The following is a 57,671-nucleotide window of genomic DNA, read 5'->3' as shown; positions in this document are numbered from 1 at the left end:
TTTCGCCGAGCAAATTGTCCAAGTCCAGGGTGCCGTGGGTGCGGCCATCATCACCGGTCCCGAACGACAACTCGTTCAGATCATGATTCTCTGCGTCCGGTATTTCTTTGTCCGGCGGCGACAAGGCGATAGCCATGGAACGTGCCCGCACCGATACCGCCGCCGGTGTGCCCATCAACGCTTCGGTCAGTAGTCCACGTTCACAGTCGGACCGGTCAGTATCCGGAAGGTCGGGATTGCGACGCTCAATGTGATGGAGCCCCTTCACAATCGCATCCACATGCTCACCGGATAGTTGTCCGTCGATTCCGTATTCGGCAATTGACGGAAACTGGCTGAGCGCCTTGCCTACTCGCACGTACCGGTGCGCGACGGCCGGCGCCATACCGGCATCGCGTAATAGCTTGACTGTGGACCCCGCGCCCTTCTTCTGCGCGATCCGACGCCGATCGACCTCACCCACCACACGGAAAAGAAGCTGCTCGACAACATGATTGAGACGTATCACCGCCACAACCCGCGACGACAACTCGGTGTCATCACCCGCGACCAGAGTCGCACCCCCTGCCAGATCTGAGATTCTGGCGAACATCTCCCCGAAGTCCATGGCCCAATATTACTCGTCGAACGCCGTTCGCACAAGTGTTCTAATCAAGTAATTCTACTGTTGCACAACATATTCCACTACTTCAACGGACCAACCGGGCATCATATCGAGCGGGTCCGACACGAAGGTGGATCCACACTCATAGCAAGCCCACTACCGACCACCGCACCGGAGACACAGTTCAACGAGCTTGTGAGCGGTCAATCGCGGAGGTGAGCGCTTCGGCGGCCGCCGGGTCGGTCGCGGCGACGATGAGGCGCGCAGCAGAACCAAGGCACTGGAGTTGTTCGGCACTCATCGCGTCGACGACGAGTCGCCGCACCTCACTGACATGTCCGGGCGCAATCCGTTGGAGCTCTTGCCATCCCGCGTCGGTCAGTAGCGCTTCGGTCCGTCGGCCGGCCCCGCCGCACGAACGGCGCTCGACCCACCCCGCGCCCTCGAGCCGCGTCACCGCGTGCGACAACCGCGACAACGACGCCCGGGTCTGTCCGGCGAGATCACTCATCACCCGGGTATGTCCGGGCATCTCGGACAATGCCACCAAGACGCTGTACTCGAACAGATTGATCCCCGCCGCCCGCTTCAGCTGGGCGTCGAGCTTGCCAGGAAGGATCATCAGCACCGAGATCAAGGACGCCCAATCGCGTTGCTGTTCCGGCGTGAGCCACCCACCGTCGGGCATATCTGCGTCATCGGTCACCGCCCCAGTGTAACGGACTTGAACATTCAACTTCAGGGGCTTACGCTCGAACTTGCATGTTCAAGTTCACTAAGCCGGTGACCCCACCAAACGTTGCCGGTCCAGATCGCTAGGAGACTTCGTGATCATTCAGACCGATGCCGACCTGCACAGTTTGGTCGGCACCTGGCAACTCGACACCGAGCGCACGACCAGTCCCCCAGCCCTTCCCATCTTCAAGGAGTTTTCCCATGTCTCTTTTCCGTCTTGACGCCAGCATCCGTGTCGAGGGATCTCATAGTCGCGCGCTCGGCGACATCGTCGAACAACAGTGGCGAGCCGCTCACCCCCACGACGAGATCATCCGGCGCGACGTCGGCACCGATCCCCTACCCGCGACCACGTGGGGAACCGCAGCCTATGCCGCCTACACGCCCGAGGATCAGCGCTCACCACAGCAAACCGAAGCGCTCACCATCGCAGCCGGGCTCGCCGATGAATTGATCGCCGCCGACACGTTTCTCTTTGCGGTGCCGCTGTACAACTTCGGGGTCTCGCAGCACTTCAAGAGCTGGGTGGACACCGTCATCACCGACCCCCGTTTCAATCCCGCCGAGCCTCCCGCGATCGCCGGTCGGCCGGCCGTCCTGGTGAGTGTCCAAGGCGGCTATTACGCGCCCGGTACACCACGTGAGGGTTGGAACCACGCCACTGATTGGATGCGCCGAATACTTGCCGACGTCTGGAATCTGGATCTGCGAGTCGTCGAATCTGCATTCACCCTCGTCGGCGAGAACCCGGCACTCGACGAGTTCAAAGACATCGCAGCGAGCCTGCGGACCGACGCCGAGCAGCTCGCTCGCACCCACGGACAAGGCTTGGCGGGAGTAGGTGTCTGACGAGCCTTCGCCGGGTCCGATGGTCCGGGCCACCGTCATTTCCGCGATCGGAATCCAACGATTCTGGTAACCTCGTACACCATACGAGGTTACCTGCTCGCTCAAGTGAAAGGCTCACCGTGAAAATCACCGGCACTGCTTTGTCTCTCAATGTCGCCGATCCCAAAGCCTCCGCCTCCTTCGCCGAGAAACACTTCGGCTTCACGGAGGCGATGTCCGCCGATGGCTTCGTCTCGCTGGCCCATCCTGACGCCGGATTCAATGTCGTTTTCCTGCAGACGGGTCTCAAGACGTTCAAACCGGAATCGATCGCAGGCGCCGCTGGTCAGGGCACGTTGGTGGTGTTCGAGGTCGAAGACATCGACACGGAATACGCCCGGATCGAAACTGCTGGCGCCGAGGTCGTCACCGCCCCCGAAACCGAACCCTGGGGCGAGAGGTACTGCCAGTTCATCGATCCCAACGGGATCATCTGGCAACTGGTGCAGTGGGTCCAGCCGGGCGAAGCGGTCGACTGAGCCCCGCCACGTCACCAAACGAGCCACATATACGAAGACGAGCCACATATTTGTGGCTCGTCTTCGTATAAGTGGCTCGTTTGGGCCGCAGGCGCGATCCGAGAGGTCAGATCGGCATCAGGAAGTGCTTGCGCGGTGTCCGCAGAACCTGCTTGTCCTTGAGCTGCGCCAACGCCCGACGGAGTTCCAACCGGGTGTTGGCCGGTTCGATGACGGCGTCGATGTATCCGCGTTCGGCGGCCAGGTACGGCGTGGCCATCGCGGTGTTGTAGAAGTCGATGAAATCCTTGCGGATTTTCGCGGCGTCTTCCGGCGTGGCGTTCTCGGTCTGCTTGCGGGTCAGGACCGCAGCCGCCGACTCCGCACCCATCACCGCGATCTTGGCCGTGGGCCAGGCGAAGTTGAGGTCGGCGCCGAGCTGCTTGCTGCCCATCACCGCGTACGCGCCGCCGTAGGCCTTGCGCAGCACCACGGTGATCTTCGGGACGTCGGCTTCGACGTAGGCATAGAGGAACCGGCCCGACCGGCGGATCGTGCCCTTACGCTCCTCTTCCAGACCGGGCAGGATGCCGGGTGTATCCACCAGGAAGATCAACGGAATGTTGTAGGCGTTGCAGATCCGCACGAAGCGGGCGGCCTTCTCCGACGAATCCGTATCCAGCACACCGGACAACACGCTGGGCTGGTTGGCGACGACGCCGACCGACGTCCCGTCGATCCTGGCGAAACCCGTGAGGATATTGGGCGCGAACAGTTCGGCGACCTCGTGGAACGCGCCGTCGTCGAACACCCGCATGATGATGTCGCGCATGTCGTAGCCGGCGTTGTCGCTGTCGGGAAGGAAGGCGTTGAGCGACAGATCGCTTTCGGTGATCTCCGGCTCCAGACCCGGATTGATGATCGGCGCGCGCTCGTAACAGGTCGAAGGCATGTATTCGAGGTACTCACGGACCCAGTCGAAGGCGGCCTTCTCGTCATCGGCCAGGTGATGGATGTTGCCCCACGCCGCCTGGTTGTAAGAGCCACCGAGGTCTTCAGGGGAAACGTCTTCGCCCGTCACCTGCTTGAGCACGTCCGGACCGGTGACGAACATGTAGCTCTGGTCTTTGACACCCACCAGGATGTCGGTGTTGGCCGGGCTGTAAACCGCACCGCCGGCGCACTTTCCGAGGATGACCGAGACCTGCGGGGCCATGCCGGAGAGCAGATCGCTACGACGGCCCATCTCGGCATACCAGGCCAGCGAGGTGACCGCGTCCTGAATACGGGCACCGGCCGAGTCGTTGATACCGACCATGGGGCAACCGATCTTGGCCGCCCACTCCATGATCGCCGCAACCTTACGGCCGAACATCTCACCGACGGTTCCACCGAACACGGCCTGATCGTGCGAAAAGGCCGCCACCGGACGGCCGTTGACCAGTCCGTGACCGGTGACAACACCGTCGCCGTAGCCACTCTCGGCGGCACCCGGCATCTTGGCCAGCTGTCCCATCTCCACGAACGTGCCCGGATCGAACAGCATGTTCAGCCGCTCACGCGGCGAACCGATGCCCTTCGCCGCACGCTTCGCGACAGCCCGCTCACCACCGGGTTCTTTTGCTGCCTCGAGCTTCTCGCGGAGTTCTTTGAGTTTGCCGGCGGTCGTGTCAGTCACTCTTGTCACTTTCCTGCGAGATCTCGTCCAACCGAGCGGTCAGATCGGCACCGATTCTTCCAATGTAGGGCTCATCCACGATCGAGAGGTGGTCACCGCCGACGTGGATGATCTCGAGGTCGTCCACGACCTCGCCCCATCGGCCGTCCTCGTCGATATGCGCCCACTGCGGCTCGAGATCGATTGCACCCTCGTGCATCCGGTCGGCGCGGTAGAGCACAACCTTGCCGTCGAAAAGTGTCGGCTCCACGGTTGTCAGGGCACGGTTGTCGAGGAAGCTGGTGCGCTGATGTTCGATGATGCCACCGGGGATCTTGGCGTCACTCATCGCCAACATCTCCATGATGATGCGGAACTGGCCCTCATCGTCGGCTTCCACCAGGCGGTCCATCGGCAGCGGCGCATCGTCGAGCCCGTATGTGCGCTTGGCGAAGTCGTAGTAGCGCTCCAGCCGGGCACGCTTGGCTTCGGGGGTGTCGAGGATCGGTTCGGACGGGCGGACCACGTCGATCAGGCCGACAAACGAAACCTCGTCACCGTTTTCGGTCAGCATCTGCGCGCAACCGTAGGCCAGCGCACCGCCGAGCGACCAGCCCACGAGGGTGTACGGCCCTTCGGGCTGAATCTCTTTGAGCTTCGGGTAGTACTGCTTGACCCGCTCTTCGATGCTGCCCTCGACGCGATCGAAACCGATCACGGGCACATCCTCGGGCAACTTCTTGAGCAACTGCTCGTAAGCCGCGGTCGACCCACCGGCCGGGTGGAACACCAGAACCGGCTTCCGGTCGGTCTTCTCGGGAGTCCGCAGATACCGGACGAACCCATCGACCAGACCACCTTCGAGGTGCTCGCGCACGTAGTTCGACATCGTCTCGATGTTGTCTGCGTCGATGATGTCCTCGACATCGAGCTCACCACCGGCCCGTTCGGACAGACGCGCGGTCAACTTCTCGGCGGTCTCGTCGTCGAGCACCGGCAGCGGATTGAAGATTCCGCCGGCCGACTTGCCCGTCACCACAGCCCACACACCAAACGTCAACCGCTCGGCGGCATCTCGCGGCGGCACGTCGGCGCCGGCTGCGGCCGCAACCTCGGCCTGACTCTTCAGATTGGCCGGGGTGGCGACCGGTGCGGCGGGTTCGGCGACCTCCACCGCAGCGACCTCGACCGGAGCAGCCTCGACCGGGGCAACCTCCGGCTTCGGCTCTGGCTGGGGTTCGGGCTCGGTTTGGGTCTCCGAGGTGTCGGAGTTGATGAGCTCGGCCAGTGCGGCGGTGTCGAGTTCGCCCTGGCCTTCGGCCTGAGCGGCGAGCGCCTGCACTTCTTCGCGGTGTTCGACGGCGTAGGTGACGAACTTGACCACGTCTTGCAGGTTGGCCTCACGCATCGCTTGCAACTGCAGTTGCGGGATGTCGAACTCCCACTCGGCGCGGTTCTTGATCCGCATCGCCATCAGCGAATCGAGACCCAGCTCGATCAGCGGGATCTCGCGGGGTAGATCCTCTGCCTCGTAACCCATCGACTCGGCCACGATATGGGCCATCCGATCGTCGATGCTCTCACCGGAGTTCGGATCCCAGCGGGCCCCGATCTCGTCACTGACCTCCGGGTCGGTGACAACGGTGTTGTCGACGAAGCCGGAGTTCTGTGCCGCCTGCGCGGCATTCGACAGCGCAGGCACCGGCGCGGCGACCGGCGCACCGGCGGTGACCACCGCATCGAGAAGTAGCCGGAACGAATTCCCTTCGGCCGCATGCACCTGCAGTCCGGCACCACCGGGATGGGGTGCCAGCGTGGTGGTCAGGGTGGTTGCCCCGACCGGCTCGCCGTACGGCACCACCGCGGTGACCTGGACATCGGAAAGCACCTGCTGGGCAGCGGCTTTCACCAGTGCGGTCAGATCCGTCACGGCCGATGCCGAGACCTGCCACACGTGGCGGCCGTCAGGCAGAGCAACGTGTGAGCCCGGGATCTTGCTGTCGCCCGAACCACCCGAGATCGATGCGGTCAGCCAGTACGGCTTGCGCTCGAAACGGGTCCGCGGGATCGCAGCGAAATCACCTTGACCGAACAGGCTTCCGACGTCCACCGGATGTCCGTGTACGTAGAGCTTCATCAGCGCATTGATCACGCCGTAGCTCTCGTCTTCCTTGCGGCGCAGCGTTTCGATCAGTTCGGCGTCATGGATGCCCGCCCCGAACGTCACGGCGGCCACGGAGATCAGCACTGCCGGGTTGGGCGCCAGCTCCACAAACGTGGTGTGGCCGTTCTCGACGGCCTTCGACACCGCCTGCGAGAACCAGACGCTGTGCCGCAGCCCCTTGGTCCAGTACTCGACAGCGTGCACCGGGTCGCTGCCCGGGCGGTAGAACTCCTCGCGGTCGACCGAGCTGTAGAAGCCGATCTTCGGCGAGCGCGGCTCGATACCGGTGAGCTCGTAGGCGAGCTCGCCGAGCAGCGGGTCGGTCTGGGACGTGTGGCTCGCTCCCTTGGTCGCCAGCTTGCGGCCGAGCTTTCCTTCGCTCTCGGCCCGGGCGACGATGGCGTCCACCTGGGGCTCCGGCCCACCGATGACGGTGTGGGTCGGCGCGGCGTACACACAGATCTCGAGATCGGGGTAATCGGCGAGCACGTCGGTGATGTCGTCGGCGCTGTACTCCACCAGTGCCATCAGCCGGATGTCGTCGCCGGTCAGCGTGGCCTCGGCCTCACCCATCAGGCGCGAACGCTGGCAGATGACGCGCACGGCATCACCGAGCGACAGTCCGCCGGTGATGTAGGCGCCGGCCGCTTCACCCATCGAATGTCCGACGACGACACCGGCATCGGCTCCGTGATGACGAAGCAATTCGGCCAGGCCGATCTGGATGGTGAAGATGCCGACCTGCGAGGTCTCGATCTCGTAGGTGACCGAATCGTCGAGGAACTGCTCCACGATCGAGTAGCCGAGCTCGTCTTCGATGAGCTTGTCGACTTTGTCGACCGCCGCGGCGAAGATCGGGTTCTCGGTGTAAAGCTGTTTGGCCATCTTGCGATGCTGCGAGCCGAAACCGGACAGCAGCCACACCGGCGACGCCGGATCCGGTGCGTCGCAGGTGTACACAATCGGCGAGTTCTTGTTGTCGGCGATCGCCTGCATGCCCTTGAGGGCATCCTCGTGGCTGCGTGCCATCACCACCGAGCGCGTACGTCCGTGGTTGCGGTGGGCCAGCGCACGGCCGATGTCCGCCAGTGGCGTGGCCTTGGCCTCGTCGGTCTCCAGCCAATCGGCCAGATCGGCTGCGGTCTTGCGCCGACGGGACGGCACGAATCCTGAAACGACAAGCGGGACAACTGAACCCTCGACCGCGCAGGGGGCAAAGCCCTCGGTCGGATCGACCTCGGCCACTGCCGTCTCGGCGGGTTTCGGAGCCGCGGCCAGCTGGCCGAGCGCAGCACGCTCGGCCTCGGTCATGAACTCATCGTCGTCATCGTCGTCGAGGAAATCATCGACAACGGCCTGCGCGGCAACCGGTTCGGCGTCTGCGACGACCGGCTCGGCGAGGTCTTCGGGGGTGACCTCCCGGACCACGACATGCGCGTTGGTGCCACCGAATCCGAAACCGGAGACGCCGGCCACCGCATGCCCCGAATACCGCGGCCAGTCGGTGGCCTCGTCGATGACGTTCAGGTGCAGCGAATCGAATTGGATGTACGGGTTGGGGCCGGCGTAGTTCAGTGACGGCGGCAGCTTGTTCTCGCCAAGCGCGAGAACAACTTTGATGAGTCCGGCAGCACCGGCAGCGGCTTCGAGGTGACCGAAGTTGGTCTTCGCCGAACCGAGCAGAACCGGCTTGTCGGCCTCGCGGCCCTTACCCACCACGCGCCCGAGCGCGTCGGCCTCGATCGGGTCACCGAGAATGGTGCCGGTGCCGTGGGCTTCGACGTAGTCGACGTCCCGGGGGTTGATGGCCGCATCGGTGTAGGCCGTGCGCAGCACCTGAACCTGGGCTTCGGGGTTCGGGGCGGGCAGTCCGTTGGAGCGTCCGTCGGAGTTGACCGCCGAACCGGCGACCACGGCCAGCACCTTGTCGCCGTCGCGGCGGGCGTCGGAAAGCCGCTTGAGGACGACCAGTCCGCCACCCTCGGCGCGGATCATGCCATCGGCATCCGACGAAAAGGCCTTGATACGGCCGTCTTTCGACTGCACACCCAACGAATCGAAGCCGAGCGTCGCAGCGGGGGTGATGAGCATGTTCACACCGCCGGCAAGCGCCACATCCGACTCGCCGGAGCGCAGGCTCCGCACGGCCTGGTGGACCGCGACCAGCGACGAGGAACATGCGGTGTCGAGGGCGATCGACGGCCCCCGGAAATCGAAGTAGTACGAAACGCGGCCTGCGACAATGGAAGTGGAGGTTCCGGTCAACGCATAAGCGGCGGTCTCCCCCGCGCCCTCCGGATCGGAGACGGCAAGCATCTGATAGTCGTTGGTGGAACTGCCGATGAAGACACCGACCTGGCCACCCTTGAGGTCACTGGCCGGGATGTGGGCGTGCTCCAGCGCTTCCCACGTCAACTCCAGCGCCAGGCGCTGCTGCGGATCGACCATCTCGACCTCACGCGGCGACATCTGGAAGAAGTCGGCGTCGAAGCCCTTGACGTCGTCGAGGTAACCACCGTTCAGGTTCGCCTCTGCCAGCACCTTGGCGATCCGCGGATCGGACTTGAACTCGGTCCAGCGGTCCTCGGGCAGATCACTGACACCCTCGCGGCCGTTGATCAGTAGATCCCAGGTGGACTCCGGCGTGTGCCCGGCCTTCGGAAAACGTGTTGCCACACCGACAATCGCGATGTCGTCGTCGGCACCGCGCACTCGCTGATAACGCTCGGCGTCATCGTCGTCCTCGATGCCCTCATCGGGGTCGCCCTCGATGATCCGTTTGGCCAACGATGCGATCGTCGGATGCTGATAGGCGACGGTCGCCGTCAGGATCACACCGGTCTTGTCCTCGATGTCGCCGGACAACGCCACGGCATCGCGCGACGAGAGACCGAACTCTTCCATCGGACGGTCATCCGAGACCTGATCGAGCGGGAGGCCGGTGGTCTCCGAGACCCAGCCCCGCAGCCACTCCCGCAGCTCCGAGACCGTCATGTCCCCGGCCTTCTCGTCGTCGTGCAGTTCTACACCGGAGTCGGTGTCCGACCCCACCGGCGACACATCCACGTCGCCGTCCGGATCCGTTCCGTCTCCCGGCCCGAAACTGGAGCCCGGCAATTTGTCATCCGAGGTCAGAGCGTCAGGCTCGTTATTCAGTTCAGGCATCGGGGTTTCCAAACTATTGGTTCTCGATCGGCGCATCGGGGAACGCGGTCTGCTGGTAACCACCGCGCAGGCTCCCGTCGATGTACGCCGCCTTACATGCCCGTCGGGCGATCTTGCCACTGGAGGTTCGCGGGATCGAGCCGGCCGGAACCATCAGCACATCGCGCGCCATCACGCCGTGCCGCTGTGCGATCGCAGCGCGGACGGTATCCGCCACTTCCTGGGGATCGACCTTCTTGCCCGGGCCACGCTCGCCGACGATGACCAACTGCTCCGAGGCATCATCGGGGTCGAACTTCAGGCCGCTGGCCGAGTTCTGGAAGACGACCTCGGGCAATTCGTTGGCCGGCACCGCAAAGGCCGCCACAAACCCGGGACGCAGCGCGGGGCTGGCCTCCTGGGCCGAGAACTCGAGGTCCTGCGGGTAGTGGTTGCGGCCGTCGACGATCACCAGGTCCTTGACGCGACCGGTGATGTAGAGCTCGTTGTCGTACCAGACGCCGTAGTCGCCGGTCTTCATCCACTTGGCACCCGCCGGGGCGCCTTCACTGTGGCTGCCCACCGGCAACGGGTTCTTCAGGGTGTTGTTGAAGGTCTCTTCGGTTTCCTCCGGACGACCCCAGTAGCCATGGCCGATGTTCATCCCGTGCAACCAGATCTCACCGACGTGTCCGTCGGGACGCTCGGTGGCGGTCTCCGAATCGGCGATCACGGCCCATTGGCTAACCGAGACCTGCCCACACGACACCTGCGCCACTGCACCCGGCGCGTCCTGGTCGACCAGTTTGAACTGACCGCGATTGAGTTCATCGCGATCGACGTAGATGATCTTCGCCTCGTTGTCGCGCTTGGTCGACGAAACGAACAGAGTGGCCTCCGCCATGCCGTACGACGGCTTGATGGCGGTCTTCGGGAGTCCGTACGGCCCGAACGCGTCGTTGAACTTCTTCATCGAACTGACCGTGACCGGCTCGCTGCCGTTGATCAGACCGATGACGTTGCTCAGGTCGATCTTCTCGCCGTCCTTCGGCACGCCACGCATGGCGGCGTGCTCGAAGGCGAAGTTGGGGGCTGCGGCGAAGGTGTCCGCGCGGTCCGCCATCGCGGCGAGCTCCTGGATCCACCGGCCCGGCCGGCGCACAAAAGCCTGCGGGCTCATGATCGTGATGTATTTGCCGCCCAGCGCCGGCAGGATCACCGTCAACAGGCCCATGTCGTGGAACATCGGCAGCCAGGTCACACCACGCGAATTGTGGTCGAACTCGATCGCATCGATCATCTGCAGCGCATTCGCGGCGACGGACTCGTACGTGATGACGACACCGGCCGGCACCCGGGTCGAACCCGACGTGTACTGCAGGTACGCGGTGTCATGGAGCTTGGGGGTGGGACGCACCCAGGTTTCCCCGACCGAATCGGGGACGGCGTCGATGGCGATGACGCGAGGACGGTCCTTGGCAGGCAGCGGCTTGAAGAAATCGCGCACCGCTTCGGCCGACTTCGTCGAGGTCAGGATCGCGGACGGCTTGCAGTCGGCCAGCACGGCGGTCAACCGGTCGGTGTGGCCGGGTTCATCCGGGGAGAACAGCGGGACGGCGATGTTGCCGGCGTAGAGCGAACCGAAGAAACCGATCACGTACTCGAGCGACTGCGGGGCAAGGATCGCCACCCGGTCACCGGGCTTGGTGACCTGCTGCAGTCGCGCTGCGATCGCACGCAGGCGCTTGCCGAACTGTGCCCAGGTCAGGTCGATGGCCTCGCCGTCGCGTTCGCGGCTGTAGTCCATGAACCGATACGCCAAGGTATCGGCCTGCTCGACGACATTGCGCTCCACGTAGTCGACCAGAGTCGCGTCCTCGGTGAAGAACAGATTGCCGTTCTCGTCCAAAAACTGGTCAAACTCGTTGTTCATTCGCACTCCTGATAGCGGCCGGGGCGCCGGCCCGAATCGGGTCACCGCTGTCGCGCTTCACCGCGGGTGTCATGTCGGCCGAACGGCCGAACATCACCTTCGGATTCGTCTTCAACAGGGTTCCCTACTTTTCATGTCAAGCCAAATAGGACTCGCAGCCATGGCGGCCCGAGCCAAACCCTCAACATACTACCGGCGGCTGTGTCCAACTCCTGAGCATCACCCGCCGGGACACCCGCCTTCGGCGGTGGCCGAAAGACAACCTACGCCACGAACACGCGGGCCGTGTCTACTCTCCTTTGAGAAGCGGGATGATGGGGGCGAACGCGTCCATCTGGGTCGGGAATACGCCGACGTACGACATCGTGGTGCGACGGCGTACCTCACGGATCTGCTCGGCGATCTGCTCGAACGAGCCGAACGCCAGGTACGGCGACTCCAGGATGTCCTCGACCGAGAGCTTCACATCCATCTCGATGTTAGGCGGATATCCCTGGTCAAGGGCGGCCAGCGCCATTTCTGCGGTCGCCTCGCGGTCATCGGTGATGACGATGGTGGCGATCGTCCAGTTCAGTTCGATCTCGTCGAAACGCTCGCCGGCCGCCTGCCGGATACGGTCCACCCGCTCGACCGTCTTCTTCATCGTCATGTCCGAGAGGCGGAGCTTGCCGTCGGCGGTGGTGCCGGTGGCCACAGAAATGATGTCGGCGTGCTTGGCGGCCAGTGCCAGCATCTTCGGACCACCACCGCCGACGGCGATCGGAGGCCGTGGTCCCTGCCGTGGCCGGGGGCTGCCGACGAGTCCCTTGATGTTGTAGAACTCACCTGAGAAGTTGACCTCTTCGCCGCGCAACAACCCGTCGAGGATGGTCAACGACTCGTCCAGGCGACGGATCCGTACGCCCGGCGACTCGAACTCGATGCCTGCCTTGTCGAACTCCTCTTTCATCCACCCGGCCCCGATACCGAGTTCGAGGCGTCCCTTCGACAGCACGTCGATGGTGGTGGCTTCCTTCGCCAGCAGGGCGGGATGACGGTAGCCGTTGGCCAGGACCGAGGTCGCGAGCCGAATCCGGTCGGTGGCCTGGCTCAGCGCACCCAGTGCCGCCAGCGGACCGACCTGGTTGCCGAGGTGATCGGGCACCGCGAAGGTGTCGAAACCGTACTCTTCGGCGGTCTGCGCGAGTTTGACGAACTTGCGGGCACCACCCTCGTCACGGTTGCCCTCGCCGCCTGCTCCGAATCGGAACTTGCGCAGACCGGAGTCCGCCGCAGCTGAAGTCATCTCTTCTCCTACCTGATACGCATGGCCCGCGGTCCATCGGCTCACCCGACGCCGTGCGGTTCGGCGTCACACGTTACTTCCGCGGCCAGGCGGCGCAAAATAGGCGGTGCCGGCACCGGAATACCGGTGCCGGCCAACCGGGCTATTCGTGCTTGGGGAACGGCGCTTCGTCGATGACGCTGCGTGCCCAGTCGGTCATCCAGACCGTCGCGGGCTGACCGTCGTCACTCCAGTACTTCGTTGTGTTGTACATCGCGTGCACCGGATTGTTGATGGCCCCCATCAGTTTGTTGATGCCTTCGAGGGGGTTGGAGATCGTCGGTGCATCACAGATCAGATCACCGGGCGCGCACAGCGAATACGTGCGATCGGTGAGTTCACCGAAACCGCCGGGTCGCGGACCGGTCAGGTCGATGCCGGGGATCGGCAGGATGTCGAGGGCGATCTCCGCGCCGACACCACTGGGATCGGGGCCGGCGTTCTCCGCCTGGTTCGGCTGCCTGCGCCCATCGGCGATCAGGCCGACACCCAGAACCAGATCCTGGGAGACGGGCCCGTTGCCGTTGCCGATCTCGCCGGCGATGTCACCCACGATCACCGCGCCCTGCGAAAAGCCCATCAGCACGAAGCTGGTCAGCGGGCACTGCGCATTGACCTCGGCGATCTTCGCCCGGGTCTTCTCGGTGCCCTCGGCACGGGAGACGTTGTAGTCGGTCTGCCGGTCCTGCAGGTTGGTCGGATTCCGGAACTGCGCGACGTAGGGAACGGTGTAGACGTCCGCCCGCGAGGCGTCGAACTCATTCGACAGCGGGCCAGAAACCTTGAGCATCAAGGACTCCGGATTCGCGGTCGGGTTGTAGGGGTCGTCGTTGCTGGACGACTCCCAGGTACCGGGAACCGAGATCACCTGCACATCGGGACAATCGGCGGGCTGCGCCGTGGGGCGCGGCACCGAGGTCGACGGCGTCTGCGACGGGCCCTCCGGCCCAACGGGTTCCGGCTTGAGCAGGTTGATGATCAGGATCACCACGAGGATGACCGCGATGATGCTCAGTATCGCCAGACCGAGGATGGCGAAGAGCAGCAGTTTGCCCCGCTTGCGTTTCTTGGGTGTCATCGAAGTCGGCCGGTCAGCAGAGCTTCGACTCGGCGGCCTTGATCACCTTGTCGGCGTCCGAGGCGGCCTTGGCCTCGTCAGTGGTCCCCGATCCGACGATCGGCACCACGAAGATCTTGATGCTGGCGGACGGGGTCCCCTGCTTCTTGCCCTCACAGACGGTCTGGCCCGCACTGATCGCCAGCGCGTTGTCGGGGTCGTTCGGGATCGTGACGCCCTGCTTCTTCAGCTCGGCCAGGTACGCCTGCATCTTGTCGTCGGGATCGACGCCGGCCGGGGCCTGCGCGGAGGCCGGACCGGTGGCCGGCAGTCCCTCGGTGTCGTCCGGCTGCGCCTTGCTGGTCACCTTCGTCGACGTGACGGCCGAAGACGGGGCGCTCTCACTCGGTGAGGGCTCCGCGCTGTTGGTGGCGCTGACCGCGACGCTGGAGGTGCTCACCGCACTGGTGGGCGCCGAAGCGGTCGAGTCGTCGTCACCACACCCGGTGGCCAGCGCTGCCGTCACCAGCAGCGCTGCGCCCACGGTCACGGCCCGAATGATGTTGCCTGTCATGTCACTTCCTTCTCCGGCGCCCTCGCTGGGAGCGTCGTCTGTGCGGTCAGGTGCCCGAAGGCCTCCGCCAGGCTACCGAAACGATCTGAGGAAATTATTTGACCGTGACAACGCCGTTGACGTTTTCGATGGAACCACCCTCGAAACGCACCCGGGTTCCGCCGGTGATCGGCTCCTCGTCACTGATGGGGTAGCCGAGCTTGCCGTTCTCGTAGCCGGCCTTGCCCCACGCCTCGAAGATCGGTCCGGGTGCGATCGCGAAGGCACCCTTCGCGGGGGTCCAGTAGATGTTGCCGCCGTCGAATGCGTTCAGCTTGCCGCCGGCCTTGAGACTGATCTCATTGGTGGTGGGGAAGCCCAGCCAGCCGGATTCGTTTCCGAGCTTGCTGTACTTCTCGAGGATCATGCCCTGCACCGAATGCGCGCCGTTGGCGGGATTCCAGTAGTAGGCGCCGATCTGGAAGGCCTGGACGCGGCCCTTGCCACCGGGGGTGTCGATCTCGTCACCGGTCGGGTACTTCAGCGGTCCCCGTTCGTAACCACTCTTGCCCCAGTCGGCCAGGATTGCGCCGCCGACCGGATGGGCACCGGTCGTGCGGGTCCAGTAGATGTTGCCGTTCTGGAAGCGGTTGAAGCGACCCACCTTGTCGGGTGTGGCCAACTCGCCGCTGGTCGGGAATCCGAGCCAACCGCCGGGACCACCGGCGGCCACGTAGGCGCCACCGATGCCGCCGCCCACCACCTGGGCTCCGGTCTTGGCCGACCAGATGATCCGACCACCACGGAAGTCCTGGGCGCGACCACCGGGGACGTCGTATTCGGGGGTCAGGCATTCACCGAGCGAGGACTTGGCGGCCTTGTACACCGGCGCGATCGCGCCACTGGTGCTGCATGCCGGGCGGTCGGCGGCGAGCCCGAGGGCTCCGGCCGCCTGCGGCCACGCCTGTTCCATCTCGAACTGCCAGTACGGCCAGGTATGGGTTCCGGAGTCGCGGTACACGGCCTGCGCACGGATACCGAGCTGATTCAGCCGGCTCGCGAACTGCTGCGAGGTCACCCGAGAGAGCACCTCGAGTCCCACACCGGCGTAGTTGGTGGCCAGACCCGGGATGGTCGAGAGGGTGTCGTACTGGCCGACGAGGCCGTTACCCGACGAGACGTAGAGGCTGGTGTCGGCCAGCTTCTCCGCTATCACGTACGGGTCGTGTTCTTTCCAGGCCGGATCGGTCGGCGGACCGAACATCTTGGAGGCGTCGTAGCCACCGGCATCGTTGACCGCGAACTGGATGGCCTGCGGCATACCGAACGAGCTGAGCTGGAGGATGCCGGAGAAAGACGCGGCGAACTTGAAGAAGCCGGGGTTACGTGCAGCGAGCATCATCGCCGCGGAACCACCCATCGACAGGCCCTCGACGCCCCTGACGTCCGTCGAGCGCCACTGCTTCTCGAGAATCGGCGGCAGCTCCTTCGTCAGGAAGGTCTCCCACTGGTAGTTCTTGCCGTTGTTCGGCGCTTTCCAATCGGCGTAGAAGCTCGACTCGCCGCCGATGGGCATGACGACGTTGACGTTCTTGTCCTTGTAGAAGTCCTCGACGTTGGTGTTGATGATCCAGCCGCTCTGGTCTTCCTGCGCGCGCAGACCGTCCAGCATGTACATCTGCGGGAAGGTGTTCGACGGCCGATAATTCCAGTCCCTCGCCAGCAGCAACTGCACCTGGATGTTGGTGCCCATCGCCGGCGAGTAGACCCACATCGCGACCCGGCGGTCGGAGTACCAGAAGGTGTTGGTGATCTTGACGCCCGGAACCTCGGCTGCGGGTGCGCTGTACACCGGCCCGGGGGCCGCATGCAGAGGCGCGGCGGCCGCGGTCGACGTTCCCAGCACTGCGGACACTGCCACCGCGCCGGCGATCAGTCCCAATGCACCGCGCACAAATCTCTGCCGCATGTACCTCTACTCCTCAAGTCACGATCAAAACCAGATCTCTGGCCGAACTCCGTTGCGCCGTTTCTTCGCACATCCGGGTCGAACTCCGCTCCGTACATCAACAAAAAACAGAACGCCCTACGTGTTTCATACACGTAGGGCGTTCGGTTTTGAGGTTGCCACACCTGTTACTGGTGTGATTTTTGTGACCAGAGGGTCACGGTCGAACTATCCGCGGAACCATCCCTGCTGCAGTGCGCGCCACATCATGTCCTGCCAGTAGCCCCACGCGTGAGTGCCCTGGAGCGGGTAATCGGTGGTGAGCTTGACACGGTTGACGAAGGCCTGGACCTCGAAGGCACGGGTCTGCGCCAGCGAAAGTGTTTCGAGCGGCACGCCCTGCACGATACTGACCAAATTCTCGTTGACGTTGTGCGCACCCGGGATACCGGTACCGGAGCCGACGCGAACATTCAGGCCATGCATCTTGGTGATCTGCACGAACGGGTCGTTGTCGTACCAGCGGGTGCTCCATGGTGCGCCCCACATGCTGTCGACATTCCACGGTCCGCCGTCGGCGTCGAGAAGAGCCACGCGGATGGCCGACTTCATGCCCGGAGCCGACAGGTTCAGGTAACCGGACAAAGAGAAGGCGTGCGAGTACCAGTTCTTGTTGTTCGCGGCGACAACGAGGGCAGCGTTACCACCCATCGAGATGCCGGCGATGGCGAGCTTTCCGGACGGGATCATGCCGCGGTTGGCCAAGGCCCGGGGCAGGGTGTCCGAGATGACGCAGTTCCACTTGTACGTGAAGGTCTGACCGTTGAAATTGCTCGGTGCATTCCAGTCGCTGTAGAAGCTCGCGGCACCACCGACAGGCATGACCACGTTGACGCCGCGGTCGACCATGCTCTGCACGTTGGTCTCGTGTTCCCAGCCGCTGACGTCATTCGTTGCACGCAGGCCGTCGAGCAGGACAACTGTCTTGTAGTTGCCGGGCTTGGTCCACGAACGGACCTTCACTCCCCCGGGCATCCCACAGCCATCGACTCGGAACTCCTGGAAACCGCTGTAGGAGCCCCAGGCGCCGGCGGTACCGGTACCGGCAACCACACCGACTCCGGAGATGGTCGCCAGTGCGGCGAAGGCAGCGACAAGTCGCTTGCCGAATCCCGCTCGCCCGAAAGGTCTGCGTACGCGCATCGAATGAAACTCTCTTTCTGTCCAGCACCGCAGCCAATGGCTGGGGTGCCTTGGAAAACAATCGGCCACGAGGACTCTCCGATGGACCAAGGTCCCTCAGCTGTTACACAGCCGGCGACACATGGGTCCCGCACTCCGGCAACGAAGGGAGCCTATTGGATAGGCCCTTGCCTGACAAACCCTACGACTGGATTCATCACGCCCGGAACGACCTTGCGACCTGCCCAAATTCAGGTTCTCGATGACTATCGTGCCTGTAAAACCCGGCGTTACAGTTCCGAGACCTTGCTTTGGGTCACATTCCCAGCTCAGTCGCCCCACCTGCCCTGACGCTCACATTCACAGATAACTTTCAGGTAACGATTGGGCGAGCCCACAGATTCTGATTGTCACGATCAGGAAACGGGGGGTGGGATCGGCAGGTTGCACCGCTGCAGTTCGTACAGCGGGTTGCGGTCGATTCGGTACGACGTGAAGCCTGCCGCCTGCCGCACGTTGTGCCGGAATCGCTCGAACGTCCACGGCGCCGAGTACGAGGCGATCAGATCCTCGGTGGGCTTACAGGTGAGCGCCACCTGAGCCTGCCTGACCCCGTCCTGACTGATGAACGGCGGCAACACCGGGTATCGCGGATACACGCCGGATTCGGCGACCACCCACTCCGGGTCCAGATCCTTGTCATGACCGATCCGTCCATCCGGGAGTCGATCCGAATGGGCAGCAATCGGGTATGCCAGACCCATCTGGTCGATGACCCGGACGTCGAGCGGTGCATTCATGCTGGTCATACCCAGGTTGAGGTAGTACACGGTGAGCTGCTTGACCACATTGTCCGGGGGCGGCACCGGCAGCGGATCGAAGTACCACTCGTTGTAGTTCGGAGAAGGCAGCAGCACTCCACCGGTGTCCTGGTGCTCGGCGATCGATTCGACCATCGCCCGGACCCTCGGATAGCCCAGGTAGTCCTCGGCCGTGATCGGGTGCTCGACACCGATGTTCTGGATGTAATAGCGCCGCTCATCGACGATGCCACCGCGGCCGATCTCCGTGCCGTTCGTCATACCGGCGACGTACGAGGTGGAAACGGCCCACGCCACGGTCGTCACCCACAGACCGGTCATCACCCCGGCACCGACCCAGCCGACGATCTGGTCGCGACCCAACGCGGTCGGGATGACGATCGGGATCACCATCACCGGGAGCATCAGCAAGAACAGCGGAACGAGCAGCACCCTCGCGTGCATGAAGTCGCCGCCCTGGCGAACCCAGTAGAGCGCCTCGACCAATCCGGTGACGATGATCAGGGCGACGACGGCGGTCGGGGTCTGAAGACTGCGGCTGACCATCGCGGTCCGCGCCCGCCATCCTCGGTCCTGGTCCTCGCGGTCGCGATCGGCGGTGGAATCGACCTGCCGACTGCGCAGGAACCAGGCCACCGCGGCCGCGATCACCGCGACGATGAGCGGCAGCAGCAACAGATAAGGGGTGAACATGTTGCCGAGGTAGCGGAAGCCCTGTTCGAACTTCGAGCCGCTGGCGTCTTTGGCCACCGCAGTGTTGGGGACCAGCAGGCCGTAGTAGCCCATCCGGAAGATCTGGTAGGCCACCGGGAGCAGGCCGGCCACCGCTGCGAACGCCAGCCGCATCCGCCACGTCATCGGTGCGCAGACCACCAGCAACAGCGCGCAGCCACCGACAAGCGTCAGCTCCGGCCGGATCAGCGGTGCCAGGCCGGCCGTGAATCCGAGGACCAGTGTGGTGCTGGTCTGTTTCCGGTCGAGGCGTCCGGACGGGGTCTGTCGCTGACTCCACGCCACCAGCTGGCACCACAACAGGGCGGCCCAGAAGATGCAGAGCGAGGTCTCGAGACCGCTGGTGGCGAAGTCGCGGGCCGGCGGGAGGGCGATGTAGACCAGCGCCCCGAGCGGGAGCAGCAACATCGCGCCGCGATTGACCGCGCCGTGGCCCTTGTCGATGCGGTACAGCCGCCCGGTTCCGTACATCGCCAACGGGACGGCCACGACCGAGAGAACGAGCGCGATCCACAACACCACGTACTCGGTGCGGGCGTCGGTCACCCAACTCCAGAACCAGATCAGGTAGGTCCACAGCGTCGAGGTGTTCGCCTCGACCCGCTCACCCTTGTTGAAGACCGGCCCATTGCCGGCCAGCAGGTTGCGAACCGTCCGGAGGACGATCAGTCCGTCGTCGGCGATCCAGCGACGCTGCCATGCTCCGTAACCGAATATGACGCCGACCACGACCGCACTGATGGACAGTGAGATCGTGGCCGGATTGATCCTGCGGCCCAAAACCGTTGGTTCAACTGATGGCATAGACCGCGACACCCACGCATACTAACCAGGCAATGGCCAGCAGCTGGAGAACACGGTCGCCGAGCGCGATTTCTTCGGGTTCGCCCGCTTGACCACCGTCAACATCCACGGCGTAGCGAAGGATTGCGATGGTGAAAGGCACCATCGACAGGGCATACCAGACGTTGTCGTCATGTCCGCTGTCGGCGTCGAACGCCCACATGCCGTAACAGAGAACGACGGCGGTCGCCGACAGCGTCCACACGAATCGCAGGTACGTCGTTGTGTAGTACTCGAGGCTCTTACGGATCTTGGCGCCGGTGCGTTCGACCAACTGGAGCTCGGCGTACCGCTTGCCCGCCGCCATGAAGAGCGACCCGAACGTCATGACCAACAGGAACCACTTCGACAGACCCTCGGGCAGTTCCGCCGCCACGCCACCGGCGATGGCGCGCAGCAGGAAGCCGGACGAGACGATGCAGATGTCGATGACCGGTTCGTGCTTGAGTCCGAAGCAATAGCCGAGCTGGATCACCAGGTAGACGCCGATGACAACCGCGAGCTGCCAGTTCGCCAGGAACGAGATGCCGATGGATACCGCGCCCAGGACGGCCGCCAGCGCGAAGGCCAGCGGCACCGGAACCACTCCGGCCGCGATCGGACGGAACCGCTTGGTGGGATGATTGCGATCCGCCTCGACGTCGAGTGCGTCGTTGATCAGGTAGACACACGACGCCACCAGACAGAACGCGACGAACGCGATCGCGGTCCGCGCCAGGACATCACCCTCGTCGACCGCCCCCGCGGCCAGCGGTGCGGCCAACACCAGAAGGTTCTTCACCCATTGCCGTGGCCTGACGGCCTTGACCAGGCCGGTTGCCAAATTCTTCGGCGGGCCACGCAACGCGCCGTGCTCGATCGGCTCCTCGCTCACTGCACTCCTCGGTTCTCGGTTCGGATCAGTCTTTCACCTGTGGTCAGCGCGGCCGCACAGGTGGCACCGATCAGCGCTCCACCGATCACATCGGTCGGGTAATGCACGCCCAGGACCAGTCGTGACATCAACATCGGCGGCACGATGACCGCGGGCAGCACAGTCCGGTTCAGTCCGGCCGCCCGTCCGATGAGGATCGCCGCGGCGGTGGTCGAGGTGGCGTGCGAGGACGGAAAGCTCAGTTTGCTCGGTGTCGACACACCGATCTTGATGTCGGGGTGATGTGGACGCTTCCGGCGGACGACACGTTTGATGACCACCGACGCGGCGTGCGCACCAAAGGCGCCCACTCCGGCGATCGCCCATCGGTTGCGGCCCTCGATGTCACCACGCGCAGTCGAAACAGCCACCCCAGCACCGGCAATCGCCAGCCAGCCCAGCGAGTGCTCACCGAAATGCGAGAGCCCCCGGGCCGCGCTCACTGCTCCCGGCTTGTTGATCAGCGCACGCTGGATCCCGACCAGAATCTTGGTCTCGCCACGCACTGCACCGATGGGACTGCACTCGACCTCAATCGATTCCGAAGACACGCTCCCAGCTTTCTTTACTGGTCAGGTCCGCATGCGCGGATCGGTAGGTTTCCCGCATCTCGGGGAAGCGAGCGCGGAGTTCCTTGATCAGGGCAGCTGACTCTTTGGCCAGGGCGATCATCTTGTCTCGGTCCCGCTGACGGTAGACCACTCCGCGACCGTCGGCGGTGGTCACAGTGACCCCGTCGACGCGGCCGAGGCTGAACCAACGCGCCTGCAGCGGAGGGTAATTGGCTTGCGGGACCTCGTGATGACGCGGATCGGCCGGACGTAGGTTGTTCACCACGCTGGCACTGAGCGACCGAATCTTGGTGATCGGGTTCGTCGGAATGCTCATCCCGAAACCTGTTGCCTCGCCGGTGGTCCGAGGCAACTCGGTGGCAGAGGGCAGGACCACCGCATCGGGGTACTGCTTGCGCATCGCCGCGATCTTCGGCAGCGCGGTGGGTAGCAGGTCGCGGACGTGTTCCGGCCCGGCCAGGAAGTCGCGGATGGCTTCGTTCTGGATTGCCACCGTCGAATACTCAAGGCACAGAAGATGTTTGGCGGTGGCCTTTGCCATCGACTTCAGGATCCCGGAGATCGAACCCTCGTGGTGGATCGAAGCGACCACCAGTCGGTTGCGCAGATGGAAGTACGCCTGCCAGTCGATGGCGTCGTCCTTGTCACTCCAGGCCATGTGCCAGATGGCAATACCCGGAATGGTGGCGGTCGGATATCCGGCCTTGGCTGCGCGCAGTGCGTATTCCCAGTCGTCCCACTTGATGAACAGCGGCATCGGCAGGCCGATCTTCTCCGCGGTCTCCCGCGGGATCATGCACATCCACCAGCCGTTGCCGTCGACGTCGATGCGCCGGTGCAGATTCTTGGAATTCTCCCGGTCCCGCAAGGGGTACTCGGCGAAGTCGTGGTCGTACTCGACGTACGGCGCACTGGTCCACATGAAGTTGCTGTGGTCGATTACCTCACCCATGCAGTGCAGGTGACTGCGGTCCTGCAGGTTGAGCATCTGGCCGCCGACGAGCATCGGCGACTTTGCGAATCGCGACAGCGCCAGCGCCCGCAGGATCGAATCCGGCTCGATGCTGATGTCGTCGTCCATGTAGAGCACGTACGGGCTGTCGGTCTGCTTGAGCGCCTCGTACATGATGCGCGAATAACCGCCCGAGCCACCGAGATTGCCCTGCTTGAACATGTGCAACCGGTCACCGAGCGCAGCAGCGGCCTCGGCGTATCCGGGCTCGTCCTTGACCGCCTTGGTGCCCTGATCGGGCATCATCACCGCGTCGATGACCTCGTCGACCAAAGGGTCAGAAGTCAAGGCGCGCAGCGCATTCACCGCATCGGTGGGACGGTTGAACGTCGGGATACCGATGGTCACCCGCTTGGTCTCCGGACCGGTCGGTGCGTCGATCGGGGCGTACCAACCGGCGGCGCGCACCTCGACATCGGTGTCGGTGGTGATGTCGAACCAGATCCAGCCACCGTCTTCGAACGGCTCGAGGCCGACCTCGAATTCGATGACACCGTCACCGTTTTCATCGATCGGAACCAGGTTGCCGTCGACCGCGATACGGGATCCATCGATCTTCGACCGATAAACGTCGACGCGGCAGGCGCCGGTCACCTCGATCCGCAACACAACGGACTTCAGGATGCTCCAACGGCGCCAGTACGACGCTGCGAAAGCATTGAAGTAGGTCAGGAAGCTCACCTCGGACTCGGCACCGAGCAGCACCGAGGTCCGGGTCGGCGCATGTGCGCGTCGAGCGTTGTTCTCGGACTCCACCAGGTAGAGCGACCGGACGTCCAGCGGTTCACCCTGTCGCGGGAGAATCACGCGTTGCAGCAAGGTTTTTGCCGCGTCGTGTGTCTGCGGGCTCTGTGACTGCTCGGCTTCCGTTGTCACTGTCGCTGTTGTTGTCCCGGTCACTGTTCCACCTCTGTCGCCAGTGGCGCACCGGACTTCAGGTGCGGCGCAAGCGTGTTCTCGTACATCGTCAGGGCGCTGGCGATTGCCATGTGCATGTCGAGGTACTGATAGGTGCCCAAACGGCCACCGAACAGCACCTTCGACGAAGCCGTCTCGGCATTCGCCCGCGCGCGATAAGCATTGAGCTTCTCGCGATCCTCAGGTGTGTTGATCGGGTAGTACGGCTCGTCGTCGTTCTCGGCGAAGCGGCTGTACTCGCGCATGATGACCGTCTTGTCGGTCGGGTAATCGCGCTCGGGATGGAAGTGCCGGAACTCGTGGATGCGGGTGTACGGGACGTCCGCATCGTTGTAGTTCATCACCGGCGTTCCCTGGAAATCGCCGGTGTCGAGTACCTCGGTCTCGAAGTCGAGTGTTCGCCAGCCGAGTTCGCCGTCGGCGTAGTCGAAGTAGCGGTCGAGGGGTCCGGTGTAGACCACCGGGGCGTCGGGACTCTGGGCCCGCAACTCGTCGCGGACGTCGAACCAGTCGGTCTCCAGACGCACATCGATGAGGTCGCTCGCTGCCATGTTCTCGAGCCAGGCGGTGTAACCGTCCGTCGGCAGGCCCTCGTAGGTGTCGTTGAAGTAGCGGTTGTCAAAGGTGTATCGCACCGGGAGCCGGGCGATGTTCGCCGCCGGCAGCTCCTTCGGGTCGGTCTGCCACTGCTTGGCCGTGTAATGCTTCACGAACGCCTCATAGAGAGGGCGGCCGATCAGGCTGATGGCCTTCTCTTCGAGGTTCGCCGCCTTGGCGGTTTCGATCTCACTGGACTGCTCGGCGATCAGCGCGCGGGCCTCGTCCGGTGTGAAATAGCGGCCGAAGAACTGCGAGACCAGACCCAGGCCCATCGGGAACTGATAGGCCTGTCCCTGGTACATGGCGAAGACGCGATGCTGGTACCCGGTGAAGTCGGTGAACTTGTTGACGTAGTCCCACACCTTCTTGTTCGAGGTGTGGAACAGGTGGGCGCCGTACTTGTGGATCTCGATCCCGGTGGTGGGTTCGGGTTCGGAATACGCATTGCCGCCGAGATGGTGACGCCGGTCGATGACCAGGACACGTTTGCCGAGCTCGGTGGCCACCCGTTCTGCAACAGTCAGTCCGTAAAATCCCGATCCGACCACGAAGAGGTCGTAGCCGGACGCGGCATCTGGGCTGGTTTTGAGGGGGGTCACGGGTGTTCAGGGTAACCGAACCGTCGAGCTACTCCGATTCGCCGGGCAGGTACGCCCACAAACATGTCATGACCGTGCGGGAACATTTCGGGGTCGGCCCGACTCCCATCACTGACAAACCGGCGACCCTTCTTTTCGGCGGACACCCCCACGACCCAGGAGAAGTACCGTGACCAGCCCAGATGACCAGCTCGACGGGATCTTCTCCCAGATCGCGGCACAGGACCAGGTTGATCCGGCGGTCTTCGACCAGACCCTCGAAGCAGCATTCGACCACACCGGCCCCGGCTTCGAGGACCTGCTTCCAGAGACCGAGAGCACACTCCCGGACGATCCAGACGACCCCGTGGACGACCTCTTTGTCGGCGATACCACCGATGACTTCGGCAGTGATGATCCCGACACCGACCCGTCCGACCACACAGATCCCCTCCCCGCTGACGAACACACCCCGGGAGACGACCTCCTCGCCTGACCCCGCCCGCCCCCCGATGATGTGCCCTTTTGGCGACCAAAAGCCCAGGTGGGCACCGCCAAAAGGGCACATCATCGGGGGTGGGGGGCCGTCAGGAGAGGGTTTCGAGGAGCTTGGCCCGAGCCCGGTTGATGCGGCTCTTGACGGTTTGCACACCAACACCTTGCTGGTCGGCGATCTCCTGATAGGTCAGATCACCGAACTCACGCAGGACGATGGCCTCGCGGAACTCCAGCGGTAGCAGCGCCAGGGCTGCCCGCACGCGGTCGACATCGGCGACCTGGGCATCGACCCGCGGTGCCAGGGATTCGAACTCCGGCGGGCCGTCGGCCGAGGTGTCGAGCCGCTTGCGGATGACGGCCAGCGCCGCGTTGGCAGCGATCCGGTACATCCAGCTGGTGAACTTCGAATCGCCACGGAATTTGCCGATGTTCTGCCAGCCGGCGATCAGCGCGTCCTGCAGCGCATCCTCGGCGTCGTATTTGTTGGCGGTGATCCGCAGGCATACCGCCCAGATCTGATCCCGGTTCCGGGTGACCAGCTCACCAAAGGCCGCTTGATCGCCGTCTTGGCTGCGCAAAACCAGGTCGCGCTCGCTCGTGTCAGTCACTTGATCAATGTCGCAGACCAGGGTGGATGCGGCAGAGTCATCAGTGGAGAAACCCTCCCTTCGACTGACCCCCGACCCCTGCCCCTCGATGACCCGGGAGTGATCGTGACCGCTCGTGCCGACACCGACGCGGTCGAAGCGCTGGACGCCGCCACCGAGGCGCTGCGCAGATACGGACAACCCAAGGCCGCCGACCTTGCCCGGACCCGTTTTCACGCCGCCGACTCCGGGGGTGCGGTGGTGTTCGTCGGCGAGGTCAAGCGGGGCAAGAGCACTCTGGTCAACGCATTGCTCGGACGATCCCTGGCTCCGGTCGGTGTCGACATCACCACCAGCGCCAGCGTCTGGTTCGCACCGCCGGACGAGACCCTGGCGGCCGGGTCTGCGCGACTGGATTTCCCGGACTCGAACCGAGTGATCCCACTGATCGAGCTGCCCGACTGGGTGACGATGGGCGGCAAGCACGTGCAGGACCCCACCATCGAGGCCCTGCCCACCGAAGCCGTCGTGGCCGTCGATCCATTGCATCTACCCGGGCTGACACTGGTCGACACCCCCGGTGCCGGCGGTCTCGATCCCCGGCACGCGCGCCTGGCCCTGACCGCCGCCCGCCGGGCCGGGGCCATCGTGATGGTCTGCGACAGCGCCGCGCCGTTGACCGCGCCCGAGGTCGAGTTCTTGCGGACTGCCACGGAGACCTCCGGGTCGGTGGTGGTGGCGATGACCAAGATCGACAAGAACCGCCGCAATTGGCGGACCATCGCCGACGAGAATCGCGCGATCGTGCGCAGCCGGCTGGGCCGGACCGCGAGCGTGATCGGGGTGTCGGGCACTCGGGCGCTGGCGGCGCTCGACCAGGACCCCGAGCACCGCGAGGAGATACTCGCCGCGTCCGGGATCGAAGATCTCCGCGATGCGATCAACGGACTGCTGGCGTACGGGGAAATCTCTCCGATGCTCGACGGGTTGCAGGTATGCCGCAGCGGTATGCACCGGATGAAGACCCGTCTCGACACGGAAATCGCAGTGGTCCAGGGTGATTCGTCGGCGCTCGACGACCTGAACAAGAAGAAGGCCCGGCTAAAGGACCTGCGCGACCACGGCACCGAGTGGGACCAGCATCTGTCGCGCGACATCACACTGGCCCGGCAACGGGCGACCGCCCAGTTGGACGGTGACCTGAACCGGCTCAAAGAAGACTGGACCGGACGCATCAACGGTGAGGGCTGGGGGATGCTGCGCAAGCAACCCCAGGTGTTCACCGCAGCGATCACCTCCGACCTACAGGCCGCCAGTGCCCGGTCCTTCGACACCTTCGCCTCGGCGTTGCACGACGTGGTGGCGCAACTGTTCGGCAATGACGAGCAATGGGAGGCCATCATGGACTCGGTGGCCGCGACGTTGGTGGCCGAGGACATCAATTCCCCTGAGGTACAGAAGAAATGGAAGGACGTGGTGGACCCCGGAGCGATGATGATGGGATTCATGGGCGCCAACCTGTTGACCGGCGGCATGGTCGGCGGTGCGATCTTCGGGAGTCTGGCGATGGCCGTGGTGTTGCCGATCGGGTTGGTGGCCGGCGGTGCCTGGTTGTCGGTCAACCTGGGATACCGCGCGATGCGCAACGGCCGCGCGCACCTGATCACCTGGTTGCGGGAGACGTTGGGGCTCACCAGTAAATCGACGCTGCGGGTGATCGAGCGCACGGTCGCGACCGCGCGCGCGGAGATCGTGGTGGCTTATCGCCGACACCTGCGCGCCCAGACCGAGGAGATCAGCGAGCAGATCAACGCCGGCGCCGAGGCCGCCAAGGAAGACAAGGCGACCAGGGACAAGCGCGTACGTGCTTTGACGCGTCGGCAGACCGAGATCGTCTCGCTCATCGAACAGCTCGATGCCGCGATCGCCGGACTCGAGAAGGCGAGCACACCACTGTGATCCGGCCACCGGCCCGCCGCACCCGGCCACATGCCCTCCGCGACCAATTGACCGGTGCTCTCGCCCACATCGCACAGATCGACCGCCCCCTCGCTCAGGCCACCGCACGCATCCGGGATGACCTGTGGGCTCCGCCCCGGGTGGTGGTCGTCGGACGGGTCAAAGCCGGAAAGTCGACACTGGTCAACGCGCTGATCGGCGACCGGGTCGCCGACACCGGCGCCACCGAGTGCACCAAAGTTGTTGCGGTCTATCAGGATGGAGCCCCCGCACGCGCCGAGGTGGTGACCATCGCAGGTGATCGCCATGGGGCCCCGCTGACCGACGGCCGCGTCGGCGAACTGGGCGTCCGGACCGAGGACATCGCATACCTGAACCGCTACCTGCCCAGCCGGTTGTTGCAGAGCATGGTCCTGATCGACACCCCGGGTCTGGCAACCATCACGACCGGCAACGAACAGGCCACCCGCCGGGCGTTGATCGACGGCTTCGGACAAACCCGCGAGGCGTCGGTCAACGCCGATGCGGCGATCTTTCTGTTCGATGCCACTCCCCGGGCCGACGAGGTGCAGTTCTTGCACGACCTCGGTTTCTCGGCGGTCAACACGATCGGGGTGCTGGCCAAGGCGGATATCCTCGGCGAGGGCGCTTTTGGCGATATCGATCCGATCGAGGAAGCGCAAAAGCGGTCCGGTGCCATCGCGGCGTCGTTGGCGGCCGGTCTCCTCACCGTCCAACCGGTGGCGGGCCTGCTGGCCCAGACCGCGCACACCGGTCAGTTCACCGAAGCCGACGCCGATGCGCTGGCCGCACTCGCCGGACTCTCCGATCTACAGCTGGAGCGCTGGCTCGAATCCCCGACGCCAGCGATCGGCACCGACGCACAACGCGACCGATTGCTGGATCTGTTGGGCGAGTATGGCCTTCGGCACGCGCGTGGCGTCGCCGTCCGGGGCGCGCACGCCGTCAACGCCTGGTTGCAACAACATTCGCGGGTCGACGAGCTGCGCGCCAACATCGACGTCAACCTGACCCGTTCGATTCTGATCACCCGGGCGGTGGCGGCCTGCACCGAGATCGAGCATCTGGCCCTGTCCCATCCGGCCGACGGACAGATCAGGTCGATCCTGCGCCAGGTGCGCCGAAGTCCTCAGGCCCACACGATGGCGGAGTTCAAGGCGCTGGGTTCTCTGACGCAGACCGATCCCGAATCACCCTGGGTGAGTGAACTCCGACAGATCTTGGTCGGCTCGGGGATCGGTGGCCGTGTCGGGCTGCCGCCCCACGCCGACCGCAGCGCGATCGTCGCCGAACTCGACCGGCGGCTGCGGCGGGTGCACGCCGCCGGACTGCTCGGCGGTTCGGCGGCCGAAGAGGAGGCCGTTGCTGTTCTGCTGCACACCTATTCGATGATGCGCCGCGCGGTCTAGATGAACCTCAGATGGACTTTCCGATCTGATGGGCAGCAAATATCTCTGACAACTGCGCCTCCGTCAGCGCCGGACTCTCCAACGGCGTCAGGCTGGTTCGTGATGCCCGGATACCGTCGATGATCATGCCCATCGTCCGGCGCCACAGGTCCGGGTTGTGCGATCTCGCGAACTGAGCGGTGGCCTGGATCGAGAAGGCCAGCACCGGGAGGTCGGTCGCCTCAAAATCGGCGCGGAGCTCACCAGATTCTTTCGCCCGCAACACAAGGCGATCAGCGGCCTCGTTGATTGTGGCCTGGGCCGCAGTGATGTGTTCGGCCAGTTCGAGGCTGGCACCCGTCGTCTGTGGAATCGACGGTGCACCGGCGAACACCAGGTCCCTCATGACCCGATCGTCGGCCATCATCGTCGCGCTGGAATAAAGGAACCGGAGTAGACCCTCCCATGGATCGGCGAGCGCCTCGGCATCACCGACCATGGCCGCAACATCCCCGAGTCGCTCTGCATAGAGCTCCTCGATGAGTGCTTCTTTGCTCTCGAATCGCCGATAGATCGTGCCGACGCCCACACCGGCGTGGCTGGCCACATCGGCCAGTTTCGCGCCGAGGCCCTGGGCCGCGAACACCTCCCGAGCAGCCACGAGGATGCGTTGGTGGTTCTCCCTCGCATCGGCCCGCAGCACGTCGGACGTGTCTCCTGTCTGCGCCATGGCTACAGCATAGCGCTAAGTGGAATCACCGATTCCGCTCTGGTACCCTCAATCGGAATCACCTATTCCGCTTCCGTAGTTGAAAGAGAACATGTCTACAACCCAAACTTCGCCGTCGCGAGAATCGACCGGCTCCAAACATCGCTGGCTGATCCTTGCCGTGCTCGCGGTCGCCCAGCTGATGGTCGTCCTGGACGCCACCATCGTGAACATCGCGCTCCCCGAAGCCCAGCAAGACCTGGGTTTCAGCGATGGTGATCGGCAATGGGTGATCACTGCTTACTCGCTCGCTTTCGGCAGCCTGCTGTTGATCGGCGGCCGGATCAACGACCTGTTCGGTCGCAAGAACTCCTTCATCATCGGCCTGATCGGCTTCGCAGCGGCCTCGGCACTCGGTGGCTGGGGACCGAGCTTCGAGATCCTGGTCGCCGCCCGTGCACTGCAGGGCGTCTTCGGTGCCCTGCTCGCACCCGCAGCGCTCTCGCTGCTCGCCGTGACGTTCGCCGGATCACCGGATCGCGGCAAGGCCTTCGGTATCTTCGGTGCCGTCGCCGGCGCCGGTGCCGGCATCGGTCTCCTGCTGGGAGGCGTTCTCACCGAGTACATCTCGTGGAATTGGTGCCTGTACGTCAACGTGATCTTCGCGCTGGCCGCCCTGGTCGGCGCAATCATGTTGCTCCCCAAGCACATCAAGGCCGGCACCAGGACCCCGATCGACTGGGCCGGGACCATCCTGGTCACCGTCGGCCTGTTCCTCATCGTCTACGGATTCGCCAATTCCGAGACCAAGGGGTGGACCGACAGCATGACCTTGTTCCCGCTTGTCATCGGACTCGTGCTCCTCGTCGTGTTCGGCTGGGTCCAGACCAAGGTTGCTCATCCACTGCTGCCCCTGCGAATCCTGCTCGACCGGATGCGCGGCGCGTCCTACCTCGTCATGCTCATCTCCTCGATCGGCATGTTCGCGGTGTTCCTGTTCTTGACCTTCTACCTACAGAAGACCCTGGGATTCAGTCCGGTCGAAACCGGTCTGGCATTCCTGCCGATGGTGCTGTCGATCGGTATCACCGCGGCGGTCTCCGGTTCGGTGCTCATCACCCGGTTGAGCCCCAAGGTGATGGTGGCCGTCGGCCTGACCGTTGCTGCGGTGGGCATGGCCCTCTTGACCAGGATCGAGGTCGACAGTTCTTACCTCACCACTGTGGTCCCCAGCCTGATCATGATCGGCATCGGGATGGGCACCGTCTTCGCCAACGCCATCAGCCTGTCGACCTTTGGCGTCGCGGCGAGCGATTCCGGAGTTGCGTCGGCGGCGGTCAACACCGCGCAGCAAGTCGGTGGATCCATCGGCGTGGCACTGCTGAGCAGCTTTGCCGCCACCTCGGCCGAGCACTACGTCAGCGACCACAGCCCCTCCGGCCCAGATGGCATGCAGGCCATCATGGAAGGCGCCTCGATGGCCAGCTACCACACCGCATTCTGGTGGGCTGCAGGGTTCTTCGCCCTTGGTGCGGTGATCGCCGGGGTGATCTACCCCAACAAGATCCCCGAGATCGACCCGAACGCCGAACCCGTCATCGCGCACTGATGCGCTGACAGACCGACAACAAAGCCGCCGGATCCGAGTTCATCGGGTCCGGCGGTTTCTGTCATCAGTGGGCCCAGGATGTCATCCGGCCGCCCACGGCGGACGGACGGTGCGGAGCAGCGAATAGGTCACGAACTCGGGATGGTGATGCTCGAAGGCGTAGAACAAGCGGCGGCCACTGGCGCCGACGCCGATGAGTTCCAGTGTCATGACAGCTGATCCGACCAGCATCTCCAGCAGATCGGCCAGTTCTTCGTCGAGGGCCACCGCACCCGGTGTCGCAACCTCCCAGACCAGCGATTCGCCCCAGGCCTCGGTGACCGCGGTGAAGACCGAGTCGTCGAGTTCACGCTCCGACGCGTCGGGCATGAGCAGATATCCGGATGCCAGCATCGCCGGCTTGCCGTCGGCCCGCCAGCGCTTGACCATCTTCAGCGCCGGTGCGCCGGGTTCCGCATCGAGCAGCGTTGCGACGTTCTCGGGCAATGGTTCGAGTCGCGAGACCCTGACCTCGACCTCTGATCGATAACCCATGAGTTTCAGCAACTCGGTGTGCTCGAACTGGTCCTCGAGGCGCACGTTCATCCGGAGTCCCACCGGGTCGACAGTGGTGGCCGCACCCTGCCGCCGTCGCAGCACGCCCTGGCGTTCGAGTTCGGATAGCGCCCGCCGCAGCTGCTGGCGGGTACAGTTCAAGCGCGCGATCAGATCCAACTCGCCCGGCAACGGATTGTCCGCTGCCGACGCCTCCCGTACATAACGCAACAGCTCGCGGTTGACGCGCGCATCCTCGGTCTCTCCGGTCACCGTGAATCCGCCGGGTCCGTGCCTGCGGTTCATCGCGTCTCCTGTCTGGATGGCAGTTACATGGACGGCAGGGGTGAGAAACCCTGCGCAAGCTCGAATTGGTCGATCTGTTGAACCAGAGCGGTTTTGGTGTCGTCATCGGCGAAGGACGCAGCCACGGACGCCCTGGCGAACCCGATCAGATCCGACTCGTCGAGACCAAACGTCGCCGCGCATACGGCCCAGTCCCCCTCCAGCGTCGAACCCAGCAAACCCGGATCGTCGGTGTTGATGGTGACATTCACACCCGCGTCCCGAAGTCGGATCAACGGATGCTGCGACCAATCGTCGTAGATGCCCAGGATGACATTGGATCGAGGACAGATGCCAAGCGGGATCTGCGTCTGGATCAGATGCTCGACCAGCCGCTGGTCCTCGATGGCCCGGACACCGTGATCAACTCGCTCGGTCTGCAGGAGGTTCACCGCATCCCACACACCTTCCGGCCCACTCGATTCGCCTGCATGCACGGTGCGACGGAGCCCGGAGCGGCCCGCGAGAGCGAAGGCGTCGGCGAACTTTGCGCTGACCCGTCCCGATCTCCGTTCGTCACCGTCGACCGAGATCGCCAGGACATGTCTCGGCCGCGAATGGGCGATCCACTCGACAAGCTCGACAGCATCGGTTGCCGATTGTGAACGCAGCAATGAGACACACAGGCGAATCTGGGCGAGTCCGTCCTGATGCGCCTCGTCGAGGCCGGCCGCGAACGCGTCGAACAACTCGGGCAGGCGGTCCCGCCAGGCACTCCAGTGGCAGGGGTTGATGATGACGTCGGAGTATGCGATCCCGGATGCGGTCTGCCGCGCCGCGAACCGATAGGCATGTCGGGCCGCCTGTTCGGGCGTCCGGATCAATCCGCAACCCCAGTCGAGAAACTGCAGAAACGGCGTCAGTCCGGCCTCGGCCGCAGGGGCGCCGCCGCCTGCGTCGAAACCCTCCCCGATCTTCTGCAGAAGGGTTGCCGCCGGACGTGGCAACGACTCACCGGCGGCCTTCACCAGATCCATCAGGTCGACGAGTTCGAAGCCGCCTTCGAGGTGAACGTGCACTTCTGCCTTGGGCAACGATCGGATCCAGCCCTCGTCGATACGTGGCGCGGAGGCAGAGACGGATTCGACACTCATGTGACACACATTCCTTAGAAGTTTTGAGGAGGTATGCCCCACCGAGGGCATTCACACTGCACTGCAGCGGCGGGATCTTGTTGATAAGTTATCACCACCTCGGTCGCGAAGCTCCACAACCGGCGCACGACCACTTCGTCACGACCGCACGTCCGTAACCCGGACCACTGCACCACAGTTACTCGCCTATGTGCGAAATAGATTGATAACAAACCGATTTAGTGAATCACCACAGAGTCGTGGTGCAGTGACGCTCCGTTCCACCCGGAGCCCGCCCCGTCAAACGCAAGACCGGTTTTACGCGCCGCGGTTTTGTTTCTTTCGTGGGGCGGGTCGCATGAACATACTTATCAACAAGTTGAGCGCAGCTCTCAACACTGGGTCCTTCCGCCAAGAAAGCCGCATCATGAAACTTCGCAAGAGCCTTGCCGTCCTGCTCGCCATACCCCTGGTGGCCGCGTTTGCCGCCTGCTCATCCGACTCCGATGCCGACGCCGATTCGGGCAAACCCAAGGTCGCAATCGTGCTCGGCGGCTTGGCAAATGACGGCGGCTTCAGCCAGTACGCCGCGGATGCCGGCAACACACTCCAGGACGAGGGCGTGATCTCGCTGCAGATCCGCGAGTCGGTCACCACCTCTTCCGATGCCGAAGCTGCCTTCCGCCAATACGCCTCGCAGGGTTACGACCTCATCATCGGATGGGGTCTGGACTTCGCGAACTCCATCTTCACCGTCGCCTCGGAACTCCCCGACGCTCATTTTGTGGCCACTGGTTCGGCCGACATACTCGAAAAGGCCACACCCAACGTCGAAACCTGGACATACGCCAGTGACCAGCAGGGATACCTCACCGGGTGGATCGCCGGAAAGACCGGTCTGTCGCCGATCGGCGTTGTCGAAGGACAGCTCGCCCCGTTCAACGAGATCACCCACAAGGCGGTCAGCGTCGGTCTCGACGTGACAAGTCCGGCAGCCGTCGAATTGCCCCCGATCTTCACCGGCAGCTGGACCGACACCTCTCTGGCCAACCAGGCGACGAAGGCCCAGATCGCTTCCGGCGCAAAGCTCATCGTCACCGGGGCCGAGGCGTACACACCGGGGGTGCTGTCGGCGGCCAAGGCAGCGAACGTGGCCACACTGGGCGCATCGAGTGCATCGTCATCGGACGCACAGGCCGTCAACATCGGGCTGGTGAAGCTCGACTTCACCCCCACACTGCGGGAGATCGTGGCGCAGCTGAACAACAAAACCTTCGGCGACCACGCGTACACCTCCACCATCGCCAACAAGGGCCTGATCTACGCCGATGGCAACAAGCCGGCGGCTGCGCCCAACCTGCCCGATGACATCGCCGAGCAGGTCAATGAGCTTGCTGCACAGCTTGCCTCGGGTGCGGTCACGATCCCGCCGATCAGCTGACCTGACAGGCACAGATCGATCAACGAGACGGCACGGGAATCGGTAGATGGTGAAACAACTTTCGTTGCACGGTGTTTCCAAGAGCTTCGGCGCCGCCCGCGCGCTCGACCACGTGGACCTCACCATCGCCCCCGGAACCATCCATGCTCTCATCGGTGAAAACGGCGCCGGTAAGTCGACGGCACTGAAGATCTTGGCCGGTCTCGAACAACCGACCTCCGGGTCGGTTGTTCGAGACGGTCAATCGATTGTGCTCCCGAACCGGACCGCAGCGATCCGCGCCCGAATCGGTTTGGTCGCACAGCAACTCAGCCTCAATCCGGAACTGACACTGGCCGAGAACCTGATCTTGAATCAGTCCGAGCACATCGCCTCCCGCACTCGGGCCTCCAGAGCGCTCGACCGGGTGGCCACCGAGGCCGGCCTGGTACTCCGGACCAACACCCCGGTCCGCAATCTGGGTTTCGCGCAACGCCAACTCGGCGAGCTGGCGATCGCTCTGGCCCAGGGCGCCGACATCCTCCTGCTCGACGAACCCACCTCTGCACTGGGCCCCAACGAGACGGATACTCTTTTCGCGCGACTCAAACTTCTTGCGGAAAATGGTGTCTCGGTCCTCCTGATCACCCATCGCTTGGCCGATGCGCGCTCTGTCGCCGACGATGTCACCGCACTCTCGCGTGGCCGCGTCACCCTTGCCGCATCCATGTCCGCTACCACCGACGACGATCTCGTCACCGCGATGGTCGGGGCGGCGCCAGAGGTGATCGTGCCGAGTCCGTTTGGCGGCGGCGAGCAACGACTGATCCTCGATCGGGTCAGCATCAACTCACCCGATCAGGTCTCCCTGGACTCGGTCAGCTTCACCGTCCGGCGAGGCGAGATCGTCGGTGTACTGGGTGTCGCAGGCAACGGCCAGAGCTTGCTCGCCGCCGCCGCAGTCGGCATGGTTCCCCTCGCCGGCGGTTCGATCACGGTCGACGGCATCGACATCGCCGGTCACCCGCGCCGTGCGCACGAAGCCGACGTCGCCTACGTCCCCGAGGTTCGTGCCGACTTCCTGCTGCCCGACTCCCCCATCACCCATTCCGCGGTGTTGCGCAGGCTCGGTGGCAACCTCGGTGGTCCCAGGCCATTTCGTCGTTTCGGGATGATGGACGCCAGGTCCATCCGGGCGTTTGCATTCGACCTCTGCAAGCGCCACGACGTCCGACCGCTCGACGTCGGTGTCCACGCGGGTGCACTGTCCGGCGGAAACCAGCAGAAGTTGCTGGTCGGGCGGGAACTCGACGGGCATCAGCCCACCGATGCCCCGGCCGTGGCCGTATTGCACGGCCCCACCCAGGGCCTTGATCTGGGTGCTGCGGCCGCAATTCGCGGAGAAATACGCAAAGCCGCGGCCAAGGGCACGGCGATCCTGCTGGTGTCGGCAGATCTCGACGAAGTCCGCGAACTGTCTCATCGAATCCTGGTGATGGCCAAGGGCCGGATCGTCGATCAGTTCGACACCGCCGACTTCGACATCGGGCGTTTCGGCCGCGCGGCAGCCGGTCTCACCAGCGGGGGTCAGATCAATGCCTGATCTCCTACGCCGGTTCGCAGGTACCCGCGGACTGGTGCTCGCCGGGCTCTATCTGTTTGCCGGACTCGCCATCGTCGCGGTGATGATCGCGAGTACGGGCGGCAGATTGGATGTTGCGCTATCCGGTTGGTTCACCGGCGCATTCGGCGGCGGCTACAACCTCACTCAGACGCTGTCCGATGCGACGCCGTTGGCATTGGTTGCCCTCGGTGCGTCGATCGCACTCCGCGCGGGGATCATCACGGTCGGCGCGGAGGGCCAGTTGATCCTCGGTGCCACCCTCTCGGCGGCGGTCGCCTTTGCGCTGGGAACATCGGTGCCGTCGCCGGTGGCGTTGACACTCGGCGCCATCGCGGGCGGAATCGGCGGCGCGTTGTGGTCGTTGATCCCGGCCATCGCCAAGGTGCGTTGGGGTGTCAACGAGATCCTGTCCACGCTGCTGGCGAACTATCTGGCCGCTTTCCTGCTGACCTATTTGTTGCGCAACCAACTGCGCGACGAACAGACCGCGGCCAGCCCCCAGAGCGCGGTACTTCCGAAACCGTCTCTGGTCCCCCAACTTCCGGTCGAGGGCCGAATCCACGTCGGCATCGTGATCGTTGTCATCATCCTTCTGTCCGCCTGGTGGTGGACGCGGACACCGTCGGCCTTCCTGTTCGATGTCTACGGCAAACGGCCCCTCCTGGCATCCCGACTGGGTCTGACCCCGATGCGCGCCGTCCTGTCCGCGATGCTGATCTCCGGGCTATTCGCCGGTATGGCCGGTTGGATGCAGGTCGCCGGTGTCACCACCCGACTGGAACCGAACGTCGCAGGCGGTATCGGTTTCGCGGGTCTGGCGGTGGCCGTGCTCGGGCGGGGAAATCCGGTCGGAATCGCGCTGGCAGCAGTGGTTTACGCAGCGTTGGGCACCGGCGCGGCAGGTGTGCAGATGGCCACCGGGACCACTCCGACCGCCATTGGCACCGTCAGCCAGGGCATTCTGCTGTTGACCGCGGCGCTCGCCCTGGCAGCGATCAAACTGTTGCCGCGTACATCTGCACCAGAACCCCGCACCGACTCACAGAAGGTCGAGGTGGCCGCCGGATGAACACCATCGACTTCTGGACAATCGTCATCGCAGGAGCACTGGCACTGTGCTCACCGATCATCCTTGCCGGAATCGGTGAGATCTTCCTCGAACGAACCGGCGGCTTCAACGTTGGCATCGAGGGAATGATGTTGATCGGCGCGGTCTTCGGTGTCCTCGGATCAAGTGTCGGCGGTGTCTGGTTCGGCGTGCTGTCCGGAATTGCCCTCGGTGCGCTGTCGGGTTTACTACTCGGCCTTGCTTCGTCGATGGCCGGAGCCGACATCATCATCGTCGGAATCGCCATCGGGCTCATCGGTTCAGGTCTGAGTATCTTCCTATACCAGTCGATCAACCCCGCCGGTTCCACCAATACCGCGGTCGACACCCAGCCAGAACTGAATATCTCACTCCTGGATGGGATCCCGTTGATCGGAACCGGACTCGCCGAAGCCGGGGTGTTCTTCTACCTGACCTTGGTCCTGGTCGTGGTGTCCTGGTTTGTGCTGACCCGGACGCGATTCGGGCTACGCCTGCGCTCGGTGGGCGACGACCCGGCTGTGGCGATCATCCGCGGCATCTCACCGGCCCGTTACCGACTCACCGCAGCCGTGATCGCCGGCGCGTTCGCCGGACTCGGCGGGGCTGTGGTGTCCCTGTCGAGCATCGGTATCTTCTCGCCGGGGATGACCGGCGGCGCGGGATTCATCGCACTGGCCGTGGTGATCATTGGACGCCGGAACCCTTTTGGCCTGGTGGCCGGGGCCCTGCTGTTCTCTTTCTTCAACAGCCTGGCCCTACTCGCCCAGACCCGTAACCTCGGCCTGCCCGTCGAACTGTTCCAGTCCCTTCCGTATCTGGCCACGTTCGCCGTTCTGTGTGTGGTGTCGCGCCGCATACACCTCGGACGTGGCCGAACACCGCGAGCGGCCGACGCTCCGGCAACAATCCGTCCGAAAGAAGGAGTCCGATGACCACCCCGCAACTGTCCGCGCGTGAAGAAGAACGCGCGTTGATCGAGTCGATCGCCGAACTGGCAACCGGTTTCGCAAAGACGGCGCCCGACTACGACGACCGCGCCGAAATCGCGGTCGGCAATCTCGACGCGCTGCACGCGGCCGGATTGAACACGGCAGTCCTTCCCCAGCATCTGGGTGGATCGGGCCTGAGCTACCTGGGTTTCGGCAAGATCGTGCGACTGCTGGCCAAGGCCGACCCGTCGACCGCAACGATCTGGACGATGCACTCGGGTGCCGGTGTCGGTTTGTCCGAGCTCACCCGAGAGGTCGCCGGCTCATTCTTCGCCGACGAGTTCTTGGCAGGTAAGAGATTTGCCAACGCTTTGTCCGAACCCACCAGCGGAAACCGCTTCCTCAATCCCACGCAGGAAGCCGAGGCAGCACCCGGTGGCTGGATCCTCAACGGCGCAAAGCGGTTTGTCTCAGGTAGCGAGATCGCCGACTACCTACTGGTCAATGCGTTGGTCGAGGGTGCCCCCACGTTCTTCGGCGTGATCCCGGACGACACGGTCACCATCATCCCGATCTGGGACACACTCGGGCTGCGAGCCACCCGAAGTCAGCTGCTCTCGTTCGAGAACACCCTGATGCGCCAGGAGTACCGCGGCCGCGCTCCCGGATTCGGTGACTTCGCGATCATTCCGGCCGGGCTGCCCGCCATCTCCCTGGGTATCGCCGATGCGGCACTGGCAGCGATCGTCGAGCACGCATCGTCCCGCGTGATCCTGAACAAGCCTCTCTCCCATCAGCAGTGGGTTCAGCATGAGGTCGCCGACGCCCATATCCGGCTCGAAGGCGCGCATGCGCTCTACGAACGAGGCCTGCAGGAAGCGGACAACGGCGATCCCGCGTTCTTCGGCGACCTCACCCGCGCCAAGTACCTGGCCAACAAGGTCGCGGTGGATGTGGCGCAGCTCGCGGTCCGGATCGGCGGTGCCACCGGCTATCTCAAGAAGTCGCCGATCCAGCGTCACCTGCGTGACGCCCAGGCCGGTCAGTTGATGGCGTACTCGACCGAGGTCCTTGCCGGACTCGTCGGCCGCGAGGTGCTCGGGGTGAAAGAGGAACAGTCACAATGACGCATCGACCGCGGATGATCTTCAACGCGTTCAACATCTTTTCCGTCTCCCACCACGATCAGGGGATGTGGGCCTGGCCGGGCAGCAAGCAGCTCGACTACAACTCGATCGATTACTGGGTCGAGTGCGCCAAACTTCTCGAGCGCGGCTACTTCGACACCCTCTTCTTCGCCGACGTGCTCGCGCCCTACGAGTCGTTCTCCGGGTCGCGCGAGACCGCGGTTCGCAGTGGCATGCAGTTTCCCATCAACGATCCCGGCGAACTCATCCCGGCACTCGCGTACGCCACCGATGAGCTCGGATTTGTTCTCACCCAGAATATCCTGCAAGAGCCGCCGTATTCCTTCGCCCGCAAGATGTCGACCCTCGATCACCTCACGCGGGGCCGCATCGGTTGGAACATCGTGACTACGTTCCTGGCCGGCGCCGGCCGCAATCTGGGGTTGTCCGGACTTCCCGAACACGAGGACCGATACGGCCGCGCCGACGACTTCGTCGAGGTCGTCTACAAACTGTGGGAGGCCAGCTGGGAGGACGATGCGGTGATCCGCGACATCGCCACCCAGCAGTATGCCGATCCGGCCAAGGTCCACGAGATCAACCACGTCGGACCGTTCTACGACGTCGTCGGGCCGCACTTGTGCGAGCCTTCACCGCAGCGGACACCGTTCCTCATCCAGGCCGGTGTCTCTCCACGTGGGCGCGACTTCGCAGGCCGAAATGCGGAGGGGCTGTTCATCAATGCGCTCAACCCCGACGAAGCAGCACCGATCGTCTCAGATGTACGGGCGGCCGCCCGGCGGCACGGACGCAATCCCGGCGACGTGAAACTGCTCGGGATCCTCGGTTTCGTCGTGGGCAGTACCGAGGAAGAGGCCCGTCGGCTGCAGGACGAGATCACCGACTTCCAGAGCATCGAAGCAAATCTCGCCAAACAGAGTGTCTTCCTCGGATACGACTTCGGACAACTCGACCCACACGAACCCATCGGGGTAATCGCCAAACGCCCGGAAGGACGGGAAGGTATTGTCGCGAAGCTGATCTCGATGGCACCGCGTCAGTCGATGACCATCGGTGAGTTGGTCCGCTGGTTCGGCAACCTGCGTGAGGTCGGCACACCCGAGCAGATCGCCGACCGCATCGAGGCCTGGCAGGATGCCGGAGTCGACGGCATGAACGTGCAGTACGTCGTGTCGCCGGGTTCCTTCGAGGACTTCGTCGAACACGTGTCGCCGGTACTGCGCAAACGCGGGATCATGCAGGAGAGCTACTCCCCGGGCACACTGCGCGAGAAGATCTTCCCCGGCAAGGGCCCCTACCTGCCCGACGAACATCGGGCCCGGCAGTTCCGGCGCTCAGCGTTTGGTGGATGACCTCCTCCGACCGAAGCGGTACTGTCCGAAGGTGGACTACTCCAATGCGCTTGTGGAAGAGAACCGTCTGTTCGGCGCGCTGATCCGGCAGGCAGATCCGGCTCATCCGGTGCCGACGTGTCCGGAATGGACCGTCCAGCAACTGTTTCGCCATGTCGGACGTGGTGACCGCTGGGCGGCCGCTACGATCGTTGCCGAACAGCGGGATTCACCCCTCGATCCACGAACGGTCGCCGGAGGGAAGCCGCCCGCCGATCCGGATCAGGCGATCGATTGGCTACATGAGGGAGCCCAGAACCTGATCGATGCGGTGGCCGACACCGGCCCCGACACCCCGGTCTGGACATTCCTCGGTCCCCGTCCCGCGGCCTGGTGGATCCGCCGTCGCCTCCACGAGGCGACGGTCCATCGAGCCGATGCCGCGCTGGCGCTCGGTCTTCCCTATGAGCTGAGCCCGGCCCTTGCCGCCGACGGCATCTCCGAGTGGCTCGACCTCCTCTCCCAGCCCGGCTCAGGCAGGCCGGCTCCCCTCGAGTCGGGGTCCACGTTGCACCTGCACGCCTTCGAGGACACCCTCGGCAGCGCCGGTGAATGGTCGGTCAGTCGTGGCGATGATGCGATCGCCTGGGACAACAGCCACACCAAGGCCGGAGCAGCGGCACGTGGTCGCGCAATGGATCTCCTACTCGCACTGACCCGTCGTCTGTCGGCAACCGAGGCAAACGTCGAGGTGCTCGGCGATCATCAGATCTGGGAGACCTGGCTCGCGCGCACAGCGTTCTGACATCGCCTGGGCCGCAGTCGAATTGCCGCTGACAGGAAACTGACAGAAAATCGCGGCCGTCGACAGTCGGTGGCGCGTGGGTCAGCAGGTGGGATCAGCTCCGGCATGATGCCGTTGACCGGGTCAGTCGTTCTTCCCAGGGAGGTTGTCATTCTGGTCATCCACACTGCGGATCAGCGTCAGCAAGGCCCCACTGAAGGGTGCGGAGTCGACATCTCCGCAAACGGCGAGCTGCTGGCTGTAGCCGACACAGATGGCCACAAACGCTTCGGCGACCTGTTCTGTGCGAGCACCCCGGCCTCCGGGTAGGAGGGCCACGACTTTGTCGCGTAGGGCTGCAAGTTGTTGTTGGACGACCTCAGCCAACGCCGGAGACAGCGCGGCCTCGGCGTAGATCTGCGACACGAGTCGAGCATGCCCGGTCTCCCGGGCCAGGGTTCGGGTGTGCTCGAGGAAGTCATGGATGGCGGCGGCTGTCAGGGCTTCGGGGAACGCGTTGCTGCCCTGCTCGCAGACTGCGATGACAACCTCATCCTTGCTGCGGAAGTAGCGATAGATTGCGCCGATCGAAAGTCCCGCCTCGGCGACGATGTCGGCCATCGAGGTACCGGCGAATCCCTGATCGGCGAACCGGTTGCGCGCGGCCTCCACGATCTGTTGACGCCGCGCGTCGAGGTGCTCTTGGGCTACCTTTGGCATAAAGAATGATCCTTCGTTTTATTTGATACGCTCCACGGAGCATACGCCCGCAAGTACCTCAGGAGCACTCATGCGTTACCAGACCTTCGGACGCAAGACAGGACTTCGGGTCTCTGAATACGCGCTCGGAACCGCGAACTTCGGCACCACGAGCACCAGCGCCGGCCCTGAAGTCTCCCGCCAGATCTTCGATTCCTTCGTAGCTGCCGGGGGCACCACATTCGATACGTCCAACCTGTACCAAGCAGGGGAGGCCGAAACCATGCTCGGGTCGCTCCTGGGCAAGGATCGCGACGATTTCGTGGTCATCACCAAGTACAGCGGCACTCGTCGGGATCAGCCGCGCCCCGGCACGACCGGGAACAGTCGTAAGACCATGGTTCGCTCGTTGGAGGAGAGCCTGCGGCGGCTGGGCACCGACTATGTGGACGTGTTCATGCCGCATTTCCCGGACGGCACCACTCCGCTGGAGGAGATCCTGGGCGGTTTCGATGACCTTGTGCGCTCCGGAAAGATGCTGCACGGCGGTTTGTCGAATTTCCCGGCCTGGCGGACCGCCGGTGCCGCCGTGCGAGCGGACCTACAGGGCCTTGCTCCGCTCGTTGGCATACAAACCGAGTACAGCCTCGCCGAACGATCCGCGGACAGAGAGCTTTTACCGATGGCTCAAGCGCACGGTTTGGGAGTGATGCTCTACTCCCCGCTCGCCGGCGGACTGCTCACCGGCAAATATCGCCAGGGTCAGACCGGTCGGTTGGCACTTCGCGGAGGCGCGGTCGAGGGAAGCCCGCAAAAGACCTCGGTGGTCGATGCGGTGCTCCGCATCGCGGAAGAGATCAACAGTGACCCCCTCCAAGTTTCACTGGCATGGTTACGTCACCGCATCGCGCCGACGACCACAGCCATGATCCCCATTGTTGGACCCTCCTCCCTCGCACATCTCGAGGCCTACCTGAAGTCCCTCGACATGGAACTCGACGAGCAGCACCATCGACACCTCGACGAGGTCAGCGCGCCCCGATACGGCACCCCACATGACGATGTCTCAGCAGCGCTGAGCAATGGATTCGACGGGGACCGTGGCTTGCTCGAACTCCTGCCCATCCCCGTCATCTGAACCCGAACACCCAACACCCGATCCCAGGACATCATGACCACCACCTTCATCGGCATCACGTACGACGCCCACGACGCCGGACGCATCGCCCGGTTCTGGGCCGCCGTCCTCGGACGTGAGGTCGCCAATGGCGCCTCCCCCATGCACGCCACCCTTCTGGCTGCCGAACCCGCCACCAGCGGACCCCGCATCACCTTCCTCCAGGTTCCCGAGGGCAAGACGGTCAAGAACCGCCTCCACATCGACCTCGCATCGACCGAGTACGACGAGGAACTGAAACGCATACTCACCCTCGGAGCGACCATCCTTGCCGAGCAAAGCGCAGGCAGTTTGCGTTGGACCACTCTCGCCGACCCCGAAGGCAACGAGTTCGATCTCATCGCGGGGTGAGTTGAGCCTCGTCCTGTAGTTACGAGGCGCTCGATTTCGCTTGTGGCAGCGCTCATTCCGGTCACTGGGTTCGAAATTCTCCCGAGTAGTCGACGTCGACATTTTCCGACTTCGTCGGAACATTCGGCACCTGCGGACACTCCTATCGACAACACCGCAAGCGAGACCCATCGCGAGCCCTCACCAACAAGGAGAACCCGATGTCCGACAACAACATGCCCGAGATCAGCGAAGATGCCACCGTCCTCGAGGTCTTCGACGTCGACGGAGACGGCGTCACCGAATCCGCCCTCGTGGACGTCGATGGAGACGGTGTCGGTGACGTCATGGTCCAGGACTACGACCAAGACGGCACCGCGGAAACCCTGGCCTTCGACACCGACGGCGACGAGCACTTCGAGACCGCCATCTCCGACTCCGACTCCGACGGTGTCGCCGACACCGTGTTCGTCGATGAGAACGCCGACGGCGAACACGACATCGCATTTGTCGATGATGATCAGGACGGCGAGATCGACAGCGCCTACGTCCACGAAACGGGCACCGACGAGTGGACCGAGGTCAACCCCTCCAGTGTCGAAGCCCCTGACACCAGCGCCCTCTGAACCAGCTGATCGCGACGGATAGCGGCATACCGGTCATATTCGATATTCGATTGCCTAGCACGGTGTCAACCGTCATCTGGCAGTAGGACATTCACCCACAGGACAATCGGCTGCCGCCAACGCCCCGATGCCTTACGTTGGCGGTGGCCGACTCCGATGGCCACTCACTTCGAAAGGAACTCCCACCGATGGCGAACCAATGGTGGCTGGCGATCGACTTCGGTACGTCGAATACCGCCGCGGCCGCATACGAACCCGGTTCGGGCGCACCGTCGGTGGTGCCGCTCTCCCACAACAGCGACATCATGTCGTCGTCGGTGTACGCCGACTCCTACCGCAATGTGCTGGTCGGTGATGCCGCCGTCAACGCGGCGGCCGGCAATCCCGCCGCCTTCATCACACACCCGAAGCGGCATATCAACGCCGGCACGGTCCCGGTCGGGAACCTCGACCTTCCGCTGGAGAATCTCATTGCGGCCGTGCTGAATTCGGCCATATACCGGGCGGTGGAACGGCGCGGCGGCACCCGGCCCGACCGGTTGATCCTCACGCACCCCGCAGCCTGGTCACCCGAGGAGGTCGACGTGCTGACCCGCGCGGCCGAATTGATCGGATTCGACAGGTCTGCGATCACCCTGATCTCCGAGCCCCGCGCCGCGATCGCGCACTACACCAGGGCCATCCCACCGGGAGAGGCCGCCGGCCGGACGATCGCAGTGGTCGACTACGGGGGCGGTACCTGCGATGTCGCCGTCGTCAAGATCGGTGATGTCACCTCCGCGCCCGGTTCGATCGACCTGATCGCCCACGACGGCAGCAACGGTCTCGGTGGGAAGAACCTCGATGCCATGATCCGGCGGTGGGTCGACAAACAGCTCACCTCACGCGCCCCCGAACTCCTGGAGTACTTGCGGACGGAGGCGAATCTGTCGACCAAGCGCGCCGTCGACGACAACATCCGCCGCGCCAAGGAACTGTTGTCGGAATCGCCGCGAGCGGTCATCAACATCAGCGGAGGCGGGCGGGAGGCCATCCTCGAATTGACCCGCGGAGAATTCGAACAGCTCATCGCCGCCAACGTCGACTCGGTCGTCGACCTCACCCGACGGACTTTGGCCCGGGCCGGGGCCGGCGGCGACGTCCAGATCTATCTGACCGGTGGTTCTTCACGGGTGCCGCTGGTCCAACAGCGTCTCGGTGAGCTCGGCACGGTGGCAACACTGGACAACCCCAAGACCGTGGTCGCACTCGGCGCTCTCGAAGCGCTTGTCGCAGAGTCCGATTCCGCCGGGTCCGGGCCCGCACCACTACCGCCACCGCCGACCGCACCGAGCTGGGGCACACCCGGCTGGGCCTCCCCCGAGACCCCGGCGCCGAGCGGCGGATATGTGCCCACCGCCCAATACAGCACGATCCCGCAATATGGATCGAACCCGCAGTACGGTTCTCCCGCGCAGTACGGCTCGGAGCCGCCCCCCTACGGTTCGGACGGACCACCGAGTCACGCCTCCGCTTACGGTCTGCCTCCCGGGCAGCCCGGCCCGAATCCGAACCGCAAGCGCAATCTCACGATCGGTGCGATCGCCGCGGTCGTGGTGGTGCTGGTCGCCGCCATTCTCGGGGTGGCGATCGCCAGTTCCAGCGGTGACGACGGCCCCAAGGCCGAGCCGATTCCCACGTCGTCCACATCCACCTCGACGTCGACCTCAACCAGGTCTTCGACCACCAAACCCCCTGAACCCACGACGAAGACATCAACGGCCGCCGGGGTACTGGACGCAGACGACCAGGGCCTGGTCGACGCCAATCCAGATCTGTTCGACGCCGACACCTGCCAGGCGATGGACCGTCCGGAGTATGCCATCGCCGGAATCATGTGCGCCCCGGCCGCCGGAGTGCTAACCGAAGGCACCACCGGCGCCCCACCGAGCGCCATCGGCCTCTTCGACGCAGGGACCTCGGACATCAAGGCCATCGCCGACGCCGAGTACGCCGCCGGCAATACTTCCGAGTTGTTCACGCAGATCATCGACGGCGAACCGGTGTACGCCTACTTCGACACCTTCGACGACAACACCGTCGCCTACATCATCTACTCGGAAGCGAACGGGACCATCACGTGGTGGCTCACCGACAGCACCGATCAAGAGGCGTTCGCCTCGTGGTTGCGATCAGCCGAGATCTGCCTCTGCTGAACCGGATCCTGCTAGCGTTCCGACAGAGCACATCGGGTCGCGCCGATACCCAGACCCGCACCAGCCACGAAAGGCGTTGTGGCCCATGCCCGGTAAACCGCTCTTCGCCTGGAGCGGCACCGGTGCTGCCGTCGGCGCGGTCGCGGCCGTTCCCGCCGTTGCGGTCGCGTTCTCCGACATCGCCGCGGCGGCAGCGCTGGGCGTAGGTGTACTTCCGGCCGCCGTGGTCGGGATACCACCGCGACGACGGCAACGCATCGTTCTGTTGATCTCCGGACTGCTCATCGGTGTGCCGATGATGGCCGGTTCACTGGTGGCGCCGTATCCGATTGTGGCGGTGCCGGTGATCTTCGGGCTTGCGCTGGGCGCGGTGCTCCTGGCCGGGACCGCTCGTTTCGCCCGGCTCGGACTACTGATGATGACCCTCGCGGTGCCGATGGTCGGCGTCGGCCTGAGCTACGACACTGTCGGCGAATCAGGAAGACTGACAGCGCTTTTCCTGGCCGGATCGGCCTTTGTCTGGCTGATCTGCCTCGTGCTGCCGCAGCGGGAACCGCAGGCCCGGGACGCTCCGCCCGCAGGACCGGGAATGGGATACGGGCTGCGATTGGGCGCGGCCGGTGCGGTCGCGGCGGCGATCGGCTTCGCCCTCGACTTCGACCATGTCGGATGGGCCTGCGCCGCAGCGCTGATGGTGATGCGACCTGCCCGGGAACTGCAGATGTCGCGGATGTTCGGACGTGTGGCGTCGGTGATCGCCGGCGGCGCACTGGCCGTGCTGCTGATCGAAACCTCACCACCCACGGTGGTTTACGCCGTCGCCTTCGGGCTGGCGCTCACCCTGGCGGCAGGCACCGTCGGCTCGAGGTTCTACATCCTGCCGGCGTTCACGACGTTCTTCGTGATCATGCTGTTGGGATTCTCCAATCCTGACAATGCATCCTCCCGGCTGTTCGAACGGATCGGCGAAACCGCACTCGGTGTGGCGATCGCGCTGTTCTTCGGAATCCTGCTGCCGGTGTTGATTCGGGCACCGGGCGGCAAACGATCAGGATGACAGCCGAATCGGCCGAATGATCACGCGATCCCGATCGACGGTTGTGGCATGTTGGTGGCGATCCGGCCCATGATCCCGGCCCTGGTGAACTCCTTGGCCACCCGGACCGCGTCGAGCACGTCGGATCCCTTGGCGAGTTCGGCCGTGATCGCGGCCGCAAAAGTACACCCGGCACCGGCAACTCGCTGCTCGCCGATCTTCGGCGCCCGGAGCTCGGTGAACTCGGTGCCGTCGAAAACGATGTCGACGGCATCGGGGCCCGGTAGTTCCATTCCACCCTTGACCACGACATATCGGGGTCCGAGGTCGGCGATACGCCGGGCCGCCTCTTTGAGGCCGTCCACGTTCTCGATGTGCTCCATGCCGGCCAGGGTGCGCGCCTCGAACAGGTTCGGTGTGACCACGGTGGCCAAGGGCAGGATCTCGCTGCGCAGGCCGTTGTCGGTGTCGAGGGCGGCACCCGGTTCCTGCCCCTTGCAGATCAGGACCGGATCGACCACGATGTGCCGCCAGCTCTGCTGCTGGAGCGCATTGGCCACCACGGCGATTGTCTGCGGCGTGCCGAGCATGCCGATCTTCACCACGTCGAGATCATGGGCGCTGGTGGCGGCCTCGATCTGATCGGCGATGACCTCGGGATCCACCGGAACGAAGCGATGCGCCCAACCGGACTTCGGGTCGAACGAGACGATGCAGGTGATGGTCCCAACACCGTACGTGTCGAGTTGCCGGAAGGTGCGCAGATCAGCCTGCAGCCCGGCACCGCCGGTGGCCTCCGACCCCGCGATCACGTATGAAATATGCGGCGCCGTTCCGTCAGCTTCTGGACGCATGGGGTCATCTCCTTGTTCGTGGTACGTCGACCATTGTCCCAGGAGCTCTCAGTCGCGCCGACCCCGCCGTCAGCGGGCGATCACCGCGGCGATCACCAGGCCGATGAGGAGTCCGGACCTGGTTCGCTCACGCGCCCAGTATCCCCGGCCCGGTGGCCTGAAACCGTCCCGAGAAGGGCCGCCGAGGGAAGACTTCCCTCGGTGTTCACCTACGGGGACGAAGTGCGGACGATTTCTCCGGCCAGGGTGTTCAGCGCATCCTCGACCGGCAATCCCAGAGCGGTTTCGCCGCCCTGGATCAGGTAGTCCACCAAGGCCACACCGGTGAGGGCGTGCGCGCCGCTTTCCGGACTGAAGAACACTGCGCCGTTCTGGAACTGCTGAATCGCACCGGTTCCCGTGACGGTGGGTTCGACCGGTCCGAGGGCTGTCCCGAGTAGTCCTGCAGCGCCGCCCAATTCGGAGAACTTCATCCCGATGGCGGCCTCTGCCAGAGCCAGCAACTGACCGAGCAGTTCGCCCGACCCGGTGTTGTCAGGGATGCCAGGCGTCGTCGGCAACGTGGGGATGGCCGGTATCGCGGGCGCGACCGCACCGGCACCGACACCCGAAGGTGGCGCGATGATCGCCGGCGGGTTCGCCTGACCCTGCACGGAAAAGAACGAGGACTTCAGCTGCAGCCTGGTGCGCACCTCCTGCGCCGGAACATCGACACTGCCTCCGGTACCGGTGATCCGGACGGTGGCGGCGCGGCCGTTCTCCGCGCCCATGCCGTAGGCCTCGATCACGTCGAAGCCGGTCAGGGAACCGACACCGAATTCGCTTGCGATGCTTGACGAGCTGACCGATGCGGTCCATTCGTGGTGCGGTGAGATCGCGTCACCCTCGTCGTTCACGGCCGGGAAGTCGCGTCCGTCGGTGGCGCCACCGGTGGACGAGGAGAACTCGGTGAAGGCCGGCTTTCCGTCCTTGAGCAGGATCTCTCCGGCGGTGGCATCGACCGCGATGTTGGAGCGTGGGTCTTCGGCCGCGTATCCGCCGTAGACCTGGGAGTTCATCGTGTCGTCGATCGGTTTGCTGATGTCCATCGAGGCCAGTGCATAGGTACGGGCGGCGACGGCTTGGGCCTTGAGCGCCTCGGCGCCGCCCTCATCGGCCCAGGCCACGATGCTCTCCTCCGGCACCACACCTTTGACGTAATCATCAAGGGAGACAACGTTGATCACGTTGCCGCCGTCGAGGCCGAGCGAGCCACGGAAAGTCTGATCAGAACCGCACATCCGGAGCAGTTCCGGTAGCGGGCGTCCCGGGCCGGGGGTGACCGGCGAGACCAGGGATCGAGGGAGTTCGACGGACTGGACCACTGGACCACCACAGCCGGTGGTGATGGTGGCGGTGGAACCCGACAGACTCACGGCCTGCCCGGGTGCCACCACCACATCACCAACCCTCATTCCGGCGTCCGCGAAGACATTGACCGACGACTCGCCTGTGAGAATTACCGAGACGTCGACGTTGTCCACCTTCCCCGCGGTGGTGCCGCCGTAATAGTGACCCAAGATCTGGGTCGAGGTCCAACCCTGTTTGGCATAACCAAACGCGCCCCACTGGCCCATGCCGCGGCCGTGCCCGTTTCCGTGCCCGACCAACGTCACCTCGCCACCGACCGCAAGCGAAACATCTGCTTCGACAGCCCGTGGAACCACCCATCCGGCGGCTCCGACGGCCATCAGCAGGGCCACCCCGGCCACTGCCGGCCGCCGCAACCGGGCACCGTACGCAGCCCGGCCCCCAATGGGTCGAGTGGTGTACAGGCCTGGGATACGCGGCATGGCTGTCCCTTCAAACAGTTCCGCCCACTGCGGCTTCACACACACGCATCAGCACGCAATGTGACTAGTGGGACAGATGTGACAGTAGTTGCTATCGACGAGCCACAAAAGTCACAGGAGATAACAACAGCATCACGAGTTTCACGCCACGCCGGGCGAGGTCGTGGACTTCGGGCCGCACAAAAGACACGATTTGCCGGTCTAACAAGTCGAAGGGGAAGTCGACGTTGCGCCGGACGCCCGCTTTGGCGTGCCTACACACACGTCGGTGATGACCAGCTCGACCAGTGCGACAAACAAGGAGAACTACGTGCGCTATCGCCGCCCCAAACCCTCGATCGTCCTGGGCACTGTTGCCGCCGTCGTCGTCGCGAGCCCGGTCGCCATCCTGGTCGGAGGCAGTGCGCCGAGCCTCACCGTTGATCCCGGTGATGCGCCCGTCGCCCAGTCGGTCACGCCGACAACCATCAACCAGGTCAGCCTGAACGATGTCCCGACACTCGTTCTCAACCTGGTGAAGTCGGGCCTGGCGGATGTGGGCGTAACGCTCCCGCCGATCGACATCTCCGGGATCGACCTGCCGGACATCCCGCTGGAGATCCCGGGCGGCATGATCCCGACCGATCTCCTCCCGTCGACCACCGCTCCTGCCACCACGGTGCCCGGCAGCGCGGTGCCCGAGACCACCACGGGCCCCGAGGGCACCACGCCCCCCGGTGGCGCACCCGCCGAACCGGCCGTCCCCGAGGGCGCGCTCGTCAAGGAGATCAGCCAAGACGAGCCCTTCTCCATGGTCGGACTGACCTGGGAGGGACTGGCCGAGACCACCGCATTCATCCGCGCAAAGCAGCCCGACGGGTCCTGGGGCCCATGGCTGTCCGCCGACAAGATCGACGGCATCAGCGACAAGGATCCCGAAAAGCAAGGCACCGAACCGATCTGGATCGGCAAGGCGAACGTCATCCAGGTCGCCGTCACGAACAACGGCGTCGCCGCACCCGGCGCCGCGCCGGCCGACCCTGCTGCCGGACCATCCGGAACCGAGCCGTCGGCGACCTCCACATTCACCACACCACCGGTACCGCAGCGAACCGACACCTCGATCCCGACGTCGACCGTCGCCCCCGGCGAGATCGCGCCCCGCGTGTTCACGCCCGAGGAACAGCCACTGTTGACCACCACCGGAGCACCGCAGCAGGACCTGCTGCAGCAAGCCCTGTCGTCGATCAGTGCAGCGTTGATCTCACCCGGGACAACCGCGCCAGCCACCGACGGCCAGACCCCGGCCGCCGCAATCGTGCCCCCGGCCGCGCCGGTGCTTCCCGGTGTCCCGCAGGTGATCTCCCGCGCCCAGTGGGGTGCCGACGAATCGCTGCGTTGCTCGGAGCCGACCTACGACGACGCACTGAAGGACACGATCGTCCACCACACGGCCGGCTCGAACGACTACACGCCCGAGCAGTCCGCAGAGATCGTCCGCGGCATCTACGCCTACCACGCGCAGACGTTGGGCTGGTGCGACATCGGGTACAACGTGCTCGTCGACAAATACGGCCAGACCTTCGAGGGCACGGCAGGCGGACTCGACAAAAACGTCCAGGGCGTCCACGCCGGCGGGTTCAACGAGAACACCATGGGACTGTCGCTGATGGGCAACCTCAACGAGGTGCAACCGAGCGCCGAGATGATCAACGCGGCCGGAACCTTCCTCGGATGGAAGCTGCGACTGGCCGGACTCGATCCGAACGGACAGAGTTCGCTGGTCTCCATCGGATTCCCCGGTGGCCTGTACGCCGCAGGTGAAACGGCAACGGTGCCGATGATCTCCGGCCACCGCGACTTCTACAACACCGATTGCCCCGGCCAGTTCGGCTACGACGCGCTGCCGCAGATCCGCGCGATCGCAGCCGGCAACGGGCAGCTGCCGACCGCCAATCCGGAGGTCCTGTCGACCACCGACACCGGCGCCATCGCCCAGCAGTGGATGACAACCGGTGGTCCCACCGGTGAGCTCGGCAACGCGACAACCACCGAGCAGACCACCCCGGACGGCACCGCCAAGTACGTCGACTTCGAGAACGGCAAGATCTACTGGTCGCCGGACACCGGCGCACAGGTGATCAAGGGCGCCATCGCGACGGCTTGGGCGGCACTGGGATTCGAGACCGGATCCCTGGGACTCCCGACCTCCGGTGAGACATCCGGACCGCAGGGCATCAGCCAGACGTTCCAGGGCGGCACGCTGATCTTCAACCTGATCACCGGCATCGTCGAGGTCCTGCGCGTCTACATCGACGAGTTCAACAACAGTTACAACGAGCAGCGCGGCCTGGCGACCACCGCACCGCCTGCCTGATCCGAGAATCCGCGCCATCTGCCTTCGTGCGCGCCGGTTGCAACCGGTGCGTACGCAGGCAGGTGGCGCGGATTTCCTTTTTGCTCAGAACCAGCGGGACAGCACCTGGCCCACGCCACCCAGGTTGTTGTCCGGCGCGATCTCATCGGCCGCATCGATCGCCGCCTGATGTCCGTCGACCATCGCGAAACCCCGTGTCGCCCAGCGCAGCATCTCGATGTCGTTGGGCATGTCGCCGAATGCGATCGAGGCGTCCACCGGTAGATCGCGAAGGCGCGCGAGTATCTGGAGACCACTGGCCTTGCTGACCCCGGGCGCCGCGAGTTCGATCAAGCCGTTGTCGGTGGAGTACGTGACGTCCGCGAGATCGCCGACGACCGCTGCCATCCGGCGGGCCATCTCGTCGCTGGTCATCTCCGGACGACGCACCAGCATCTTGACCGCATCCTGCGACAGCACATCGGCTTCACTCATCTCGATGTGATCGGGATTGAGCCAGGCGTGCTGATAACCGGCCGTCGCCACGAACGGTGGCGTGGCGGCGTCGTGAGCACTCTTGCCGACCCTCTCCACCGCCAGTCCACATCCGGGAATCTGCTGATAGGCCAGTTCGGCCAACTTCTCGAGTACGGGCGCACCGAGAGTCTGCGAGTGCAGGATGCGGTCGGTCGCGACGTCGTAGACGATCGCACCGTTGGCGCACACCGCATACGGTTCGACGTCGAGCTGATCGGTGATCTCGGCGATCCATCGGGGCGGACGGCCGGTTGCGATCACGAAGGTGGCCCCGGCGGACGTCGCCTTGTTGATCATCGAACGCACCAGTTCGGGTACCAGGTTGTTGTCGTCGATGAGCGTGCCATCGACATCGCTGGCGATCAGTGTGGGCGGGCCTACGAACTCCGGGGACGGCATTTGATCCATTTTGCCTTTTCGTCGACCGGGCGGCAGAGTCGGCACCACCCACCGCGCGCGGGCACCTTGTCCGGTCCGACGAAATCGAGCTGCAACCACTGCACTTTGACCAGCGATTTGGCCGCTGTTTCGAGCGCTCGAAATACCGGTTCCGTGGCGGACAGCCTGATTCAGCGTCCCGAATACGTGTCCGATTCGCGCGACGTCGCGCACCTGATCCATCGTGTGTTCGGCACTACAGCGGCATCCCCACGGGACGTCCGCGCCGCGGACATCAACTGTGCAAATATGAACAAGGTCGGTTCAGGAGGAGCCGCCATGCTCAGCTGACACACCGCACCAAGGGGTTTCGATGGACTCGATCGACCGACAGTCGAATCACACCCGCGTAGACAACGATCTACCCGCAGGCACCGGACTGACGATCGCCGCCGACCGCAACGGCGGACTGGTTGTCCTCACCGTGCGTGGGAGCATCGACATACTCACGGCCCCACAGTTGTCCGACGCCGTCGGCGAAGCGATCAGCGGGGTCCCCACCGGGCTCATCATCGACATCTCGGCCGTCGACTTCCTTTCCTCTGCAGGCATGACCGCACTGGTCGCAGCACACGAGAACATCGCACCCACCGGACGTCTGGCCGTCGTCGCCGACGGACCTGCGACCGCCCGGCCCATTCATCTGGTCGGGCTGGACGAGACCGTGACCATCTACGCCACTGTCGACGAAGCGGTAGCCCAATTGGGTGAAGAACGCCGCAACGATCCCTATACCGCATAGAACACTTCCGCCCTGGGTAACACCGAAGGGTGGATGGTGACCGAACCATGACAAATCTGCCGATCGAGGATCCGCAGCTCGCGTTCACCGACGTGACTGCGGATCCGGCGTCGGCAACCCGCCTTCGTCAACACCTGGCGAGCTGGTTGCACGCCGAGGTGCCGGAAGCGCAAGACCACGCCGACGCGATCACCCTGGCGGTCTACGAAGCCCTGGCCAATGCCGTCGAGCACGCGTATGTCGACGCCGCCCAACCGGGCACGATGAATTTGCGCGCCACCTACAACCGGTATGACTACCTGCTCAGCGTCACGGTCCAGGACCACGGCCAATGGCAGGAAGCCATGGCATCGTCGACCGCGGGGTTACGCGGGCGAGGAATCCCCCTGATGCAGGCCCTCTCCGATCACCCGCGGATCAACCCGACCGCGTTCGGCACCACCGTCATCCTGGAATGGAATGTCGGACGCGACTCTTCGCGACCTCAGCCTCCGTAACCGGCCTCGGTCCGCGCAGCTCGTTTGGCAGCCTTCTCGGCCTGCTCATCGGCGTCCATCCGGTTGGCTTCCTCCAGCGTCGGGGCACCGCCACCGAGACGGGCCGGAACCCAGAACTCGCCCTGCGGATGAGGACCGTACGAGTCTTGGATTTCCAGCAGCAGTTCGCTCATCACCCGGTGCAGTTCTGCGGTGACCGCCACCGGATCACCTTCGGCGTCGATGGGCTTGCCCACCCCGATCGAGATGGGGATGTTGGTCCGGCCCAGCCGCTTGGGATGCCCCTTGGTCCAGACCCGTTGAGCTCCCCAGACAACGGTCGGCACGATCGGGACGCCTGCCTCGTGCGCCATCCGGGCCGCGCCCGACTTCAATGCCTTGATCTCGAAACTGCGGCTGATGGTGGCCTCGGGGTACACACCGACCAGTTCCCCATCGCGCAGATAATCGACCGCGAGCCGATAGCTTTCGGCGCCGGCGCCACGATCGACCGGGATGTGGCACAGACTACGCATGATCGGTCCACTGATCTTGTTGTCGAAGACTTCTTTCTTGGCCATGAACCGGACCTTGCGCTTGCCCTGCAGGAAAGCGGGGAGTCCGGCGTAGGTGAAGTCGAGGTAGCCCGTGTGATTGATCGCGATCACGGCGCCGCCGGTTTTTGGCACATTCTCGACTCCGGTTACCGTGAACGTCAGGCCTTCGGCCGCCCAGAGCGAACGGGCCAGGGCAATGACTGTGTCGTAGACCGGTTCCATCCCGCGAGCTTAGCGTTGGCCGGCAGGCGGTCCACCCCATCCGGTCGTTACCCTGGGGACCGCAGCAAGAGCACCACAATTTTGGAGGCAGTACGTGCAGGTCACAAGCATTGGACACGCAGGATTCCACATCCAGACGACAGCGGGTTCCATCCTGTGTGATCCATGGGTCAACCCCACATACTTTGCGTCGTGGATCCCATTTCCGGACAACAGTGAGCTGGACTGGAAGGCGCTCGGCGACTGCGACTACCTGTACGTCAGCCATCTGCACAAAGACCACTTCGACGAGCAGAACCTGCGCGACAACGTGAACAAGGACGCAACCGTCCTGCTCCCCGATTACCCGGTGCCCGATCTGCGACGGGCGCTGGAAGAACTCGGCTTCCACAAGTTCGTGGAGACCGAGGACTCGGTGAAGACCACCGTCACCAATGACAAGGGCAGCCTCGACATCATGATCGTGGCGCTGCGCGCACCTGCGGACGGCCCGATCGGCGACAGCGGGATCATCGTCTCCGACGGCCAGACCACCGTGTTCAACATGAACGATGCCCGGCCGATCGACCTGGACGTCATCACCGAGCAGTTCGGCCACATCGACGTCCACATGCTGCAGTACTCGGGCGCCATCTGGTACCCGATGGTCTACGACATCCCGAAGCGTTCGAAGGCCAACTTCGCGGCCCAGAAGCGACAGCGCGGGATGGACCGGGCGCGCTCGTACATCGAGCAGGTCGACGCGACCTGGGTCATTCCCTCCGCGGGCCCCCCGATGTTCCTGGACGAGGAACTGCGATACCTCAACGACATCGAGAACGACCCGACCAGCATCTTCCCCGATCAGGAAACCTTCCTCGATCAGATGAAGGAACACGGCACCGACGACGGCGTCAAACACCGCGGGCTGATGATGGTGTCGGGGTCCACCGCCGAGTTCACCGGTTCGCAGCTCGATGAGATCAGTCATCCGTACCCGCCGGAGCAGGTCTTCGGCAAGAACAAGGCCTCCTACCTCGACAAGATGGCGGTGAAGTTCGCCCCGGTCATCGCCGCGCAGAAGGCCACCTGGGCGCCGGCCGAGGGCGACCCGCTGCTCGCGCCGCTCAAGTCCCTGTTCGAGCCGATCATGGCGCAGAGCGATCAGATCTGCGACGGGATCGGCTATCCGGTCGGACTCGTCATGGGCGATGAGACCGTCGTCCTGGACTTCCCCAACCGCACGGTCCGTGAGCCCAAGGAGAACGAGGGCAAGTACCGATACGGCTTCCGGATCGCGCCCGAGTTGGTCCGAACCGTCCTGCGCGACAACGAACCCGACTGGGTGAACACGATCTTCCTCTCGACCCGCTTCACCGCATGGCGCATCGGTGGGTACAACGAATACCTCTACACGTTCTTCAAGTGCCTGACCGACGAGCGAATCGCCTACGCGGATGGGTGGTTTGCCGAGGCGCACGACGACTCATCGTCGATTGTGAAGGAAGGCTGGGAGATTCAGCGACGCTGCCCCCACCTGAAGGCAGACCTGAGCAAGTTCGGCGTCATCGAGGGCGAGAAGCTGACCTGCAACCTGCACGGCTGGTCGTGGGATCTGCGCAGTGGCCGCTGCCTGACCTCCAAGGGTCACGAAATCCGCAGCAGCAAGGTCGAGTAGCCGGCAGCTCCGACAACGCCGGGGAACTCTGGTTCTGAGACGACCCGCAGGGTGTTTGATCGACTCGACATCGGGGTATGGCGATCGGGTGTCCTCATTCTGGCGTGACCGAATCGATGTCCAGACGCCCTCGACAGCGGTCACAGATACCCGCTACGAGTACGTCGTTGTCGGTGGCGGGATCACCGGCCTGGCCACTGCACTCCTGCTGTCGCAGGCGGGTTCATCGGTAGCGGTGCTGGAAGCCCGACATCTGGGTTTCGGTGCCACGGG

48 protein-coding genes (2 of these 48 only partly in view) are annotated in these 57,671 nt (G+C 64.3%); 24 read left to right on the top strand and 24 right to left on the bottom strand.

The window, feature by feature from the left end; genetic code table 11:
* Both AC51GT_RS11370 and AC51GT_RS11365 read right to left on the bottom strand, forming a co-directional pair.
* A protein-coding gene (locus AC51GT_RS11370; RefSeq protein ID WP_496328806.1) for an HNH endonuclease signature motif containing protein crosses the window boundary here: on the bottom strand, positions 1-607 show its 5' portion. The gene continues 674 nt to the left of window position 1, outside the view; only the first 607 of its 1,281 coding nucleotides appear in the window; its start codon is at positions 605-607; its stop codon lies beyond the left edge, outside the window.
* A gap of 181 nt (positions 608-788) precedes the next feature.
* Entirely contained in the window at positions 789-1,310 is a 522-nt protein-coding gene (locus AC51GT_RS11365) for a MarR family winged helix-turn-helix transcriptional regulator (RefSeq protein WP_496328805.1), read from the bottom strand.
* A 121-nt stretch (positions 1,311-1,431) separates the two neighbouring features.
* Between AC51GT_RS11365 and AC51GT_RS11360 the strand changes: the two genes are divergently transcribed.
* From AC51GT_RS11360 to AC51GT_RS11350, 3 genes are all read left to right on the top strand, one after another.
* Positions 1,432-1,560, top strand: a complete 129-nt coding sequence (locus tag AC51GT_RS11360) for a hypothetical protein (RefSeq protein WP_496328804.1) — start codon at positions 1,432-1,434, stop codon at positions 1,558-1,560.
* Positions 1,541-2,188 carry an FMN-dependent NADH-azoreductase gene (locus AC51GT_RS11355; protein ID WP_496324597.1) on the top strand — a complete coding sequence of 216 codons (648 nt, stop codon included), beginning with the start codon at positions 1,541-1,543 and terminating at the stop codon, positions 2,186-2,188. The genes AC51GT_RS11360 and AC51GT_RS11355 overlap by 20 nt, the downstream gene beginning before the upstream one ends.
* A gap of 119 nt (positions 2,189-2,307) precedes the next feature.
* Positions 2,308-2,706 carry a VOC family protein gene (locus AC51GT_RS11350; RefSeq protein ID WP_496328803.1) on the top strand — a complete coding sequence of 133 codons (399 nt, stop codon included), beginning with the start codon at positions 2,308-2,310 and terminating at the stop codon, positions 2,704-2,706.
* 106 nt (positions 2,707-2,812) lie between these two features.
* Here AC51GT_RS11350 and AC51GT_RS11345 read toward each other — a convergent pair whose 3' ends face one another.
* The 13 genes from AC51GT_RS11345 to glf all read right to left on the bottom strand — a co-directional run bounded on the left by AC51GT_RS11345 (position 2,813) and on the right by glf (position 24,657).
* Complete coding sequence (locus AC51GT_RS11345) at positions 2,813-4,363, bottom strand: acyl-CoA carboxylase subunit beta (protein WP_496324595.1); 1,551 nt, start codon at positions 4,361-4,363, stop codon at positions 2,813-2,815.
* Positions 4,356-9,671, bottom strand: a complete 5,316-nt coding sequence (pks13, locus tag AC51GT_RS11340; RefSeq protein WP_496328802.1) for a polyketide synthase Pks13 — start codon at positions 9,669-9,671, stop codon at positions 4,356-4,358. Before pks13 ends, AC51GT_RS11345 begins: the two co-directional genes overlap by 8 nt.
* 13 nt (positions 9,672-9,684) lie before the next feature.
* Complete coding sequence (fadD32, locus tag AC51GT_RS11335) at positions 9,685-11,583, bottom strand: long-chain-fatty-acid--AMP ligase FadD32 (protein WP_496324593.1); 1,899 nt, start codon at positions 11,581-11,583, stop codon at positions 9,685-9,687.
* 289 nt (positions 11,584-11,872) lie between these two features.
* Positions 11,873-12,868 carry an LLM class F420-dependent oxidoreductase gene (locus AC51GT_RS11330; protein ID WP_496324592.1) on the bottom strand — a complete coding sequence of 332 codons (996 nt, stop codon included), beginning with the start codon at positions 12,866-12,868 and terminating at the stop codon, positions 11,873-11,875.
* 142 nt (positions 12,869-13,010) lie between these two features.
* Positions 13,011-13,985 (bottom strand): cutinase family protein, encoded by a 975-nt coding sequence (locus tag AC51GT_RS11325; RefSeq protein WP_496324591.1) that lies wholly within the window; start codon positions 13,983-13,985, stop codon positions 13,011-13,013.
* Between the two features lie 13 nt (positions 13,986-13,998).
* Positions 13,999-14,538: a DUF732 domain-containing protein gene (locus AC51GT_RS11320; protein ID WP_496324590.1), complete on the bottom strand. Its 540-nt coding sequence runs from the start codon at positions 14,536-14,538 to the stop codon at positions 13,999-14,001.
* Positions 14,539-14,632: 94 nt separating this feature from the next.
* Positions 14,633-16,486 (bottom strand): alpha/beta hydrolase-fold protein, encoded by a 1,854-nt coding sequence (locus AC51GT_RS11315; RefSeq protein ID WP_496328801.1) that lies wholly within the window; start codon positions 16,484-16,486, stop codon positions 14,633-14,635.
* A 207-nt stretch (positions 16,487-16,693) separates the two neighbouring features.
* The gene (locus AC51GT_RS11310; protein ID WP_496328800.1) at positions 16,694-17,668 is read right to left on the bottom strand and encodes an alpha/beta hydrolase; all 975 of its coding nucleotides are present in this window, start codon (positions 17,666-17,668) and stop codon (positions 16,694-16,696) included.
* 395 nt (positions 17,669-18,063) lie between these two features.
* Entirely contained in the window at positions 18,064-20,004 is a 1,941-nt protein-coding gene (locus AC51GT_RS11305; RefSeq protein WP_496328799.1) for an arabinofuranosyltransferase AftB family protein, read from the bottom strand.
* On the bottom strand, positions 19,991-20,917 hold the full coding sequence (locus tag AC51GT_RS11300; RefSeq protein WP_496324586.1) for a decaprenyl-phosphate phosphoribosyltransferase: 927 nt from the start codon (positions 20,915-20,917) through the stop codon (positions 19,991-19,993). The genes AC51GT_RS11305 and AC51GT_RS11300 overlap by 14 nt, the downstream gene beginning before the upstream one ends.
* Positions 20,914-21,507, bottom strand: a complete 594-nt coding sequence (locus AC51GT_RS11295) for a phosphatase PAP2 family protein (protein WP_496328798.1) — start codon at positions 21,505-21,507, stop codon at positions 20,914-20,916. The genes AC51GT_RS11300 and AC51GT_RS11295 overlap by 4 nt, the downstream gene beginning before the upstream one ends.
* Positions 21,488-23,416 carry a glycosyltransferase gene (locus AC51GT_RS11290; protein WP_496324634.1) on the bottom strand — a complete coding sequence of 643 codons (1,929 nt, stop codon included), beginning with the start codon at positions 23,414-23,416 and terminating at the stop codon, positions 21,488-21,490. Before AC51GT_RS11290 ends, AC51GT_RS11295 begins: the two co-directional genes overlap by 20 nt.
* Before the next feature lie 20 nt (positions 23,417-23,436).
* Complete coding sequence (gene glf / locus AC51GT_RS11285; protein ID WP_496324584.1) at positions 23,437-24,657, bottom strand: UDP-galactopyranose mutase; 1,221 nt, start codon at positions 24,655-24,657, stop codon at positions 23,437-23,439.
* A gap of 169 nt (positions 24,658-24,826) precedes the next feature.
* Between glf and AC51GT_RS11280 the strand changes: the two genes are divergently transcribed.
* Positions 24,827-25,132, top strand: a complete 306-nt coding sequence (locus AC51GT_RS11280; protein WP_496328797.1) for a hypothetical protein — start codon at positions 24,827-24,829, stop codon at positions 25,130-25,132.
* Positions 25,133-25,223: 91 nt separating this feature from the next.
* Here the strand turns inward: AC51GT_RS11280 and AC51GT_RS11275 are convergent, their stop codons facing one another.
* The gene (locus tag AC51GT_RS11275; protein WP_496324582.1) at positions 25,224-25,742 is read right to left on the bottom strand and encodes an RNA polymerase sigma factor; all 519 of its coding nucleotides are present in this window, start codon (positions 25,740-25,742) and stop codon (positions 25,224-25,226) included.
* 105 nt (positions 25,743-25,847) lie between these two features.
* Here AC51GT_RS11275 and AC51GT_RS11270 point away from each other — a divergent pair, with 105 nt between their 5' ends.
* Together AC51GT_RS11270 and AC51GT_RS11265 are read left to right on the top strand one after the other, a co-directional pair.
* Positions 25,848-27,680 carry a dynamin family protein gene (locus tag AC51GT_RS11270; RefSeq protein ID WP_496328796.1) on the top strand — a complete coding sequence of 611 codons (1,833 nt, stop codon included), beginning with the start codon at positions 25,848-25,850 and terminating at the stop codon, positions 27,678-27,680.
* The gene (locus AC51GT_RS11265; RefSeq protein WP_496328795.1) at positions 27,677-29,110 is read left to right on the top strand and encodes a dynamin family protein; all 1,434 of its coding nucleotides are present in this window, start codon (positions 27,677-27,679) and stop codon (positions 29,108-29,110) included. Before AC51GT_RS11270 ends, AC51GT_RS11265 begins: the two co-directional genes overlap by 4 nt.
* Positions 29,111-29,117: 7 nt before the next feature.
* Here AC51GT_RS11265 and AC51GT_RS11260 read toward each other — a convergent pair whose 3' ends face one another.
* Complete coding sequence (locus tag AC51GT_RS11260) at positions 29,118-29,819, bottom strand: TetR/AcrR family transcriptional regulator (protein ID WP_496324579.1); 702 nt, start codon at positions 29,817-29,819, stop codon at positions 29,118-29,120.
* Positions 29,820-29,910: 91 nt separating this feature from the next.
* Between AC51GT_RS11260 and AC51GT_RS11255 the strand changes: the two genes are divergently transcribed.
* The gene (locus AC51GT_RS11255; protein WP_496328794.1) at positions 29,911-31,407 is read left to right on the top strand and encodes an MFS transporter; all 1,497 of its coding nucleotides are present in this window, start codon (positions 29,911-29,913) and stop codon (positions 31,405-31,407) included.
* Positions 31,408-31,488: 81 nt separating this feature from the next.
* Here the strand turns inward: AC51GT_RS11255 and AC51GT_RS11250 are convergent, their stop codons facing one another.
* Together AC51GT_RS11250 and add are read right to left on the bottom strand one after the other, a co-directional pair.
* Positions 31,489-32,247: a GntR family transcriptional regulator gene (locus AC51GT_RS11250; RefSeq protein WP_496328793.1), complete on the bottom strand. Its 759-nt coding sequence runs from the start codon at positions 32,245-32,247 to the stop codon at positions 31,489-31,491.
* A 23-nt stretch (positions 32,248-32,270) separates the two neighbouring features.
* Positions 32,271-33,380, bottom strand: coding sequence for an adenosine deaminase (gene add / locus AC51GT_RS11245; protein ID WP_496328792.1), 1,110 nt, complete (start codon positions 33,378-33,380; stop codon positions 32,271-32,273).
* Positions 33,381-33,786: 406 nt separating this feature from the next.
* Between add and AC51GT_RS11240 the strand changes: the two genes are divergently transcribed.
* Genes AC51GT_RS11240 through AC51GT_RS11210 form a run of 7 tightly spaced genes read left to right on the top strand, consistent with a single transcriptional unit; the run spans position 33,787 to position 41,706 of the window.
* Complete coding sequence (locus tag AC51GT_RS11240) at positions 33,787-34,800, top strand: BMP family ABC transporter substrate-binding protein (RefSeq protein WP_496328791.1); 1,014 nt, start codon at positions 33,787-33,789, stop codon at positions 34,798-34,800.
* Positions 34,801-34,846: 46 nt separating this feature from the next.
* Positions 34,847-36,382: an ABC transporter ATP-binding protein gene (locus AC51GT_RS11235; protein ID WP_496328790.1), complete on the top strand. Its 1,536-nt coding sequence runs from the start codon at positions 34,847-34,849 to the stop codon at positions 36,380-36,382.
* Entirely contained in the window at positions 36,375-37,472 is a 1,098-nt protein-coding gene (locus AC51GT_RS11230; protein WP_496328789.1) for an ABC transporter permease, read from the top strand. Before AC51GT_RS11235 ends, AC51GT_RS11230 begins: the two co-directional genes overlap by 8 nt.
* On the top strand, positions 37,469-38,425 hold the full coding sequence (locus tag AC51GT_RS11225; RefSeq protein WP_496328788.1) for an ABC transporter permease: 957 nt from the start codon (positions 37,469-37,471) through the stop codon (positions 38,423-38,425). The genes AC51GT_RS11230 and AC51GT_RS11225 overlap by 4 nt, the downstream gene beginning before the upstream one ends.
* A complete protein-coding gene (locus tag AC51GT_RS11220) occupies positions 38,422-39,549 on the top strand; it encodes an acyl-CoA dehydrogenase family protein (RefSeq protein WP_496328787.1) in 1,128 nt (375 codons plus the stop codon). The genes AC51GT_RS11225 and AC51GT_RS11220 overlap by 4 nt, the downstream gene beginning before the upstream one ends.
* Complete coding sequence (locus AC51GT_RS11215; RefSeq protein ID WP_496328786.1) at positions 39,546-40,922, top strand: LLM class flavin-dependent oxidoreductase; 1,377 nt, start codon at positions 39,546-39,548, stop codon at positions 40,920-40,922. Before AC51GT_RS11220 ends, AC51GT_RS11215 begins: the two co-directional genes overlap by 4 nt.
* A 31-nt stretch (positions 40,923-40,953) precedes the next feature.
* The gene (locus AC51GT_RS11210; protein ID WP_496328785.1) at positions 40,954-41,706 is read left to right on the top strand and encodes a maleylpyruvate isomerase N-terminal domain-containing protein; all 753 of its coding nucleotides are present in this window, start codon (positions 40,954-40,956) and stop codon (positions 41,704-41,706) included.
* Positions 41,707-41,829: 123 nt separating this feature from the next.
* On the opposite strand, the gene AC51GT_RS11205 is transcribed toward AC51GT_RS11210, so the two are convergent.
* The gene (locus tag AC51GT_RS11205) at positions 41,830-42,405 is read right to left on the bottom strand and encodes a TetR/AcrR family transcriptional regulator (RefSeq protein ID WP_496324568.1); all 576 of its coding nucleotides are present in this window, start codon (positions 42,403-42,405) and stop codon (positions 41,830-41,832) included.
* 70 nt (positions 42,406-42,475) lie between these two features.
* Between AC51GT_RS11205 and AC51GT_RS11200 the strand changes: the two genes are divergently transcribed.
* The 5 genes from AC51GT_RS11200 to AC51GT_RS11180 all read left to right on the top strand — a co-directional run bounded on the left by AC51GT_RS11200 (position 42,476) and on the right by AC51GT_RS11180 (position 47,769).
* Positions 42,476-43,522: an aldo/keto reductase gene (locus tag AC51GT_RS11200; RefSeq protein WP_496324567.1), complete on the top strand. Its 1,047-nt coding sequence runs from the start codon at positions 42,476-42,478 to the stop codon at positions 43,520-43,522.
* A gap of 33 nt (positions 43,523-43,555) precedes the next feature.
* Positions 43,556-43,912, top strand: coding sequence for a VOC family protein (locus AC51GT_RS11195; RefSeq protein ID WP_496324566.1), 357 nt, complete (start codon positions 43,556-43,558; stop codon positions 43,910-43,912).
* Between the two features lie 200 nt (positions 43,913-44,112).
* Positions 44,113-44,517, top strand: coding sequence for a hypothetical protein (locus AC51GT_RS11190; RefSeq protein WP_496328784.1), 405 nt, complete (start codon positions 44,113-44,115; stop codon positions 44,515-44,517).
* 188 nt (positions 44,518-44,705) lie between these two features.
* Positions 44,706-46,712, top strand: coding sequence for an Hsp70 family protein (locus AC51GT_RS11185; protein WP_496328783.1), 2,007 nt, complete (start codon positions 44,706-44,708; stop codon positions 46,710-46,712).
* An 85-nt stretch (positions 46,713-46,797) separates the two neighbouring features.
* Positions 46,798-47,769, top strand: coding sequence for an FUSC family protein (locus tag AC51GT_RS11180; protein ID WP_496324563.1), 972 nt, complete (start codon positions 46,798-46,800; stop codon positions 47,767-47,769).
* Between the two features lie 20 nt (positions 47,770-47,789).
* Here AC51GT_RS11180 and thiD read toward each other — a convergent pair whose 3' ends face one another.
* Both thiD and AC51GT_RS11170 read right to left on the bottom strand, forming a co-directional pair.
* On the bottom strand, positions 47,790-48,602 hold the full coding sequence (gene thiD, locus AC51GT_RS11175) for a bifunctional hydroxymethylpyrimidine kinase/phosphomethylpyrimidine kinase (RefSeq protein WP_496328782.1): 813 nt from the start codon (positions 48,600-48,602) through the stop codon (positions 47,790-47,792).
* A gap of 209 nt (positions 48,603-48,811) precedes the next feature.
* Entirely contained in the window at positions 48,812-50,332 is a 1,521-nt protein-coding gene (locus tag AC51GT_RS11170; protein WP_496328829.1) for a SpoIID/LytB domain-containing protein, read from the bottom strand.
* A gap of 373 nt (positions 50,333-50,705) precedes the next feature.
* Here AC51GT_RS11170 and AC51GT_RS11165 point away from each other — a divergent pair, with 373 nt between their 5' ends.
* Complete coding sequence (locus tag AC51GT_RS11165; protein ID WP_496324561.1) at positions 50,706-52,790, top strand: N-acetylmuramoyl-L-alanine amidase; 2,085 nt, start codon at positions 50,706-50,708, stop codon at positions 52,788-52,790.
* Between the two features lie 84 nt (positions 52,791-52,874).
* On the opposite strand, the gene AC51GT_RS11160 is transcribed toward AC51GT_RS11165, so the two are convergent.
* A complete protein-coding gene (locus AC51GT_RS11160) occupies positions 52,875-53,705 on the bottom strand; it encodes an HAD family hydrolase (protein ID WP_496324560.1) in 831 nt (276 codons plus the stop codon).
* A 352-nt stretch (positions 53,706-54,057) separates the two neighbouring features.
* Between AC51GT_RS11160 and AC51GT_RS11155 the strand changes: the two genes are divergently transcribed.
* Positions 54,058-54,486 carry an STAS domain-containing protein gene (locus AC51GT_RS11155; protein WP_496324559.1) on the top strand — a complete coding sequence of 143 codons (429 nt, stop codon included), beginning with the start codon at positions 54,058-54,060 and terminating at the stop codon, positions 54,484-54,486.
* A 47-nt stretch (positions 54,487-54,533) separates the two neighbouring features.
* Positions 54,534-54,983 carry an ATP-binding protein gene (locus tag AC51GT_RS11150; protein WP_496324558.1) on the top strand — a complete coding sequence of 150 codons (450 nt, stop codon included), beginning with the start codon at positions 54,534-54,536 and terminating at the stop codon, positions 54,981-54,983.
* Here the strand turns inward: AC51GT_RS11150 and AC51GT_RS11145 are convergent.
* On the bottom strand, positions 54,971-55,741 hold the full coding sequence (locus AC51GT_RS11145) for a lysophospholipid acyltransferase family protein (RefSeq protein ID WP_496328781.1): 771 nt from the start codon (positions 55,739-55,741) through the stop codon (positions 54,971-54,973). The genes AC51GT_RS11150 and AC51GT_RS11145 overlap by 13 nt on opposite strands.
* A gap of 94 nt (positions 55,742-55,835) precedes the next feature.
* Between AC51GT_RS11145 and AC51GT_RS11140 the strand changes: the two genes are divergently transcribed.
* Both AC51GT_RS11140 and AC51GT_RS11135 read left to right on the top strand, forming a co-directional pair.
* Positions 55,836-57,398 carry a Rieske 2Fe-2S domain-containing protein gene (locus AC51GT_RS11140; RefSeq protein WP_496324556.1) on the top strand — a complete coding sequence of 521 codons (1,563 nt, stop codon included), beginning with the start codon at positions 55,836-55,838 and terminating at the stop codon, positions 57,396-57,398.
* An 88-nt stretch (positions 57,399-57,486) separates the two neighbouring features.
* Positions 57,487-57,671, top strand: partial view of an FAD-dependent oxidoreductase gene (locus AC51GT_RS11135; protein WP_496328780.1) — the start only. The gene runs 1,309 nt beyond the window's last position; only the first 185 of its 1,494 coding nucleotides appear in the window; its start codon is at positions 57,487-57,489; the stop codon falls past the right edge of the window.

The sequence above is a fragment of the Williamsia sp. z34 genome, assembly GCF_059553395.1.
The sequence above is the reverse complement of the archived record's forward strand: the minus strand, read 5'-3'. Positions and strand labels throughout refer to the sequence as shown.

Coding starts and splice junctions, on each gene's coding strand:
- AC51GT_RS11355 (WP_496324597.1), top strand. CDS start 1,541: ATGTCTCTTTTCCGTCTTGACGCCAGCATCCGTGTCGAGGGATCTCAT.
- pks13 (WP_496328802.1), bottom strand. CDS start 9,671: ATGCCTGAACTGAATAACGAGCCTGACGCTCTGACCTCGGATGACAAA.
- fadD32 (WP_496324593.1), bottom strand. CDS start 11,583: ATGAACAACGAGTTTGACCAGTTTTTGGACGAGAACGGCAATCTGTTC.
- AC51GT_RS11330 (WP_496324592.1), bottom strand. CDS start 12,868: ATGACTTCAGCTGCGGCGGACTCCGGTCTGCGCAAGTTCCGATTCGGA.
- AC51GT_RS11325 (WP_496324591.1), bottom strand. CDS start 13,985: ATGACACCCAAGAAACGCAAGCGGGGCAAACTGCTGCTCTTCGCCATC.
- AC51GT_RS11320 (WP_496324590.1), bottom strand. CDS start 14,538: ATGACAGGCAACATCATTCGGGCCGTGACCGTGGGCGCAGCGCTGCTG.
- AC51GT_RS11315 (WP_496328801.1), bottom strand. CDS start 16,486: ATGCGGCAGAGATTTGTGCGCGGTGCATTGGGACTGATCGCCGGCGCG.
- AC51GT_RS11310 (WP_496328800.1), bottom strand. CDS start 17,668: ATGCGCGTACGCAGACCTTTCGGGCGAGCGGGATTCGGCAAGCGACTT.
- AC51GT_RS11305 (WP_496328799.1), bottom strand. CDS start 20,004: ATGCCATCAGTTGAACCAACGGTTTTGGGCCGCAGGATCAATCCGGCC.
- AC51GT_RS11260 (WP_496324579.1), bottom strand. CDS start 29,819: ATGGCGCAGACAGGAGACACGTCCGACGTGCTGCGGGCCGATGCGAGG.
- AC51GT_RS11255 (WP_496328794.1), top strand. CDS start 29,911: ATGTCTACAACCCAAACTTCGCCGTCGCGAGAATCGACCGGCTCCAAA.
- AC51GT_RS11250 (WP_496328793.1), bottom strand. CDS start 32,247: ATGAACCGCAGGCACGGACCCGGCGGATTCACGGTGACCGGAGAGACC.
- add (WP_496328792.1), bottom strand. CDS start 33,380: ATGAGTGTCGAATCCGTCTCTGCCTCCGCGCCACGTATCGACGAGGGC.
- AC51GT_RS11240 (WP_496328791.1), top strand. CDS start 33,787: ATGAAACTTCGCAAGAGCCTTGCCGTCCTGCTCGCCATACCCCTGGTG.
- AC51GT_RS11235 (WP_496328790.1), top strand. CDS start 34,847: ATGGTGAAACAACTTTCGTTGCACGGTGTTTCCAAGAGCTTCGGCGCC.
- AC51GT_RS11230 (WP_496328789.1), top strand. CDS start 36,375: ATGCCTGATCTCCTACGCCGGTTCGCAGGTACCCGCGGACTGGTGCTC.
- AC51GT_RS11225 (WP_496328788.1), top strand. CDS start 37,469: ATGAACACCATCGACTTCTGGACAATCGTCATCGCAGGAGCACTGGCA.
- AC51GT_RS11220 (WP_496328787.1), top strand. CDS start 38,422: ATGACCACCCCGCAACTGTCCGCGCGTGAAGAAGAACGCGCGTTGATC.
- AC51GT_RS11215 (WP_496328786.1), top strand. CDS start 39,546: ATGACGCATCGACCGCGGATGATCTTCAACGCGTTCAACATCTTTTCC.
- AC51GT_RS11205 (WP_496324568.1), bottom strand. CDS start 42,405: ATGCCAAAGGTAGCCCAAGAGCACCTCGACGCGCGGCGTCAACAGATC.
- AC51GT_RS11200 (WP_496324567.1), top strand. CDS start 42,476: ATGCGTTACCAGACCTTCGGACGCAAGACAGGACTTCGGGTCTCTGAA.
- AC51GT_RS11195 (WP_496324566.1), top strand. CDS start 43,556: ATGACCACCACCTTCATCGGCATCACGTACGACGCCCACGACGCCGGA.
- AC51GT_RS11190 (WP_496328784.1), top strand. CDS start 44,113: ATGTCCGACAACAACATGCCCGAGATCAGCGAAGATGCCACCGTCCTC.
- AC51GT_RS11185 (WP_496328783.1), top strand. CDS start 44,706: ATGGCGAACCAATGGTGGCTGGCGATCGACTTCGGTACGTCGAATACC.
- AC51GT_RS11180 (WP_496324563.1), top strand. CDS start 46,798: ATGCCCGGTAAACCGCTCTTCGCCTGGAGCGGCACCGGTGCTGCCGTC.
- thiD (WP_496328782.1), bottom strand. CDS start 48,602: ATGCGTCCAGAAGCTGACGGAACGGCGCCGCATATTTCATACGTGATC.
- AC51GT_RS11170 (WP_496328829.1), bottom strand. CDS start 50,332: ATGGCCGTCGGAGCCGCCGGATGGGTGGTTCCACGGGCTGTCGAAGCA.
- AC51GT_RS11165 (WP_496324561.1), top strand. CDS start 50,706: ATGACCAGCTCGACCAGTGCGACAAACAAGGAGAACTACGTGCGCTAT.
- AC51GT_RS11160 (WP_496324560.1), bottom strand. CDS start 53,705: ATGCCGTCCCCGGAGTTCGTAGGCCCGCCCACACTGATCGCCAGCGAT.
- AC51GT_RS11155 (WP_496324559.1), top strand. CDS start 54,058: ATGGACTCGATCGACCGACAGTCGAATCACACCCGCGTAGACAACGAT.
- AC51GT_RS11150 (WP_496324558.1), top strand. CDS start 54,534: ATGACAAATCTGCCGATCGAGGATCCGCAGCTCGCGTTCACCGACGTG.
- AC51GT_RS11145 (WP_496328781.1), bottom strand. CDS start 55,741: ATGGAACCGGTCTACGACACAGTCATTGCCCTGGCCCGTTCGCTCTGG.